At 47.7% G+C, this 57,671-nt stretch carries 46 protein-coding genes (1 of these 46 running past the window's edge); 23 read left to right on the top strand and 23 right to left on the bottom strand.

All coding sequences use genetic code 11. The features are described 5' to 3' along the window. Positions 1 to 14: 14 nt before the first annotated feature. Together ACO08K_RS07640 and ACO08K_RS07635 are read left to right on the top strand one after the other, a co-directional pair. Positions 15 to 338: a XisI protein gene (locus ACO08K_RS07640; RefSeq protein WP_421795801.1), complete on the top strand. Its 324-nt coding sequence runs from the start codon at positions 15 to 17 to the stop codon at positions 336 to 338. A gap of 18 nt (positions 339 to 356) precedes the next feature. Beyond that, positions 357 to 635 carry a hypothetical protein gene (locus ACO08K_RS07635; protein WP_421795800.1) on the top strand — a complete coding sequence of 93 codons (279 nt, stop codon included), beginning with the start codon at positions 357 to 359 and terminating at the stop codon, positions 633 to 635. Positions 636 to 753: 118 nt separating this feature from the next. Here the strand turns inward: ACO08K_RS07635 and ACO08K_RS07630 are convergent, their stop codons facing one another. Continuing rightward, positions 754 to 3,570 carry a gliding motility-associated C-terminal domain-containing protein gene (locus ACO08K_RS07630; protein ID WP_421795799.1) on the bottom strand — a complete coding sequence of 939 codons (2,817 nt, stop codon included), beginning with the start codon at positions 3,568 to 3,570 and terminating at the stop codon, positions 754 to 756. Between the two features lie 288 nt (positions 3,571 to 3,858). On the opposite strand from ACO08K_RS07630, the gene ACO08K_RS07625 reads away from it, so the two are divergent. Next, positions 3,859 to 4,395, top strand: a complete 537-nt coding sequence (locus ACO08K_RS07625; protein WP_421795798.1) for a hypothetical protein — start codon at positions 3,859 to 3,861, stop codon at positions 4,393 to 4,395. 144 nt (positions 4,396 to 4,539) lie between these two features. On the opposite strand, the gene ACO08K_RS07620 is transcribed toward ACO08K_RS07625, so the two are convergent. Further along, a complete protein-coding gene (locus tag ACO08K_RS07620) occupies positions 4,540 to 5,535 on the bottom strand; it encodes a polysaccharide deacetylase family protein (protein ID WP_421795797.1) in 996 nt (331 codons plus the stop codon). 64 nt (positions 5,536 to 5,599) lie between these two features. Between ACO08K_RS07620 and ACO08K_RS07615 the strand changes: the two genes are divergently transcribed. Further along, on the top strand, positions 5,600 to 6,406 hold the full coding sequence (locus tag ACO08K_RS07615; protein WP_421795796.1) for a formyltransferase family protein: 807 nt from the start codon (positions 5,600 to 5,602) through the stop codon (positions 6,404 to 6,406). Positions 6,407 to 6,409: 3 nt separating this feature from the next. Here ACO08K_RS07615 and ACO08K_RS07610 read toward each other — a convergent pair whose 3' ends face one another. Beyond that, complete coding sequence (locus tag ACO08K_RS07610) at positions 6,410 to 7,423, bottom strand: MGH1-like glycoside hydrolase domain-containing protein (RefSeq protein ID WP_421795794.1); 1,014 nt, start codon at positions 7,421 to 7,423, stop codon at positions 6,410 to 6,412. 209 nt (positions 7,424 to 7,632) lie between these two features. On the opposite strand from ACO08K_RS07610, the gene ACO08K_RS07605 reads away from it, so the two are divergent. Continuing rightward, entirely contained in the window at positions 7,633 to 8,082 is a 450-nt protein-coding gene (locus ACO08K_RS07605) for a DinB family protein (protein ID WP_421795793.1), read from the top strand. Positions 8,083 to 8,099: 17 nt separating this feature from the next. Here the strand turns inward: ACO08K_RS07605 and ACO08K_RS07600 are convergent, their stop codons facing one another. From ACO08K_RS07600 to ACO08K_RS07590, 3 genes are all read right to left on the bottom strand, one after another. After that, on the bottom strand, positions 8,100 to 9,206 hold the full coding sequence (locus ACO08K_RS07600; protein ID WP_421795792.1) for a Gfo/Idh/MocA family protein: 1,107 nt from the start codon (positions 9,204 to 9,206) through the stop codon (positions 8,100 to 8,102). Between the two features lie 319 nt (positions 9,207 to 9,525). After that, complete coding sequence (locus tag ACO08K_RS07595; protein WP_421795791.1) at positions 9,526 to 11,037, bottom strand: pyridoxal phosphate-dependent decarboxylase family protein; 1,512 nt, start codon at positions 11,035 to 11,037, stop codon at positions 9,526 to 9,528. A gap of 126 nt (positions 11,038 to 11,163) precedes the next feature. After that, positions 11,164 to 11,523 carry a hypothetical protein gene (locus tag ACO08K_RS07590; RefSeq protein ID WP_421795790.1) on the bottom strand — a complete coding sequence of 120 codons (360 nt, stop codon included), beginning with the start codon at positions 11,521 to 11,523 and terminating at the stop codon, positions 11,164 to 11,166. Between the two features lie 167 nt (positions 11,524 to 11,690). Here ACO08K_RS07590 and ACO08K_RS07585 point away from each other — a divergent pair, with 167 nt between their 5' ends. Further along, positions 11,691 to 12,674: a hypothetical protein gene (locus tag ACO08K_RS07585; protein WP_421795789.1), complete on the top strand. Its 984-nt coding sequence runs from the start codon at positions 11,691 to 11,693 to the stop codon at positions 12,672 to 12,674. An 80-nt stretch (positions 12,675 to 12,754) separates the two neighbouring features. Here the strand turns inward: ACO08K_RS07585 and ACO08K_RS07580 are convergent, their stop codons facing one another. Both ACO08K_RS07580 and recR read right to left on the bottom strand, forming a co-directional pair. Then, complete coding sequence (locus tag ACO08K_RS07580; RefSeq protein WP_421795788.1) at positions 12,755 to 14,695, bottom strand: glycosyltransferase; 1,941 nt, start codon at positions 14,693 to 14,695, stop codon at positions 12,755 to 12,757. Positions 14,696 to 14,760: 65 nt separating this feature from the next. After that, on the bottom strand, positions 14,761 to 15,372 hold the full coding sequence (gene recR / locus ACO08K_RS07575; RefSeq protein ID WP_421795787.1) for a recombination mediator RecR: 612 nt from the start codon (positions 15,370 to 15,372) through the stop codon (positions 14,761 to 14,763). 116 nt (positions 15,373 to 15,488) lie between these two features. Here recR and ACO08K_RS07570 point away from each other — a divergent pair, with 116 nt between their 5' ends. Together ACO08K_RS07570 and ACO08K_RS07565 are read left to right on the top strand one after the other, a co-directional pair. Then, positions 15,489 to 16,787, top strand: coding sequence for a pyruvate dehydrogenase complex dihydrolipoamide acetyltransferase (locus ACO08K_RS07570; RefSeq protein ID WP_421795786.1), 1,299 nt, complete (start codon positions 15,489 to 15,491; stop codon positions 16,785 to 16,787). A gap of 296 nt (positions 16,788 to 17,083) precedes the next feature. Next, complete coding sequence (locus tag ACO08K_RS07565; RefSeq protein ID WP_421795785.1) at positions 17,084 to 17,443, top strand: CoA-binding protein; 360 nt, start codon at positions 17,084 to 17,086, stop codon at positions 17,441 to 17,443. Positions 17,444 to 17,445: 2 nt separating this feature from the next. Here ACO08K_RS07565 and ACO08K_RS07560 read toward each other — a convergent pair whose 3' ends face one another. Further along, the gene (locus tag ACO08K_RS07560) at positions 17,446 to 17,649 is read right to left on the bottom strand and encodes a hypothetical protein (protein WP_421795784.1); all 204 of its coding nucleotides are present in this window, start codon (positions 17,647 to 17,649) and stop codon (positions 17,446 to 17,448) included. Between the two features lie 88 nt (positions 17,650 to 17,737). Here ACO08K_RS07560 and mazG point away from each other — a divergent pair, with 88 nt between their 5' ends. Both mazG and bshB1 read left to right on the top strand, forming a co-directional pair. Further along, positions 17,738 to 18,496 (top strand): nucleoside triphosphate pyrophosphohydrolase, encoded by a 759-nt coding sequence (mazG, locus tag ACO08K_RS07555; RefSeq protein ID WP_421795783.1) that lies wholly within the window; start codon positions 17,738 to 17,740, stop codon positions 18,494 to 18,496. A 187-nt stretch (positions 18,497 to 18,683) separates the two neighbouring features. Beyond that, the gene (gene bshB1, locus ACO08K_RS07550; protein WP_421795782.1) at positions 18,684 to 19,415 is read left to right on the top strand and encodes a bacillithiol biosynthesis deacetylase BshB1; all 732 of its coding nucleotides are present in this window, start codon (positions 18,684 to 18,686) and stop codon (positions 19,413 to 19,415) included. A 128-nt stretch (positions 19,416 to 19,543) separates the two neighbouring features. Here bshB1 and ACO08K_RS07545 read toward each other — a convergent pair whose 3' ends face one another. Further along, the gene (locus ACO08K_RS07545) at positions 19,544 to 20,488 is read right to left on the bottom strand and encodes a helix-hairpin-helix domain-containing protein (RefSeq protein ID WP_421795781.1); all 945 of its coding nucleotides are present in this window, start codon (positions 20,486 to 20,488) and stop codon (positions 19,544 to 19,546) included. An 18-nt stretch (positions 20,489 to 20,506) separates the two neighbouring features. Further along, positions 20,507 to 22,573, bottom strand: coding sequence for a ComEC/Rec2 family competence protein (locus ACO08K_RS07540; RefSeq protein WP_421795780.1), 2,067 nt, complete (start codon positions 22,571 to 22,573; stop codon positions 20,507 to 20,509). A gap of 293 nt (positions 22,574 to 22,866) precedes the next feature. Here ACO08K_RS07540 and ACO08K_RS07535 point away from each other — a divergent pair, with 293 nt between their 5' ends. The 5 genes from ACO08K_RS07535 (at position 22,867) to ACO08K_RS07515 (ending at position 29,886) form a co-directional block, all read left to right on the top strand. Beyond that, positions 22,867 to 23,979, top strand: coding sequence for an SPOR domain-containing protein (locus ACO08K_RS07535; protein ID WP_421795779.1), 1,113 nt, complete (start codon positions 22,867 to 22,869; stop codon positions 23,977 to 23,979). A gap of 137 nt (positions 23,980 to 24,116) precedes the next feature. Continuing rightward, positions 24,117 to 25,130 (top strand): threonine aldolase family protein, encoded by a 1,014-nt coding sequence (locus ACO08K_RS07530; RefSeq protein WP_421795778.1) that lies wholly within the window; start codon positions 24,117 to 24,119, stop codon positions 25,128 to 25,130. 130 nt (positions 25,131 to 25,260) lie between these two features. Further along, complete coding sequence (locus tag ACO08K_RS07525) at positions 25,261 to 25,779, top strand: PH domain-containing protein (protein WP_421795777.1); 519 nt, start codon at positions 25,261 to 25,263, stop codon at positions 25,777 to 25,779. Next, the gene (locus tag ACO08K_RS07520) at positions 25,772 to 27,295 is read left to right on the top strand and encodes a PH domain-containing protein (protein ID WP_421795776.1); all 1,524 of its coding nucleotides are present in this window, start codon (positions 25,772 to 25,774) and stop codon (positions 27,293 to 27,295) included. The genes ACO08K_RS07525 and ACO08K_RS07520 overlap by 8 nt, the downstream gene beginning before the upstream one ends. A 347-nt stretch (positions 27,296 to 27,642) precedes the next feature. Beyond that, positions 27,643 to 29,886, top strand: coding sequence for a DUF5723 family protein (locus ACO08K_RS07515; protein WP_421795775.1), 2,244 nt, complete (start codon positions 27,643 to 27,645; stop codon positions 29,884 to 29,886). Positions 29,887 to 29,985: 99 nt separating this feature from the next. Here ACO08K_RS07515 and ACO08K_RS07510 read toward each other — a convergent pair whose 3' ends face one another. The 3 genes from ACO08K_RS07510 to ACO08K_RS07500 all read right to left on the bottom strand — a co-directional run bounded on the left by ACO08K_RS07510 (position 29,986) and on the right by ACO08K_RS07500 (position 33,308). After that, on the bottom strand, positions 29,986 to 31,380 hold the full coding sequence (locus ACO08K_RS07510) for a hypothetical protein (RefSeq protein WP_421795774.1): 1,395 nt from the start codon (positions 31,378 to 31,380) through the stop codon (positions 29,986 to 29,988). Between the two features lie 146 nt (positions 31,381 to 31,526). Further along, positions 31,527 to 32,147: an HAD family hydrolase gene (locus ACO08K_RS07505; RefSeq protein WP_421795773.1), complete on the bottom strand. Its 621-nt coding sequence runs from the start codon at positions 32,145 to 32,147 to the stop codon at positions 31,527 to 31,529. Between the two features lie 15 nt (positions 32,148 to 32,162). Further along, complete coding sequence (locus ACO08K_RS07500; RefSeq protein ID WP_421795772.1) at positions 32,163 to 33,308, bottom strand: DUF4105 domain-containing protein; 1,146 nt, start codon at positions 33,306 to 33,308, stop codon at positions 32,163 to 32,165. 277 nt (positions 33,309 to 33,585) lie between these two features. Between ACO08K_RS07500 and ACO08K_RS07495 the strand changes: the two genes are divergently transcribed. The 3 genes from ACO08K_RS07495 to ACO08K_RS07485 all read left to right on the top strand — a co-directional run bounded on the left by ACO08K_RS07495 (position 33,586) and on the right by ACO08K_RS07485 (position 36,607). Continuing rightward, complete coding sequence (locus ACO08K_RS07495; protein ID WP_421795771.1) at positions 33,586 to 34,500, top strand: RimK family alpha-L-glutamate ligase; 915 nt, start codon at positions 33,586 to 33,588, stop codon at positions 34,498 to 34,500. A gap of 148 nt (positions 34,501 to 34,648) precedes the next feature. Beyond that, complete coding sequence (locus ACO08K_RS07490) at positions 34,649 to 35,656, top strand: succinylglutamate desuccinylase/aspartoacylase family protein (RefSeq protein ID WP_421795770.1); 1,008 nt, start codon at positions 34,649 to 34,651, stop codon at positions 35,654 to 35,656. 27 nt (positions 35,657 to 35,683) lie between these two features. Further along, on the top strand, positions 35,684 to 36,607 hold the full coding sequence (locus ACO08K_RS07485) for a hypothetical protein (RefSeq protein WP_421795769.1): 924 nt from the start codon (positions 35,684 to 35,686) through the stop codon (positions 36,605 to 36,607). Between the two features lie 63 nt (positions 36,608 to 36,670). On the opposite strand, the gene ACO08K_RS07480 is transcribed toward ACO08K_RS07485, so the two are convergent. From ACO08K_RS07480 to ACO08K_RS07465, 4 genes are all read right to left on the bottom strand, one after another. Then, positions 36,671 to 37,447, bottom strand: coding sequence for a hypothetical protein (locus ACO08K_RS07480; RefSeq protein WP_421795768.1), 777 nt, complete (start codon positions 37,445 to 37,447; stop codon positions 36,671 to 36,673). 57 nt (positions 37,448 to 37,504) lie between these two features. Further along, on the bottom strand, positions 37,505 to 38,020 hold the full coding sequence (locus ACO08K_RS07475) for a hypothetical protein (protein WP_421795767.1): 516 nt from the start codon (positions 38,018 to 38,020) through the stop codon (positions 37,505 to 37,507). A gap of 74 nt (positions 38,021 to 38,094) precedes the next feature. Further along, complete coding sequence (locus ACO08K_RS07470; protein ID WP_421795766.1) at positions 38,095 to 39,696, bottom strand: PepSY-like domain-containing protein; 1,602 nt, start codon at positions 39,694 to 39,696, stop codon at positions 38,095 to 38,097. A gap of 86 nt (positions 39,697 to 39,782) precedes the next feature. Next, complete coding sequence (locus ACO08K_RS07465; RefSeq protein WP_421795765.1) at positions 39,783 to 40,871, bottom strand: hypothetical protein; 1,089 nt, start codon at positions 40,869 to 40,871, stop codon at positions 39,783 to 39,785. Between the two features lie 215 nt (positions 40,872 to 41,086). Here ACO08K_RS07465 and ACO08K_RS07460 point away from each other — a divergent pair, with 215 nt between their 5' ends. After that, positions 41,087 to 42,520, top strand: coding sequence for a hypothetical protein (locus tag ACO08K_RS07460; RefSeq protein ID WP_421795764.1), 1,434 nt, complete (start codon positions 41,087 to 41,089; stop codon positions 42,518 to 42,520). A gap of 144 nt (positions 42,521 to 42,664) precedes the next feature. Here ACO08K_RS07460 and ACO08K_RS07455 read toward each other — a convergent pair whose 3' ends face one another. Further along, complete coding sequence (locus tag ACO08K_RS07455) at positions 42,665 to 43,243, bottom strand: GxxExxY protein (protein WP_421795763.1); 579 nt, start codon at positions 43,241 to 43,243, stop codon at positions 42,665 to 42,667. Between the two features lie 196 nt (positions 43,244 to 43,439). Between ACO08K_RS07455 and ACO08K_RS07450 the strand changes: the two genes are divergently transcribed. Continuing rightward, a complete protein-coding gene (locus tag ACO08K_RS07450) occupies positions 43,440 to 44,333 on the top strand; it encodes a CorA family divalent cation transporter (RefSeq protein WP_421795762.1) in 894 nt (297 codons plus the stop codon). A 64-nt stretch (positions 44,334 to 44,397) separates the two neighbouring features. Here the strand turns inward: ACO08K_RS07450 and ACO08K_RS07445 are convergent, their stop codons facing one another. From ACO08K_RS07445 to ACO08K_RS07435, 3 genes are all read right to left on the bottom strand, one after another. Beyond that, positions 44,398 to 46,038, bottom strand: a complete 1,641-nt coding sequence (locus tag ACO08K_RS07445) for a RagB/SusD family nutrient uptake outer membrane protein (RefSeq protein ID WP_421795761.1) — start codon at positions 46,036 to 46,038, stop codon at positions 44,398 to 44,400. Between the two features lie 66 nt (positions 46,039 to 46,104). Next, positions 46,105 to 46,731 (bottom strand): response regulator, encoded by a 627-nt coding sequence (locus ACO08K_RS07440; protein WP_421795760.1) that lies wholly within the window; start codon positions 46,729 to 46,731, stop codon positions 46,105 to 46,107. A 277-nt stretch (positions 46,732 to 47,008) separates the two neighbouring features. Next, positions 47,009 to 49,969 (bottom strand): sensor histidine kinase, encoded by a 2,961-nt coding sequence (locus tag ACO08K_RS07435; protein WP_421795759.1) that lies wholly within the window; start codon positions 49,967 to 49,969, stop codon positions 47,009 to 47,011. Positions 49,970 to 50,308: 339 nt separating this feature from the next. Here ACO08K_RS07435 and ACO08K_RS07430 point away from each other — a divergent pair, with 339 nt between their 5' ends. Further along, positions 50,309 to 51,298: an Rpn family recombination-promoting nuclease/putative transposase gene (locus ACO08K_RS07430; RefSeq protein ID WP_421795758.1), complete on the top strand. Its 990-nt coding sequence runs from the start codon at positions 50,309 to 50,311 to the stop codon at positions 51,296 to 51,298. A 99-nt stretch (positions 51,299 to 51,397) separates the two neighbouring features. Here the strand turns inward: ACO08K_RS07430 and dnaE are convergent, their stop codons facing one another. Then, positions 51,398 to 54,934 (bottom strand): DNA polymerase III subunit alpha, encoded by a 3,537-nt coding sequence (gene dnaE / locus ACO08K_RS07425; protein WP_421795757.1) that lies wholly within the window; start codon positions 54,932 to 54,934, stop codon positions 51,398 to 51,400. Positions 54,935 to 55,213: 279 nt separating this feature from the next. On the opposite strand from dnaE, the gene ACO08K_RS07420 reads away from it, so the two are divergent. Together ACO08K_RS07420 and ACO08K_RS07415 are read left to right on the top strand one after the other, a co-directional pair. Then, positions 55,214 to 55,759 (top strand): heme NO-binding domain-containing protein, encoded by a 546-nt coding sequence (locus ACO08K_RS07420; protein WP_421795756.1) that lies wholly within the window; start codon positions 55,214 to 55,216, stop codon positions 55,757 to 55,759. Next, positions 55,760 to 57,671: the 5' portion of a PAS domain S-box protein gene (locus ACO08K_RS07415; RefSeq protein ID WP_421795755.1), read on the top strand. 974 nt of this gene lie beyond the right edge of the window; only the first 1,912 of its 2,886 coding nucleotides appear in the window; the start codon lies at positions 55,760 to 55,762; the stop codon falls past the right edge of the window. It abuts the gene before it with no gap.

The following is a 57,671-nucleotide window of genomic DNA, read 5'->3' as shown; positions in this document are numbered from 1 at the left end:
ATCTTCTCCTTTAAATGCTTTTCATGAAGCCTTGGGGCAATTTGCAAGAATATGCGGCAACACCTTATGCCAATGCCCCTGGACTGGAGAAAATGCTGATTGTAGATCGGGAAAATGGTCATTTTCAATTGGTCAGCACCGGTTGGCAAAAAGGAGCTTTTTCTTTTGATGTACTCATGCACTTCGATGTTCGCAATGGGAAAATATGGGTGATGCAAAACTGGACAGAGGAGGAAGTGGCTGAAGAATTCGTAAGAAGAGGGGTGCCTGCACAGGATATTGTTTTGGGGTTTGTGCCGGAGGAGGGAAGGGTGTATTCGGGATTTGGAACAAATTAACCTACACGAAATATTGAAATGGAAACAATCATCATCTTATCCATTTTTGCATTATTTCTGTACCTCGGATATAAAGATGACTTTAAGCGCAATCCTGCTGGATTTTCAAGAGGGCTGTTTGGAACTATTCTAGCAATAACGTGCATGTTATTGGTCTTTTTTATTTTAATGCCTATTTTGAACCAGAAAAAAATGAGTGCCTTATTGGGGCTCCTTATCTTAATTCCTGCTTTGATAAAATGGTTAATGAAGAGAAAAGTGCTAACCGAAAAAAGCGACAAAACTGAAGAAGAATAACTCTTAAGAAAGCGCCCACTATGAATTAAACCCAGGAGTTGATTGAGTTTAAAGAAACTGTTATTATGTGTAATGATGCTCAGAATGGCTAACTTGACCATTCTGAGCATCATTACTTCTACTTCACCAACTGAATATACCCCTCCAGCGGCTTCTCCACTGGCACCACGCCATTCACCCGTTGTTCAAACACCTTGCACTTGTAGTAGTACACCCCGGCGGGGAGCGCATCACCTTGCAAGTTGGTACCATCCCAATTCAGGTTCGGATCGGCAGTTTTGAACACCAGTTGCCCCCAGCGGTTGAACACCTGGAAGTCGACTGAGGCAACAAAACAGAAGGGGAAGGGTGTGAACAAGTCGTTTTGATTGTCCCCATTTGGCGTGAAGGTATTCGGTAGGATGTAGCGAGGACAGTTGTCCACACAAATCAGGTTGCTGCGTGCACTTTCATTGCCCAACTGATCCACCGAGGTAACCGCGTAACAACCCGCAATGCCCAGTTCGGGGCGATGCGTGAATATCAAGGTATTCGGCGAAGTGACGGTACCCACCAAAGTATACGTACCTACAGTATCTCCATTGTTGAAATACACCTTGTAACCCGCTAGGTCGGTTGCTTCGGGGCAAGTCGTAGTCGGGCGATTCCAGGTGATGGTATTGACTTGTAGCTCACGATCAGCACAATCAGTCGGTTTGTCGCATATTGTAGCGACTTTGATTGTTGGTGGGCAGGGGGGTACATTGTCTTGTGGTCGGCCACATTGCTCTTGTGAATGATTGACCAGCGGGCTGACAATATCCACAATGCCGTAGGTACCCAAAGCCCGGATTTTGTAGCAATATTCGGTGCCATTGACCAGGTTGCGGTCGGTATACCGATTGGTAGTCACGGTCGCAATTGAATCAAAGGTGCCTGTGGCATTCTTTTTGAACACCACATAAGCATAATTGTCCCAGGGGGTATTTTCTTGCCAGCTCAAATTCAAGAGCTTATCTGAAGGACTGATTTGCAAGAATACTGTAGAGGCCAATGGGGTTACTCCCAATGGTTCCGTCGCGGATCGACCTGTATAAAAACGGATGCGGTAGCTGTAGGCTGTTGTGGCCGTACGCAAGTTTCGATCCAGGAAGCAAGTGTCGTTGGCACCTTTAAAGGTCGTGCTGGTGAAACGAGCTACGGATTGGAAGGCCGCATCCGCCGGGGTCAAACCTTCGGCGCGCATCACTTCATAACTATAGGGCCCTCGATTCACGAGGGTATCCAGATCATTGGGCTTAGGCTTGGTCCAGCAGACTTGTACACTACCCGTGGTTGCACTGGTGCTGACCACATCCGCTTTGATGATGATTGGCAGATTGCGGTTGAGCTGTACACAAGCCTCCTTGGAAGGCAAACTTTCCAAAAGGTTGTAGGCGTAACGTCCTCCCGGGGTCGTTTTGGCAAATTCGGCCAAAATCCGGTAACAGTAGGTCCGACCCGGTTCCACGTCATTGTCGCGGAAATGGTAACGCTTATTGAGGCTATCCACAATGGAAAATTCAGTTAGTTTTTCATACCCTCTGCCCTGCAAACCAGGCTGACAGGTATCGGGCTCAAAAGAGTTGCTGCCGATCCTTCGCCAGACTGTAAAGCCCTGGAAGTAATTTTCCGCTGCTTTGTCGCACACGTAGGGTTTTTGCCAACTCACATCAATAAATCCATTGCCCGGTGCCGCTCGCACATCCTCCGGAGGCGGCCCGACGACTTTTATTCGTACCGTTTTTAGGATAGACAAACCCGTGGAGTCTCGCGGGTAAAAGTCATCTACCGCTCGGAACACGACCGTGTAGAATTGGTCTGAAATGTGTTCGCAGCGCGTTTCCCAACGGAAGGTTTTTACCAATGGGTCATTTTGATAAGAATTGATGTTGGGCGTAAAGGTTGCGGGACTGATTTTTACTTCAAAAGGTCCCCCAAGCGCGCCCAATTTTACCTTTTGCCGGGTTTCTTCGATTGGGGCAGTTGCGGTTACTTTAAACTCAACGACCTGCCCCGCAATGACACAAATTTCATCAGGGGCTACAATTTTGGGAGGTTGGTTGTCACAACTCTGGATCAAAATCTGGATATCGCGCACAATGGTATCCAAGGGGTTACCGTCCCGGTACTCGATGATGATCATGGCCAGGTTGTATTCCCCCGCTCGTTGCGGCGCATCCCACACAATTTCCCCCGTTCGTTCATTGATGCTCAGGTTGTTTTTAGGCCCCGGACTGACCATATTGGGGAAGAGGTAATTGGGCACCTGTACTCCTCGATCCGAAAATGGGATGATCAGCTTGTACGCCAGACTATCCCCATCTGAGTCGTAGGCATTGGGGTTGTGGATAAAGGGTTTTCCTACACAACCAATGTCGATTGGAGGTTGCAGCAAAACCGGAGTATTGTTGCAGCCATCTACCTGTGGGTTGGGGAAAGTATAGGTGGTTTGGATGTGGAATTTGATTTGTTCCGAGTTCGGAAAATTGAGGTTGATGATGCCCCCGTTGCGGTTGGGGTCATTCATCGAAATGACATAAGTGCCCCGCGAAGGGTAGGTGTGAAAAGCGACGTAAACGTTTTTACGGGTATCGTTTTCCAGCAATTCCCCCTTCCCAATACCATTCACCCCGATCGGGCCATTGACCCGCAATACCTGTTGGCCACGAGCCCCAGGAGATTCATCCCCCCAAAAAATAGTTAAGGAGTCGCGATCTACCATAAAGCTACTCGCCTTGGTGTACGTAACGATGGTTGCTTTGACGGTCAAACTGGTTACGCAGTTGCCCACTTGTTCTATCGTGATTTCACCAGCCCGGTTGTGTGTAGCCATGGCCATTGGCAAAGCCAGAATGCCAAAAAGCAAGCTGAGGAAAGTCGTTTTCTCTGTAAAAATCTTGGTAAAAACCTTCATGTCTTGGTTGTTTAATCCCCGAGTAGTTGAGTGTGAATTCCCCCGTTTATTTACGTTCAACTACTTTAGTGCTAATGTAACAAAATTTAGAGAAAAGGGATTGTCTGGAAAGTTACAAAGTTCTAATCGGTCGCTGAGCGACGGTTACTGAGCGAAGTCGAAGTAAGTCGAAGCGAGCGATCCGAACCTTGTTAAACTCTCTTAACCCTCGTTAAACTTTTCATAATCCACTTTTACACATAGGTGACTTCCTGTAATTTCCGCATCACAAATCAAAAACACGTGATGATGAGAAATACCCTTATTGTGTTGCTGCTGTGGGCAGCGTTCAGCAGTTGTAGTCCAAGCCTGTCTTATTTTACCCAGGATTTGTACGACCGCAACCGTTGGACTGAATCAGAACTGAAAAAAATTCAATTTTATTTGTCCGACGATGTGTATTTGCGGCGGAAATTGGGCGAAAACTCTTCCGAAATTGTTGAAGGGAAAGTACGGATGATCAATGGGGAAAAAGTAGAAGAAATTTTTATCCCCCGCAGTACGCCCGGGGTGTTTACATTTAGCCCCAAAGCCAATCGTTTCGCCATTGCCTTTGAAAACGGCTCTGATCAACGTTTCCTCATGTTTGGCCCCAACCCCAAAGCCGGCGAACGTTATGTGTTGTTGGCCAAGGATTGGGAAAGAGCCTCAGGTAAGGTCACCTATGACGGCAAGGAATACGAAGTCAACTACGGTGCCGCTTTTGCCGGGCTAATGGTGGACCTGCGCCGCATCGATCGGCAGGATCGGAATAGCCGCACGGCGGAAGGGGTGCGGGTGAATTAAGTTGAGGGGTTGAGAAGTTGAGGAGTTGAGAAGTTGAGGAGTTGAGAAGTTGAGGCTACCGCGAGTGGCTTAGACAAGGACATTGTCAAAATCGCTCGCGGTAGCCTCAACTTCTCAACTCCTCAACTTCTCAACCCCTCAACGCTATTTCAGTTTTTTTCTCCGTTCCATCAACTCCCGCCACGTCGTCAAAACAATCCCTTCTTTTTGCAAATAAGCCTTCAATTCGGGAGATTGCATCGCCAGCAGATCGCTTTTGCGCACGTCACCTGAACCAGAAATGTGTTTAAAAATAGGGGAGGGGGCCGTACAATGCACGATTAGCATAGTCACCCCTGGTTTAAGCCGTTGGAAAGATTCGATGATCAATTTGGTTTTTAACTTTTGCATGGCTTGATCGCTCAATCCAGCTGGTATTTTCATGCCATAGGTTTCATTGTGCAAATCATCTAGTACGGGAAGCCCGTTGCTCCAGAGGTTTTTACCCGCATTGCGCAACAAACCCAGGGTAAAAGGATCCAGTTTATTCGTTTCGGCGATCATGCTACAGTGCCCGGCGGGCATCATTACCGGGATTCGTTCCTGAATGCCAACCTTGATGTAGCGCTGCAAAAAGGCAGGAGAGGCAAACAGCGTACCCATGTGTGAATCCATGTGGGTGGGTTCAAAACCCATTTGACGGGCCCGGGCGATTTGCGCTAAAATTTCCTTTTCAACTTCATCTGCTGAAGCATTTTTGACTACATCTTCCACTTCTGGCCAAAGGGCCCCCTCCGGATCAACCAAACCTGGCACGGTTGGTTTGCCACTCAAGGGCCCCCAGCGGTAATCATCCCATTCTGATGTCAGGGTGAGGTGCAGGCCAGCGTCAATTGTGGGATTTTTTTTGAGTTGGTGCACAAACCCCGGAACCCAGCCACATGGCATCATCACACTTACGGACGTAGCAACCCCTTTGGTCAGGGCCTGGAAAGCACCTTCGTTGGAGTCCCAGGACATCCCGGCATCGTCGACGTGCATGATGAGTACTTTGGAACCTTTGGGCCAGCCCAGACGCTCGGCGTAGGTGGTATCAATTTGAGCTGAGATTTTTTGATGGCTCAAAATAATCAGGCAGAGTAGGAAAAGAATGGATCTCATGTAGTGGAAGATTTTGATGCTCAAAAATATCAATTATAGGGTATATTTGGCCATAATCTCTACCATGCGCTTACTCTATTTTACCAATCGGGATCTGGCCAGTAATGTGATGCTCAATCACTTGTTGCCTTTGCTCCACCCCTACATTCAGCACATATTCATCTCGGATAAGGTTGGGAAAGCCAATCCGGATGCTCCCCAGGCACTCCAGGACCTGAAATTTTTTGAACAAATTTTGCCCAATGAATTTTTATTTCCCCAACTGGATGCCCAGGCCAGAGCGCATAAACCCCAATATCAGACTTTTGAAGCCTTGTCAGAACAATACGCTATCCCCATCACCTCTTTGAACGACATCAAATCGGAAGAAAGCCTGAACTTGATTCGTTCTTTACAGCCCGATTTGGTGCTGTCCATTCGGTATGGCCGCATTTTTGGAGATGCATTTGTCCAGATTCCCAAGCTTGGGGTAGTGAATTTTCATTCCGGGCGTTTGCCCAATTATCGAGGTGTACTGGCCGTTTTTCGGGCTTTGAAAAATGGCGACAAAACCATCAACGGCACTTTGCATTACATTGATGACAAAACCATTGATACGGGCGGCATAATCGGTTTCTCCCATTTGCCCGTCAACCCGGATCGTTCCCTGTTGTGGCATATTTTGCATTTGTATCCAGCGAGCGCAGCTTTTGTAGCCGATCAGGTAGTCTCTATTTTGCAAGGTGAAAAACCGAGTATCCTCGCTCAGGACGAAGCGGAATCGGCCTATTTCAGCTTTCCGAGTACCGAAGAAATTGCTGAATTTGAGGCAGCGGGGTGGAAAGTTGTGGATGCTACTGAGTACTCGGCCTTCATCCAGCATTATTTATAGGCATTACCAATTCTGTTCAAACCCTCGTTTTTCAGGAATACCATTCGCCAGGTCAAGCACCAGTGCGGCAGTGGCAGCGGAATTCCCTTGGCCTATTCCAATGTTGTCATAAGGATGCATCAAGGCTTGATACAAATTGTAAAAACCATAATTGCCAACCATTTGTAAACTGCTCTTACGCAGGTAACTGGCATTTTCTTTAAAACCATAACGCAGCAACCCTGCATAAATCATTCGATTCAAGAGCAAAGAGACCGTCTCCCCTGAACTGTCTTTAGTAGGTAATTGTATGGGCAATGCCCAATAAGTATCCTGAAAATATCTTTTAATCAAATTCCCGCACATTTCCTCCGCCAGTTCCTGATCGGGCACCCCAGCCCAGAGGGGAAGGTAATTGGCAAGGTTTGGAATGTTCAATTTCTGACCAGAAAGGAGATCAAAACCACAATAACTTTTTGATGCACCATCCCAAAGGTCTTCATTCAAACCAAATACAGTAAGCTCATGCCATTGGATTAAATCACTCAGATCACGCTGTAGTTGTTCGCCCATTTCGATCAAACACTCGTTGGCCCGGCAAAGTAAACCCAGAAAAGCAGGGTCCTGAATTTGAAAAGGAGCATCATGATTTTCAAAAAACTCAGGCATTACCGCCTCTTCCGCAAAGTGAATACAAGGTAGCCCCAGCTCTTGAGGATCGCGGTGCAAGTACCAATAATGGTGCGACTGCAGCAAAGCATCAAATAAGCCCTCAATACTGACCGTGGAAGGGTCTTTTTTCCAACAAGTCCAGGCCAAAATACTGTGAAAAGGTGGAGTGCAGCTTCGTGTAGCTTGCAACTGGGGGATGCAGCCCTGTTCCGTTTGTCGGCTCAATTCCTGCTCCAGCCAATGCCAGACTTTTCCTACATCGCTATGGGCATAACCCAAACCCAGGGCCAGTTGCTCCATCGTTGAAGCAGTATGTTGAAAGGCATCATCAGTTGAATGCAGAATGTGCAAGGCTGTTTGTGCCAAAGATGTTTTAGCTATCAATGTACTAGTGTTTCCAGTAGTGTTCAATTTTGGGCTGTAGATTCCCGGGAGGAGGGAATACAAAATTATACATTCTATACGGTTTTAGGGGTGTTTGAGTTTCAGTTTTTTAAAATCTATTTTTCATCTTTAGATTACCTATTCTTATCATACTCCTTTTGTATCTTTAGCACCAACTCATCTCTGCTGTTATGCATCGTCAAGAAATTATTGAATTACTGCGCCGTACGTTTGATGGTGCCGCCTGGCATGGGCCATCAGTTATGGAAATTCTGCGCAAAGTAACGAGCGATCAATTGGGTAACCAGATTGGCGATAGTCATACCCTGATAGAGCTGGTAGAACACATGACCGCCTGGCGTCGTTTTGCCATCGAAAAACTGCGGGGCAATACTACTTACGATGTAGATGACGCAGCCAATTTCCCCGTGGTTAGCCCCAATGAAGAAAGTTGGCTCATCACCCTCCAGCAATTTGAAGACAGCCAGTTGCAATTGCTCGAACAGTTGGAACAACTGGATGAATCCCGCCTGGAGCAAATCGTTGAAGGCCGAAGTTACTCCTATTCGGTATTGTTACATGGCTTGATCCACCACGATGTGTACCACTTGGGGCAGATTGTTTTGTTGCGAAAACAATAATCAATTCTTGATCGATTTTACTTGGTTTTAAAAAACTTCGCCCACTCTACAACCTTCCCTGTCTTCGCCGAATGTTTCGCTGCCTCCAAAATTTGCACGACAATCTGGTTGTTGTCCAATGCCGATAAATCAAAATTTTGCACTTTGATTCGCCCGCGTACTACACCTTCGAGGTAAGTAAAAGGGTCATTGACTGGCAATGGATCAGCAACAAAGGGTGTTCCCCGGTCCTCCAGTTTCGGCCCTACCAGCATGTCTTTGCCATTTATACATTCGATGGTGCCGTTTTGCCCATAAATTTCCACGTCTTTGCGGCCATAGGGCCAATTCCAGGAAGCCTGGATGATCACCTCGGTATTGGCGTATTCCAGGATGATGGTGGCTTCGTCGTCTACTTTGGGGTAGATGTTGGGTTTGATGTGGCGCAGGTTACAAAACACGGTTTTGGGTGTTTCGCCCTTCAGCAACCAAGTGGCGAGGTTAGCGCCGTAACAACCAAAATCAGTCAATGCACCTCCACCATTGAGTACAGGGTCGGTGAGAAAAGCCAAAAATTCCGGGCTACAACCAATTTCTACCGGGCCGGGATGGCCGTGGTGAAAAACCATTTTGCGGATTGGCCCTATTTTGTTTTCCTTGTTGATCAATTCATAAGCTTTGGCATTGCTGCCGTACCAGGTCGTTTCGTAGTTGGTAAGCAGCTGAATCTGGTGTTTTTGCGCCAGCTCAATCATTCGTTGGGCGTGTTTCCAGTTGGCCGCCAGGGGTTTTTCTACCATCACGTGGATGCCTTTGGGCGCGCAAAACTCTACCGTACTCAGGTGGTCGTAGATGGAATTAAAGGCGGTCACCGCTTCGGGCTTGGTTTTTTCCACCATTTCTTCGATGGTATTGTACACCAAACTCATATCAAAACCCCGCCTTTTGGCATGGCGTTCGGCCAGGGCACGATTGGGTTCAACGATGCCGACGATCTCGATGTCATTGGCTTTGGCCCGCCCCAAAATCCAGTTGACGTGGTCGTGGTTTAAGCCGACTACACCGATGCGGAGGGGTTGCTGAGCCTGTACACTACCCAGGATTTGACAAAAAAGCAAGGTCAAGAAGAGTTGAAAATTTTTCATATTGAAACGTGGGTTTTGAGTATTTCGATGTAAATTTCAACTAGTTGGTTGTCTTTTATTAATGCATTGTCTTTATAATTAATTTTTCAACCACAGAGTTTCGCAGAGTGCACGCAGAGTTTCACGGAGTAGCCACCTTCGGTGGTGAAGAGTATGCAGAGGCTACATTGAATTAGCACTAGAATAAAACCATCAAATTTTAATGGCCTATGAACTCCAGCCACCGCAGGTGGCAAAACTCCTTAAAACTAGCAAAACTCTGTGAAACTCTGTGTGTACTCCGCGAAACTCTGCGGTAAAAATGATGCCAATTCAGAACTCATGTTACTGAAAGGGTTTTTGGTGCTAAAAATAGAGCTACCTGTTCAGCACCAATTTGCAAAGTAGCTTGTACCAACAGTTCCAAATCAGCCTTTTTCGTGCGTTGATTGACAATACAAACCCGAATGGCATACCGCCCCTGCAAAAGAGTAGAAGATGGTGAAGCAATGCCCCGTTCCTGCAATTGAATCAATATCTCGCGGTTCAAGGAGTTGAGTTCGCTTTCTGTAAGATCAGGATGGATGTACCGGTAGCAAACAATACTTAGCGAAACCGGGGCCAACAACTCCAATTCCGGCGTGTTCTCCACCATTTGACCCAAATACGCCGCTTGCAAGTTGTTTTGCCGAATCATGGCTGCGTATTTGGCCAAGCCATGCTCCTTAAGCGACATCCAGATTTTAAGGGCTTTGAAACCCCGCGACAACTCAAAACCGTAATTGTTGATGGATTCCAGTCCACCCGCCAAGCCTCGCTTTTCTTGCAAAAGATAGTTGGGCGTAATGGCAAAAGCATTGCGGTGCGCCTCCGCATTTTTAATTAAAGTACAGCCTACTTCGTAGGGAATGTAGAGCCATTTGTGCAAGTCAAAGGCTACACTATCGGCTTTTTCAATCGCCGTTAGTGAAAGAGCATATTCAGGATCAAGTTTGGCCAACGCTCCATACGCTCCATCTACGTGGAACCACAATTGGTAGCGTTGACAAATTTGCCAAAGTTCTTCAAGGGGGTCGATTGCCCCGGTATTGACCGTACCCGCAGTGCCAACCACACAAAATGGACGATGCCCGGCAGCGAGATCGGCTTCGATGCATTCAATCAGTTCGACGGTATTGATTTCGTATTGGGCATTCACTGAAATTTTGCGCACCGCTTCAGCACCCAAACCCAGAATTTCCACCGCTTTTTGAATACAACTATGGGTTTCAGCCGAGCAATACAGGGTCATTTGACTACCAATATTGAACAAACCTTCCTGGCGCACACTGGCCTGATGATTGCGGGCAACAGTAAGAGCCGTAATATTGGCCATCGAGCCGCCGCTGAGCAAAATCCCGGAGGCTTCGTCGGGATAGTTGAGCATTTGTTTGCACCAATTGACCACCTGCTGATCGACATAGAGGGAAGCGTGTTCACCAATCGTAACATTGGGATTCATGGTAGCCGCTAACAAGTCGGCCAATACACCCAGTGGGGTGCCAGTGCCTTGCACCCAGGCGAAAAAGCGAGGGTGGATATTGCCCTTGGTGTAGGGAAAGATGTATTGTTTGAACTCTTGATAAATGCTGTCGATGTCTTGTGGCTCCTGAGGGATATCCGCAGCGAGAAAGTTTTTGACTTCGGAGGGAATGGGCTTCCAAACGGGTTGTTTGCCGATGTTTTCCAGATAATCCATCACATCGTCAATCATTTGGTGCCCCAGCTGGCGCATTTGTGTCCAGTCTTGGGGGTCTAGAGTCAGGTTTTGGGCCACCTGTTCGGCTAGTTGGTCTTGGTTTGTTCCTTGCATAATATTGAGTTGAGTAGTTGAGGAGTTTAGAAGTTGAGGCTGCCGCAGGAATTTTGAAAAGGGCTGTTGTTAGTGCCGGTCGCGGTAGCCTCAACTCCTCAACTTCTAAACTCCTCAACTTCTAATTCACAGTTTCGCCCCCTCAATGACCTGCCCTTGCACTTCCAACTTCACCTTGATGACTTTTTTCTGTTCGTCCCGGATAAAAGTTGCGGTGCCTTCAAAACCAACGATACTCAATACATCGGGAGTAGCGGTTGGTTTCAGTTCAGCGCTGCCCTGGCCTTCCAAAGCGCCAATCACTTTACCTTGTTCCCAACTCACGACGATATTGCCCATACCACCAGTATCGTATTTCCCTAAAAAGTCTTTTGCGCCTAAGGAGTCCAAGGCGGGTGTGGGAGGAGGAGTTGCTGGTGCCTGAGCCGTGGCTGTACCCAGCGCCAAAAAGAGTCCTAAAATAAAAGTGCAGAGTAGTGATTTCATAAAAACAATGCGATTTGATGATGAATTGTGTTTTGGTAATTACATGAAGCAAAGTAAGGTTTTTTGTGGCAGCTTCAAATAAATTTGCAGGAGCGTAGTGTTAAGTTTTTGGAACCAAACACCTACCCTACGACGTTCTGCACGCCAAACCTCAACAACAAAGCAAAATGGGTGGTAATTTGTTCAAATTGGGGCGTTTGCCCAAAGCGGAGTACCTGAAAGTCGAAAGTGAATTGAGACATTACCTGGATCAAAAACTGGGCGACTTGTACCGCATTCCCCGGTATTACCGCGATAAACCCGACTTTGGTGATGTTGACATCATCGTGTCCGATGCAGTCATTCAAAGCACCTGGCAGGATTTGCGCATGGAACTGATCAGGGATTTAGGGATCCAGCAACACAAGTCCTTGGGTCCAGTTTTTAGCACAGTCTATCAAATTTTCCAGGTCGATTTTTTCTACCGGGAGCACCGCTATTTTGACAGCACGTACAATTACCTCTCCTTCAATGATGTGGGCAATATTCTGGGTAAAATTTTCAAACGATTTAACCTGAAATACGGCGAACAGGGTTTGTTGTATGTATTCCGAAGGGCCGATGGTCATTTCAAGAAAGACCTGGAGGTTTCTCAGGATTTTGAACGCATTTTTGCTTTTTTACAACTGGATTATGCCCACTGGTTGCGCGGCTTCGATACCCTGGATGAGCTGTTCCGCTGGGCAACAGCGAGCCCCTATTTTTCCATTCATCCCTATCAAGAGCAAGATGCCACAACCACCGAAAGGGTAAAAGAACGGACAACCATGAGGCGGTTCGTGGGGTGGTTGGAGGAACAAGGTATTTCGCAACAATTTGAATTTGAGGCAGATCGAGATGCTTACTTGCCGATGATTGCTGCGTTTTTTCCAGAAGGAAATTTGTTGGAAAAAATTGAACTGGAGCGCCAACGAGAGGCATATGTGTTACGCTTGCGGGAAAAATATTCCGGCCAGGTGATTATGCGCCTTTTTCCTGATTTGCAAGGCAAAGCTTTAGGGGATTTTATGCGAAGTTTTGAGGCCCAATGGGAAGATCATGAGGCGGTTTTAGCGGGGATGGACGCAGGGGAAATTGTCGACCAATTGCACCGCTTTAAAGTAAGTTATTAAATTAAGCAGCGAAGCCAAATCAAAAAAATCGTTGCCTTGCGAAAGGGCGACACTTGATAACGGAACTGCCTGGTGAGTTGCTAATGTGCGCTCCTCCAATACCCCCACAATATCCGTAAATCTTCACCCATCCGATAATCCCGGGCATACTGTTGATCCAATTTGTACATCGTAGAACTAGGGAGTGGAGTTGCATGGGTGATGTCCGCTGGCGTCAAAATCCCAGGTTTAAGTTTCGGTAAGGTTGTTTCCGCCTGGCAGTACCCAACCCAGGTTTTTTGACCAACCAGCACTGGCCAGGCATTGGCCCAGAGCCGTTGTTTGTGTTTGGCCAAAAAGATACTTATCGGGAAACTGGGCAACAACACTATGGCCAGGACCAGATCCAATAAACGTTTGTTCCGGCGATTTTCTGCATGGGCGATGTTGTACGAAGCATCTACCCGGTACAATTCCCCGTTGAGGTCTTTGTGGCTGCTACCGATGATGCTGTCGCTGTTTTCGGGCAAAATTTTGTAGTTGAGTTGTTTACCCAGACTTTCCATCGTGGCGATAATTCGGGCATGAGCCAGGTCTTTGCTGCAAAAAACGACCTCGTCCAGGTGGAACATTTCAGTCAATGCAGCCAAGCTTTGCAGATCCCCCAGATAAAGGTGTGCTTCGGCAGGATTTGCTTCTGGAGCAATGAGGCCAATCGTTTTTTTGCGGGAGCCAATGGCCCGTAAAATGGCTTCAGCCCGGCGGGTTTCTTCAATGGAGCCGATCAGGGCCAGGCGTTTTTCGGCTTGTTCTTCCAGACTGAAATTTCCCCGACCCAGCGCACTAATCAAGGCGCGCAGGAGCGGAACAGCCACGAGCGCCCAAATGGTACCCAATACAATCAAAGCCCGCGAACTGCGGTACACCAGATCCAAAAAACCATAGATCGCAGCGATAGCCACCGTGCCAATCAAGATGCCGCGCACCACTTGCCAAAGATTGGTGCGTCGATCGTAAGCACCACTAAAAAACAAGGCCAGTAACCAAATCCCCGTGTACAAAGGGGCATTGAAATAGAGGAAAGAACTTTCAAAATGTTCCGCATTGTGAAAATGGTAAATGGCCCAGAATTTTTTTAAAAAACTCAAACCGCCATACAAGGCCAATCCGTCGAGCAATGGCCACCAGGCGCGGCGAAAAAAGTTGGATATTAAGGTCAACGTGGCACGTAAATAAATCGCCATTTGCAGCATCAAAACAAAGCCCTGGGCATTCCCCCCTTGAAAATGTTTGCGGGCAAAGAGGATCATGGCCTGGTAAAAAATGCGGACGTAGTTGACACTACCTTTTTTAGTGCTTTCCCCTTTATAATGGATGATGCTGGTATCGGCCCGATAATGGTTACTAAACCCGCCTTGTTGAATGCGGTAGGAAAGGTCGATGTCTTCACCGTACATAAAAAACTGCTCATCCAGCAAGCCTACTTTGTCCAGGGCTGCTTTGCGAATGAACATGAAGGCACCGGAAAGGACATCAACTTCATGATTTTTATCTTTAGCTAGAAACCCCAGGTGGTAACGATTAAACAGGCGGGATTTTGGAAAAAAACGCGACAAGCCGAAGGTTTTACAAAAGGCGACAAAAGGAGAGGGGAAGCCCCGTTTGGACTCAGGCAAAAAGGACCCCGAGCCATCGATCATTTTGACCCCCAGCGCTCCAGCTTGTGGGTGTTTTTCCATAAAATCTACACAAACTTGTAAGGTGTTTTCCGCAATGACTGTATCGGGATTGAGGAGCAGGATGTATTCGCCTGTAGCCTGGCGAATGGCCTGATTGTTGGCTTGTGAAAAGCCTACATTGCGCTCATTGGCAATCAAATGGACCTCTGGGAACTTCTCTTGCACCATTTGCACCGAGCCATCTTGGGAGGCATTGTCGACCACCCAAATCTCTACCTCCAAACCCCGGGCTGCTCTGCGCACCGCCAGCAAGGCTTGTTCCAGAAAAAATTTGACGTTGTAGTTGACAATGATGATGGTCATGGTAGAGGGTTCAGTCAGCCATCAGCTTTGAGCTGTCGGCTGTTGGACTGCAAAGTAAAATTTAACTACTCCTGCCGCTGATACGGCACCCGTGCCACAATCGACCGCCCGAGGGTCAATTCATCAGCATATTCCAATTCTCCCCCAAAGGAAACCCCACGAGCAATGGTGCTGATTTTCAGGTCCAGGTCTTTTAATCGTTTGGAGATGTAAAAAATGGTGGTTTCGCCCTCAATCGTCGGGCTGATGGCCATCACGACTTCTTTGACTTCTCCGCTCGCCAGGCGTTGCTCCAGTGAATCTATTGTCAATTCTCCTGGGCCAACCCCTTCCAGAGGTGAAATCACCCCTCCCAAAACGTGGTACATTCCCCGGTATTGCCCGGTATCTTCAATCGCCATCACATCGCGAATGCTTTCGACCACACAAATAACCTGCTGGTCGCGGCGTTGATCGCGACAAATGTTGCACAGTTCCTCGTCCGAGAGGTTGTGGCACACTTTGCAGGATTTGATCTCGCGGCGCATTTTTACAATGGCGTCGCCAAATTGGTCAACCGTTTCGACTTCCCGGGTGACCAGGTGCAAAACCAAACGCAATGCCGTTTTTTTGCCGATTCCCGGCAGGCTGGCAAAGGCGTTAACAGCCTCTTCTAGTAGCTTGGATGAAAAGTTCATTGGGTAAAGATAAGCACTGGATAAATTTTTCTTTGAACAAATTGGTGTACTTTGGGTATTACTGTAAATTTGGTCGCGAATTTACTAATTCACTTAAACGACAAAAAGCAAAACCTATGGCTGAAGTCATCCGGATGCCCCGTATGAGCGATACGATGGAAGAGGGCAATATCATTGGTTGGTTGAAAAAAGAGGGAGACCACGTTGAACCAGGCCAAACCCTGGCAGAAGTGGAGACGGATAAAGCCACTATGGAATTGGATGCTTTTGTAGAAGGCGTTATCCTGCATATAGCGGTTAAAGAAGGCCCTGTGCCTATCGATGGTGTTATCGCTGTCATCGGACAAGCTGGCGAAGACTGGCAAGCTGCATTGGCCGCTGCCAATGGTGGCGCTGCCGCTCCGGCTGCTGCCAATGGTCAGCCAAGCACCCCAGTAGCTACACCTGCGGCCGAGGCACCTGCTGCTGCTGCGAGCTCAGAAGACAGCCGCGTCAAAGCTTCACCCCTGGCGAAAAGCATCGCCAAAGAAACGGGTGTAAGCCTGGAACAAGTGACCGGCTCTGGTGACCAGGGCCGCATTGTCAAAAAAGATGTAGAAGCATTCCTGGAAGGTAAGGGTGCTGCCCCAGCGGTAGTTACGCCTACTCCAGCCGCCACTCCTACTCCAACGCCTGCTCCTACGGCTAAGGCGGAAGCACCGGCCAGCGCGCCATTTGCTTTCAATTCGGGTGGCAACAACTACGAAGAAGTTGGCGTGTCTCAAATGCGCAAGGTGATTGCCCGCCGCTTGGGTGAGAGCTTGTTCACCGCGCCGCATTTTTACCTGACCATTGAAATCAACATGGATCGGGCCATCGAAATGCGCAAACAACTGAACGAGGTGTCTCCAGTGAAGTTGTCTTTCAACGACCTCGTGGTTAAAGCGGTAGCTGCTTCTTTGACCAAACACCCTGCGATCAACTCTTCCTGGTTGGGCGATAAAATCCGCTACAACAAGGACATCAATATTGGCGTAGCCGTAGCGGTTGAAGATGGCCTGCTGGTTCCCGTGATTCGTTATGCGAACATGAAAACCATGTCCCAAATCAATACCGAGGTGAAAGCCCTGGCGGGTAAAGCGAAAGAACGCAAACTGCAACCGGATGAAATGCAAGGCAATACCTTCACCATTTCTAACCTGGGTATGTTTGGCATCGACGAATTTACGGCCATCATCAATCCACCCGATGCCTGTATCCTGGCGGTAGGCGGGATTTTTGAAAAACCAATCGTGAAAAATGGCGAAATCGTGGTGGGCAACATCATGAAAGTGACCCTTTCCTGCGATCACCGGGTAGTGGATGGTGCTACTGGCGCACAATTCCTGCAAACCTTTAAGGAAATTATGGAGGAGCCGATCAAGCTGCTGGTGTAAATTTTCTTTTGGATAAAAAGCGACCAGACTACTGGACTTTTGCTCGGAGGACATCAATTGCCCCAGGCTTCAGCCTGGGGGCAGAGGAGCCTCTCGGATTTGGGCTTTAGCCCTAGCTCGAAAATTAAGGTTGGGCTAAAGCCCGATCAAAAAGGCAAACCCGAACCACGCGCTAAAGCACGTGGCAATTGATGTCCTCCGAGCAAAATGCCCAGTTGCGTGAAAAGCTACAACCAATATCTGGACTCAAACGTTTGGATATTGGTTGTTTTATTTTGGCAATTGACCATAGGAAAATGAAAAAAACTCTTGTTCTAGGCGCTTCTGAAAACCCCGCCCGGGTCTCTTATGACGCCATTCGTAGATTGACAAGCAAAGGACACGAAGTGGTGGCGGTAGGTTTGCGCGAAGCCACTATTTTTGGTGTAGACATTCAAAAAGGCCAGCCTCAGGCCGAGGAGATCGATACCATCACCCTCTATCTGAATCCAGAAAGGCAAAAAGAATATTACGACTACATATTAGGCTTGCAGCCGAAACGGATCATTTTTAATCCTGGGACGGAGAATTTTGAATTGGTACGATTGGCTAAAGAGAAGGGGATTGAGACGGAATTTGCGTGTACGCTGGTAATGTTGTCGGTGGGGCAGTATTAAATTTACTTCACCTCCGGCATCCCACATGCCTCATCCGGCTTTCGGCCACACATCGAACACACCTGCCCTTCCCCTTTCCCTGCATTAAAATTACTGGCGCAAGTACCCCTGAATTCCTTGCCTGTAAACCAATACCGAATATTGAGCAGCACAAAAGCCAATCCAAAAACCGTGAAGGCTGCCAAAAAAGTTTTCAATAGTTCCATGCTCTGAAATTTACCTCAATTAAACTTCTCTTCTGCAAATTAGGTTTAATTTTGCGCACACTTCCCATTTTTTTTCAAAAAACACTCCATGCAACACAAACTCGATGCTTTTGCCCGACTGCTCACCATCATGGATGAATTGCGCGAGCAATGCCCCTGGGACCGCAAACAAACCTTCCAAACCCTTCGCAACCTCACCATTGAGGAAACCTACGAATTGGCCGATGCCATCCTGGAAGAAGACATCGATGGCATCAAGGAAGAAATTGGTGACTTGATGTTGCACATGGTCTTTTACGCCAAAATTGGAGACGAGCAACAAAGTTTCGATATCGCCGATGCCCTCAACGCCGTTTGTGACAAACTCATCAAACGCCACCCCCACATCTACGGCGATGTAAAGGTTCAGGACGAGGAAGATGTCAAAAGGAATTGGGAGCAACTCAAATTGCAGGAAGGCAAAAAATCGGTTTTGGCGGGAGTACCTAAATCCTTGCCCGCCATGGTCAAAGCCTACCGCATGCAGGAAAAAACCAAACAGGTAGGTTTTGAATGGGAAAATGCCGGCCAGGTGTGGGACAAAGTCGAGGAAGAAATCCAGGAGTTTAAAGAAACCCTGGAGCAAGACATGTCCCAGGAAAGACGCGAGGAAGAATTTGGCGACATCCTCTTCTCCCTCATCAATTATGCCCGCTTCGTCAAAATTGACCCCGAAACTGCCCTCGAACGGGTCAATAGCAAATTCAAAAAACGTTTCGAATACATTGAAGCCCACGCCCCCAAAGACCTCAACGATATGACCCTGGCCGAAATGGACCTCCTCTGGGAAGCTGCGAAACGGGTTTAACTCCGCCAACCCACGGATTTATCCGCAAGAATGGGTGTGGGTGTGAAGTGTGAAAGTGTGAGTGTGTTGGCCTTCCACCGCCCAAGAGATATCGCCAACCCACGGATTTATCCGTGGGAGGCTACTATAAAACCCAACCCATGGATTTATCCGTGGGTTTTTTGGCCCCGACAAAAAAAGAGCCTGTATGAAAATCGACATCCTTGCCATCGGCGTTCACCCCGATGACGTAGAACTTTCCAGCAGTGGCACCATACTCCGCCACATCGCCCAAGGCAAAACCGTAGGCCTGCTCGACCTTACCCGTGGCGAACTCGGCACCCGAGGCAACGCCGAAATCCGGACCCGCGAAGCCAACGAATCTGCCCAACTCATGGGCGCAGCCTTCCGCATCAACCTGGACATGGCCGACGGCTTTTTCCAATACAACCCTGAAAACATCCAAAAGATCATCCAGGTCATCCGCAGTTGCCAACCAGAAATCGTATTGGCCAATGCCCTGGACGATCGCCATCCCGACCATGGCCGCGCTGCTAAACTCACCGCCGATGCCTGTTTTTATGCGGGCTTAGCCAAGGTGGAGACTTTTGACGAAAAGGGGAATCCCCAGGAACGCTGGCGCCCCAAAGCTGTTTACCACTATATTCAGGATCGCAACATGCAGCCTGATTTTATCGTGGACATCAGTGATTATTTTGAAAAAAAGATGGAGCTGATCCTGACTTTCCGTTCGCAATTTTTCTTGCCCAGTGCTACCGAATATACGCAGGAGTTGAGCACGCCGATTTCCGGGGAAGACTTTATGGCTTTTATGCGGGCGAAGGGAAGGTCCTTTGGTCGCGATGCTGGCTTTGAGTATGCTGAGGGATTCAATGTGGCTCGGACACCGGGGGTTTTGGACTTGTTTGATTTAGTGTGACGAGGTCAATCAGTTTCTAGGCTTGGAAGTAGGCTCTGGTGCTGTAGAGACGCACGGCCGTGCGTCTCACAATGTTGACGCAAGGTGTGAGACGCACAGCCGTGCGTCTCTACGATATTTTACGTAGCCTAAAACTGCACATACGGCCTCAACTTCTCCAACTTCCCTGGCTCCAGGGCCACCAGCGCCTCCAAATCCTCCATTTTCCCAAAAGGCCCATGTTGATCCTTCCAATTCATAATTGCCTTAGCGGCCTTAAAACCCAGATAAGGGTGGCTAGCCAATTCATTAAAACTCGCTTGGTTGATCAACAGTGGCTTCAGTGTAGGAGTATTGAGTTGCAGGCAGGGGCGGATCTTTTGAAACACCGAATCGGCCAAGCCAAAGGTCTCTTTCACCTGATCAACTTGATAAAACCCGCCCAATTTTTCCCTGAATTTGATGATGCGATTGGCGAGCACTTTTCCGATGCCCCGCAGTGATTGCCAGGCGGCGGTATCGGCTGTATTGACATCAATGGGTATACAAGGCTGAGCGCCTTTTTTGCTGAATTTTTTATCTTCAAAAGAGCTGTAACTGGCTTTTTCAGGCGTTCCCGCCTCCAGATCAGACTTTGCCTGGATTTGGATGTAAGATTTTGCTTGGGCAAACCAACCTTCTGGCAAGCCATAAATTTTCAGTACATCCTCCACTTTTTTAAAATGACCACCTTTGGAGGTGTACTTGACCCAGATGCTGGCACTGCGTTTGTTTAACCCCATTTTAAGGAGCTCATCCAAAGACACTGTATTGGGGTCAAAAATGGAGAAAGAAGCCACTACTTTGGCCTCTTTTTTGGGGTAGCGAGTGCCGTACTTGTACTTGCTTTTGGTATAACTCCCATATCGAGGCTTCTTCCATTCTACTTTTGCTTGTACTGGCCTGGGGGCGTTTGCCAGGGTGGTCAGATCGTAGTGTTGGGAAAAATCCAGTTGTCCAGGCAATACAAAAGCTGCGACACATAAAATGAGCAGCAAAACGCAGGCTTTGCGTTCGGTTTTGGTGTAATAAAAGAAGTCGAGAAAATTTTTCATAGCTGTAGTTTTTACAATTTATAGATTCAAAATCCAGGCACCTTGCTCAGCCGTATCGTGTACGGGGATATCCAATTCAGTGGCCAGTTTTTTGACCCAGCGCCGGGTCCCGAAACGATTGCTGCCATCGAGGATGATGAGTTTGGTTTCCCTGCGAATATCTTCTGGATAAATTCTCGGATTGTTGTGGATCAATAAGTAGTCATAGGGTAGGAGAGGAGGGCTTTCGTTTTCCCCAACCAGGCCAATTGTATACTTGCCAAAAACCAAACAGCCAGATTGAAGCACCACTGGCCCCCAACGAAAGCTGCTTTGCCAACCCAATTGATGCTCCTTTTGGAGTTGCAAGTGAAAGCGGTGGTTTTGTGCGGCCATTAATGCTGGGATGCTGTCGGCAGTGGAAAGAGTAAGCACCTCGCGCCCCTGAATCAAGTCCAGCATTGAAGCCTTAGGCATATGGTAGCAAACCAGTTGCCGCTGAGCTTGTGCTCTAAAAATAACCGGCCAATGCGCCAGAGCCCAAAGCAGCAATGATCCCAAAGCCAGATTCAACCAGCGCAATTTCCGGCGATACAATGCCACACAAACCAAGGCCAATACCCCGTACATACCCAGCGTAGCCAAGGCATTCCACCAAAAACCACTGATTACTGCCTGCGGCAATTCATGAATAGCCACGATCAAACCATTGAGCAATTGAATCGACCAGGCCAAGATTTGGCCGATCCACTCAGCTGGAATGTGCAGCGCCTCCAGCAAAAAAAGCAATAAACCTAGCATCAGTACCAGCCCTGAAAGAGGCACCGCCACCAAGCCCGATAACCAAAAGAACAAGGGAAATTGGTGGAAATAATAGATACTCAAAGGTCCAGTACTGAGTTGGGCAGCAATGCCTACACTGGTCAGTTTCCAGATGTAATCCAACACAATATTAGGTGCAGACCAACGGTCATAAACCCAGGGCTGGAAAGCCACAATGCCTGCAATGGCCAGATAAGACAACTGAAATCCAATGTCCCACAACAAATTGGGTTGCCAACACAAGAGTGCAAAAGCCGAGGCTGCCAAAATATTCCAGATGTTGTATTGCCTTACCACCGCTCTGGCACCAATGATCATGGAAAACATTACCGCTGCGCGCAAAGTGGCCGGGGCAGCCCCGGTTAACAAAGTGAAAAGCCAGATGCTGCCCAATTCCAGTAACAAGCCTAACTTTTGAGCCCTTTTATGATGGGCGAACCACCCAAATAAAAAACGCAACACAATCGCCAGAACCCCCACGTGCAAGCCCGAAACCGACAACACATGCACCGCACCGCTGTTGCTGTAAGCTTGTTTGATCTCTTGCGAAAGTTGGCTGCGTTCACCCATGATTAGTGCAGCACCAACGGCATAGGTGTCGCCGCTCGGTAGATGTTTTTCCAATGCCTGCAAGCAAAATTCCTGCAAAATCAAGGTAAAGGGAAGGTGTTGATGTGCACTGTCGATTCGCCAGGAATCCGCTGGGGCAAAAACCTGGTGATATACGCCTTGTCTGGCGAGGTAGGCCCTGAAATCAAAAGCATCAGGATTGAGCGGTGCTTTGACTGTGTCGATCAGGCCGCTAAGGTAGAGGTGTTGGCCGTTTTGGGGGGAAACTTGGTTTGTATCAACTTTTAAATAAACCAGCAGTTTGCCCTTGGCCGCTTGCCATTTTTTTACTCCCAACCTTGCTTTGGCCTTTACTTGCAACAGCACCCGTAAACTGTTCGCTGCGGGGCGTGCTTCGAGCACTTTTCCCCAGATACCACAAGAATCGCCCACTGCTTGCCAGGAAAAATGAGGAGCTCGATTCCATTGTTGGGTTTGTTCAATTCTAAAAAGGCCCAGGCACGATAGAACCAGGAAAATCAGGCCCCCGAACCAGGCTCTGGCCCTGAAGTTGGGCCGGAAAGCCATGGCCAAAAACAATAAAGTAATCCCACCAAAACCCAAGAAATACCATTGCTGAAACTCTTGCCAGGAAAGCTGCCAGCAATCCCCAATCACGATTCCCAATACCAAGGGCACTAGCAACCTGGGCATGGGCAAGGTACGCCAATTCATAGCATAAATACTTTACAGGGTGCTCAGCAAGAACAATCAGAGGAAGACAAAAAGAAAGTTGGTGTAAAATCATTCAAAAGGCAAGCAATTCAAAAGTAATCCAATTGCGGGAAAAATCATAACTTGCTTTTATTTTTTTACATTTACCACTTTAAGTATGATGCAAAAAATTACTTCCCGATTTTTTAGAGGCTTTTGAATAGGAAGCTCACTTGAAATGAACCGTTCGACTGCCTATTCAAAACCCAAATCGAGAAGTTAATTTTTCTGCGTTACTAAAGTCAAAAGCGATTATGGAAATTGATATTAGCAAACACATCGTGGAGTTATTGTACGAACACGATGTCGTCTCCCTGCCCGGCCTGGGTTCTTTTGTTGGCGCTTACAAATCTGCGGTAGTGGATCAGGTGTCGGGTACAGTGGCACCGCCAGCTAAAACCATTACTTTTGACGATAATTTGAGAATGGACGATGGTCTGTTGATCGACACCATTGGCAAATCTTATGGGGTCACTTTTGACACGGCCACTGATTTGGTTCAAAATTACGTCAGTCAAATCCGGGAAGTATTGGATCGGCGTGAAATTGTGTCTTTTCCCAACTTGGGGCGCCTTTATCGGGACTTCGAGCAAAACCTGCAATTTTTACCCGATGTCACCAATTTCAATACCGAATCTCACGGCTTACCCGATGTTAAAGTTTACCCAATCGCTGCTCCTGAGCCTGAACCAATACTGCCTGCAGTGGAGGAACCTTTGGTTGTAGAGAACCAACGCAGTAGTGGGCCCTTACCTTCTGCCGTTTCACTAGGGCGAATGATCAATCATTGGTTGAGGGACAATGTCCTTCTGGTGGGTGTTTTAGCCACGGTCGTGGTAGTACTTCTGTTGTTTAGCATCTTACGCAAACCCCTGGACGAAGCAACCAGCTCCAACGAAACCCAGGTCAACGTACCCCCTCCCATTTCGGAAGAAGATTACAAAAATGACTTCCCTGCGGAAGAAGTGCCCAAAGAACAAAAGCAACCATTGACCAGCGATAAACAAGGTGCGATTGTAGACAAAGGAGATGAAGAGGAAGAAGTTAAACCCAGCACAACAACGCCTAAAAACACAACTACAACACCTTCCAAGGTAATAGAAAAACCAGCAGTTACAACTCCTGCTCCAGCCCCTGTTGGCGACAAAACGGGCATCATTGCTATCGGTTCCTTTAAAGACCAGGCCAATGTAGCCAAGTTGGTGGAAAAAATCACAGCCGCTGGTTTGACCCCATTCAAAACAGCCAATGGAGACCTCACCCGGGTGGGCGTTCAATTCACCTACAGCACCCCCGCTGAACTCAATGCCATGCTCAGCACGGTGCGCAGGAAGTTTGATTCGGGGGCGATTATTATAAAAAGATAAAAGTTGAGAAAGTTGAGGAGTTGAGAAGTTTAGACTGCCGCGAGCGACTTAGACACGACCTTGTCTAGGTCGCTCGCGGCAGCCTAAACCTTCTCAACCTTCTCAACCTCCCTCAACTTCCCTCAACCTTACTTTCCATGATCAACCTTATCTCAGATACAGTAACCAAACCAACTCCCGGAATGCTGCAAGCCATGTTGCAAGCCGAAGTGGGAGACGATGTATTTGGTCAAGACCCTACCGTAAATGCCCTTGAGGCCAAAGCTGCAACTATGTTTGGCAAAGAAGCCGCGCTTTTTTGCCCATCAGGGACCATGACCAACCAAATTGCCATCAAAGTACACACCCAACCCCTGGATGAGGTCATCTTCGATGAGTACTCGCACATTTATCAATACGAGGTAGGAGGTTACGCCTTTAATTCCGGTATTGGCGTCAATTTGATCAAAGGAACCAATGGCAAAATTACTGCTGAGCAGGTAGCCGCGGCCATCAAACCCGTTTACGATTGGTTGCCCATTAGCAAGCTGGTGGTCTTGGAAAATACTTGCAATAAGGGTGGAGGCAGTTTTTATACGCTGGATGAAATTCGCCCCATTCAGCAGGTTTGCCAGGAACGGGGTTTGGCCTTGCACCTGGATGGAGCGCGTATCTTCAATGCCTTGGTAGAAACGGGTGAAAGTACGCTGGCAGTGGGCGCAGCTTTTGACAGCATTTCTGTTTGTTTGTCCAAAGGGCTGGGAGCTCCGGTTGGCTCATTGCTGATTGGCTCACAAGCTTTTATCCGTCAGGCCCGGCGGGTGCGGAAGGCCATGGGAGGTGGAATGCGCCAGGCGGGTTTTTTGGCTGCCGCAGGCATTTATGCACTAGATCATCAGGTGTTGCGTTTGAAGGAAGACAACGACCGGGCGAAACGTTTAGGTGAAGTTCTGTCCAAACAAGCTTACGTCGATTCTGTTCGCCCTGTCCAAAGCAATATCGTCATTTTTGACCTCAAGGCACCCTGGACCGCGGAAAGTTACCTGGCTCATTTGGCTGAACGAGGCATCAGTGCTTCTGCCTTTGGGCCACAAACCGTACGTTTTGTAACCCATCTGGATGTTACAGCGTCCATGATTGATCAGGTGCTGGAGGAAGTTACCAAAGTTTAAAGGTTGAGGAGTTGAGGGGTTGAGAAGTTGGGGCTACCGCAGGAACTTAGACAAAAACCTTGTCAAAATCGCTGCGGTAGCCTTAACTCCTCAACCTCTCAACTCCTCAACTCTACATAAACCCATACCCATGCTTTTTGAAAACCCACAGATCGCAATCAATGAATTACCTAGCGTAGAGGACGTTAACTTTCAACGTTTGCCGCCTCAAGCCCTCAAATTGCGCACCATTGGCTGGTGCATTACGCAAGGGATTATGTTGTTGATTTTGATTGGAGTCTTCCTATTTGGAGGCGTATTCAAAAAGCAGTGGCCCTGGATTTTTATTTTTAGTGCCTGGATTTTACAGGCCCTGTACTTTTTCTGGATGGCACGTAAACGATTTTACCGCGAAGGATACGCCGTGCGGGAAAAAGACATCATCCACACCAAAGGGTACTGGCTACGTACCCAACTCACCGTGCCTTACAACCGGGTGCAACACGTCGAAATCGAGCAGGGGCCTTTGGCACGAGCTTTTGGCCTTGGGGGGATCAGCGTGTATACTGCCGGAGATAGTGGTGGCGATTTAAGCATTTCAGGTATTGACTACAAGGAGGCAGAGCGCATCAAGCAATTCATCACACAAAAAGTAGGGAGTGATGAGTGAAAGCGGCACCCCTTTTTATCTCCAGCCGAGCCGGCAATCCCCAGTAGCCATTTTGCTGATTTTGGCCCGCCTGATCCGTTCGTTGATTGGCCAGTTTTGGCCATTACTCTTGCTGTTGTTGTTGCGGAGGCGCTCAGCCAATAGCAGCCAGTTTTGGGTTTGGGTCGGTATTGGCATTACTATTCTTTCGGTGATTCGGTCTCTGCTGACTTATTTTCGCACGCGGTTTTACATCCATGAGGACGAGTTTATTTTGGAAAAAGGAGGTTTTACCCGTCGCCGACTGAGTGTGCCGCTGGACAAAATTCAGACCATCACTTTTCAACAGACTTTTTTGCACCGCTTATTCAATGTGGTGAGTGTAGAGATGGATACCACGGGGGCAAAAGGCTCAGAGATTAGCCTCACCGCCTTGGACCGCGATAAGGCGACAATCTTGCGCGACTATCTCTTGCGCTGGAAAAAAGAAAATGTCAAAGTTTCACCGGATCAGGAAACGGAGGAAACTCAAGAGCCCGAAATCGAATTGCTTAGGCTTGATTTGGGCGCACTTTTACGGATTGGCTTTAGCCAAAATCACCTGCGTTCTGCGGGTATTCTTTTTGGCTTGCTAGCGAGTTTTGCTCGGGAAATTCAACCCATTTTGGGTAAATCCGCCTACAAATACCTGGAAGAGGAATGGGGTTTGACCTTTAACTTCTTTTGGACTTTTGCCCTCTGGATCATTGTGTTCTTTTTGCTCGTTTCAGTGATCGCCACCCTGGCTTTGACGATCGTTCGGTTTTACAACCTGCGGTTTGTCCAAACGGGCGAAGGTTTTCGCCTGGAAGCAGGTTTGTTTACCCGCAGGGAACAGGCCGCTTATTTGCCCAAAATCCAGTTCCTGCGCTGGAGCTCCAATCCTCTGCAGCGCCTTTGGGGCATGTACAATTTGCGCTTTTACCAGGCCGCCGGGCACCAATTGAGGGGCAAACAAACCTTACAAGTGCCGGGTTGTTATCCCCATCAAATTGCTACAGTACAAGCGGCCTATTATCCAGAATACGATCAGGTGCAGTGGAGCTGGTATCCTCCACATCGCTTGTATTTCCGCCAACGTTTGTTCATTCTGGGGCTTTTACCTCTGGCAGGCTTGGTTGTAAAAACCATCTCTGATTTCAACTGGTTTTGGTTGACTATTGCCCTGTTGTGGCTACCTGTTACGGCCTGGTGGCAATGGAATTTGTTGCTGCGGAAAAAATACGGGCTGAGTGAGGAAGGCCTGTGGGTGAAATCTGGTTTTTTTACCCAATCCCAAATATTACTGTTATGGTCCAATGTTCAAGGACTTGAAATACAGCAATCCCTGGTAGAAAAACGTTACGAGATAGCCGACCTAACTTTTTATACGGCTTCCGGCGAGGTTGAAATCGAAAGTCTACCCTTGTCAATGGTCAATTCCTTACGGGATTATGTGTTGGCTAAAATAGAGGTAGGGGTTGAGGAGGTTGAGAAAGTTGAGGAGTTGAGAAGTTGAGAAGTTGAGGCTACCGCAGCGATTTTGACGCGACCTAGTCTAAGTCGCTGCGGTAGCCTCAACTTCTCAACTCCTCAACTTATGAGTATTTTTTATTTCCTGTTTGGTTCTTTCCAGCCTTTTTTCTACCTTTAACAAGTTTTTTTGATACAACTATTACCCATACTTCTCATTGAAAATCAAAGCTCAACACTGGAGAGCGCCCTTCACATCCTCACGACGAACAGCCCGGGTTTGAGCCTGGAGCTGAAAAAATTACTCGTTAAGTACCGACTTGTTGAGCAAAACAAGAATAGCATTGCATTTTTTCAGCGGTAGCATACCGCACTATTTATAAATGTACTACTATGAGAAAATTTACATCCCATGACTATGCCTCTTCACGCATGAGTCGCCTCTGCTTTTTATGGTTAACGGTGTCTGTATTTGGTTTGGCCCCTTTGCTGGCTCAACGCAATTTAGCACTGTACAACCTGCCCGGCGTGCCGCAATCCCAAACGATGAATGTTGGACGGATGCCTGACTACAATTTTCACCTCAGTTTGCCTGTGATTAGCAACATCAACCTGGGGGCAAGTAGCAGTGGCTTTTCCGCCAATGACATCAAAAACATCAATTTTGAAGACCAGGGTGAAAACCCAGATGGCTCTTTTTTTGAGACGGATTTTTCCGATTTCATCAATCAAATCGGACCTTACAACACCCTTGGTTTCGATTTTCATACCACCATTCTGGATGCAGGATTCCGATTGGGGAAGGGCTACATCGGCATCCAGGGCACCGAACATGTGCAGTCTTTTTTGGGATATGCTAAATCCTTGTTTACCACTTTTGATGAAATTCAAGGGCTTACGCCCGAAGATTTTGAAAACGGCCCCCGCCGTTACACGGTGAACGGTACTTTTTTAAATTTTAACCACCATCGGACTTTAGGAGCCAGCTACACCCATGAAATTATCCCCGGTAAACTTAGCGCCGGGCTGCGGGCGAAAATGGCAATTGGTGTTGGTCGTACCTGGACCCGCAACGAGAATTTTAGCATTGTTGGTGATTATCAACAGGGCATTCTCGGCTTGGAAGGCAATGTAGGGGTACTTTTGGCCGGATTACCTGCTGCCTTTGATTCGACCCAGGGTATTGGGACTTACCTTAAAGGAACAGGCAATCAGGGACTTGCAGTTGATTTAGGCGCCCAGTACCGGGTCAACGATAAAATTGAAGTTTTTGCAAGCCTGGTCAATTTGGGCCAAATCGTCTGGAAAAACAACCTCACCGAATACGGCTACAGCACCAAATACCTCGATTTTTACGCCAATCAGCCAGAACAAGCTGAAGAAGCACTAGGTAAGGTCATTGACTTTGTAACCACTCCGGAAAAGACCAAATACCTCGGGAAAATCAAGTCCCCTTTGCCCATGTATGTCTATGCTGGGGGGAATTACCATTTTAATAAAACCTTCACCGCCGGAGCAATGGTCAACCTGGAGCGGATGGATGGCCTCAATTATTGGAACTTTACCCTCAATGGTCGGGCTAATGTAGGCCGGGTGCTACAAGTGGGGGCAACCCTCGCGCAAGTGCAGGGAATCGGCTTTCAAGTGGGTGCAGGTGCTGCCATCAACCTTGGTCCCTTACAAATTTATGCTGCGTCAGATAACGTTGCTTCCGTTGTCAACCTGGGCAATGCCCGCAACGCTCAGCTCAATGTAGGCATCAACCTGGTTTTTGGACGAGGCAAAACCAAAACCGATGTGGCTATGCAGGACAGCACCCTGGCAGACAGTACCTCGATCGCTTCAGTAGATTCAAGCGAACAAAAAAAGGTAAAGGTAAGGCCAGAAAAAGTGAAAAAGGAAAAAACGACGGTGGCCAAAACCAAAGAACGGCCTGAACCAGTCGCTAAACCGGTGAAAACCACTCCTGCGCCAGTTAGCACCCCTGTCGTTGTTGCTGCACCAACCCTGCGCCCTTGGGTGAACCTGCGTGGCACCACTTACAATGCAAGCAGCAAAGAAATAATGACCGGGGTAACCGTAGAACTGTACCAAAAACAATCCGACCGGGAAATATTGGCCTATGTGCGGGGCAACCCAGGCATCGACATCCTGGCGCCGATGGAACGCAACCGGGAGTACCGTGTAGTGGTGAAGAAAAATGGCTTTAAACCTACTGAAACCAATATATCTTTGGATGAATTGGCGGGTGTAGCAGAGCTGAAAAAAGATTTTTACCTCGAAGTTGCACCAGTAGAGCCGCCTACTGTGGTGAGTAAACCAGCAGAAAAGCCAGCTGAAAAACCAGCGGCATCTGCTGACACTACTGCCAACAACCAGCCCGAGACCAAAGTTGCAACGGATCCTAAAAACAATGTCGTTGCTCCCCAACCCAATAGCAATAAACTACTCGTCTATATGGTGGTAACCAATGCTGAGTTGAAACCAACTGCTTCGGCTGATGGCGCTACAGTGATTAAAGTTGGTGCCGGGTACCGGGTACAGATTTTAGAAAAAACCAATGCAGATTGGTGGTTGGTGAGCTTCCGGGGTTACAATGGGTATTTGCCTGCAAAGGCTTTGCGGGAAGAGAAATAAGGTGAAAGACGAGTTTTCGAATGACGAATCATTCGAATGACGAATGACGAATTTTGGGAAAGCCCGGTATTCGTCATTCATCATTCGAAAAATTCGTTATTAGTTCTGCGGTTTCACCGTCGCATTAAAATTGTGCATAAAGCTAAATCCCTGATGAGAAACCGACAAGGTAATCGTCGTATTCTGAGCCGTTTCCGCATCAATCCTGAAACGTACGCGGAAGCCATCCTCCAATACAGAGGGAACGGTAACTCCTTTAGTCACATTGTTACTCCCTAAAGTTAGCGTAGCAGATACATCCAGATTATTCAGTGCCAAAGGTGCCGTTTGTGGAGTCAAGGCTGGAGCAACGGGGAAAAACGAAAGTGGCGACCCATTCCACCAACTACGGAATGCCGCAAAACGAGCAACATAGGTACCCACTAAAGCCGAGCCAGCATCGGTGTCGCGGATGTTGCGGTAACTCAACTTGACCGGAATGGTATCGGTGATGTTGTGAGTGAACACATCATTAGCTGGAATCTTTGAAAAATCAGCCTCTACAATCCAGGTACGGTTGTTGGCTTTATTGCCTAAATCACCCACAATCATGGCTTTGGGCAATACATTGGTAAATTGCAATAAACCAGCTACCAAAGCTGGATTGGAAGTAAGCCGCAAACGGTATTCACCAGCAGTATTGATGTAGAAGAAAGAGCCGTTCAATGCTCTGGCGAAAGCTACCAACAATCGCCCATGCGCTTCCAGGCTGCTGTAGGCCAACCCCAATGTCTCAAACAAACAAGGATAATAAGTTTTGTAATCCGTGCCAGTACAAACCGCAGAAGGTCCTACTGTGTTGACGGGCACCGAGCGCAAATTGCGCAATGCAGTATTGAAGTCTTTGAAGAAATTTTTATTGGCCAAAAGGGTAATGGCTACACTGCGCTTTTGATCGGCGTTCAGAGTGTTGAACAAAAACTGGGTGGTGTCCCTGATTTTAGCCAACTGTGCCGCGAGGGTCGGCGTAGCCGGATTGAAATAATTGACATTGGGCGTTACTTCGTCGCGCAGATAGTTGGAAATGATGGCGTCAGCCGTTTGGCTACCCAAACCAGTCAAGGTGTCAATTTTGATGCTCAACAAGGTCCGTAATGCATTGATGCGTACCTGGTGGGTACCGACAGGCAAAGTGCTTGGTGCAATAAAATAATATGTGAGCCCGTCGACACCTTTCACAAACCGAATGGTATCGCCGTTGCCACTGATGCCCACTACGATATCTGCCAGGTAAACCGAATCCAATTTGAATTTGTCAAACTTGCCATTGGTGGTGGTCACCGTTAGGGAGTCGTACTCAGCAGGATCAGGATAAATGTCATCAAAACTCTCTAACTCGCAAGAGGGCAATGAAAGGGCAATAACGCCCAGTAGAAGTCCCAGACTAAAGCAGATGCTGGCGGTCCTTGAGCGAAGCAGAAAGGAGCGAAGCCGAAAGATGTTAGTAGTTTTCATTCTCAAAGTATGTTTAACGATAAAAGTAGAAAAATACACACTAGTCTTTTACGAGGAGAGTATCAAATAGCTTAGCCTTAAGCTTTTTATAGATGTTACATTTGTGAAGGATGGTTGTAAAAATAGCAATTTTTTTTAAGATTGGCCTATAAGACTCCTTTTTCCACCAAAAATCCCCGCAACTGCTCCGGAGATTCAAAATGAATGGCTGGTAGCCCAACTGCCCAGGCGCCCACTACATTTTTGTGGTTGTCGTCGATGAACAAAGCGGTACTGCGCTCAATGTTGTAACGATCCAAAATCAACTCGTAAATCGCCGGGTCGGGTTTGATCAATTTTTCATCACCTGAAACCAAAACCCCTTCAAACCAATGCATAAAAGGGAAGATTTCCAGCGCATAGGGCCAGGTTTCATTCGACCAATTGGTGAGCGCATACACCCGGTGACGGCCATTTTTCAGGATTTCCTCCAAGATTGCTACCGTGCCTTCCAAGGCGCCATTGAGCATTTCGGTCCAGCGGCCGTAAAAGGCCCGGATTTCGCTTTCGTAATGAGGATGTTCGGCAATGAGCGTCTCCGTGGCTTCGGCCAGGGTACGCCCGGCATCTTGTTGTTCGTTCCAATGGCCCGTGGTGACTTCAGCTAAAAAACGTTCCATTTCGGCCTCATCGGCAAAAATACTGCGGTAGAGGTAACGAGGATTCCAGTCGACCAGCACGCCGCCGAGGTCGAAGATGATGGTTTCAAACGTAGATGGGTATTGCATTGGGTGAACTTTATTTTAAGCGGGCTTTTTGAACAATGGAATTTTCAGCGCGCAGCGTACCATCACCGCGAGTAGTATAGGGATGATTGCCGGGTGAAAAAGTTGTGGCGAAAATGGGAAAAAAACCAAGGTAAAGGCGCACAAGCCCCCGATTATCCATAGCCAAACTTTGCGCTTGTTGCTCAAAGACCCTAGTGCAAAAAAATACAATGGGTTGGCCCAGAGTACATTCAGGTTGTATTTGGTTGCCAGGTGATCAGTGCCCAACCACAAAAACAGCATCAAAGTCCCCGCAAAACCAATCAACACAAAAAACAACCGATCCAGGATGTTGACGGGTAATTTGTAGTTCAAAAAGCCAGCCCCTACCCAAAGCAACATGATGATGGAAATGAGCAATAGGGGTTTTGGGGCAGTAGAAGGTGGTAGAGGGGCAGCGGGTAAAAGTTTGACCTCAGGCCCAGTAATAGCTTTCCCCTGGTAGCGGGCATGCGGCAGGTTTTTGCCCAAATAATCGGGTAAAAACATCTCGTAACGAAAAGTCCCCATTTGATCGGCTGGAAGCCCCAAAATCAAATCAATGCCAAAGTCGGACCAGGGCATTTCCACCAGGTATTCATCCAACAGGCGGCGCAGCGGTTTGATCGTACGACTTGTATCGGCGTAGGTGATCGGCAGCGCGCGCTCCACTACATCCCGAATGCGGGTGGCGCAATTGTCGAAGAAAAAATCGTATTTGTATTTCTGATTTTCAGGGAGATAATTGGTCTCGATGGTTCTGAGCAACTTGCGTTTGGCGTCCAAGGGTAGCAGTACAGGTGTTTCCACCACGCTGCGTTGCAGGTATTGGTATTCGGAGTAAAAGTCAATGAAGCGTTGCCCACCCATTCGGTACAACAATTTCCCCCGCATGAATTTCCAATAAAAATTAGGGGTGTCAAAATCAAAAATCCCCCAATTGAACACCGCGTCCATGCCACTCAAGGGATCGTATACCCGCACTGCACTGTGCCCAAAAGTACTGTACAGCGCATCTCCTGGCGAACAGGTCAACAAACTGACCCGGGTACTGTCGGAAAAATTGAATTGGGTTTGGGCTGAAAGGGGCAAAGTAAAGGTTCCCATCAGCAAACAAAGGGGTACGATCAGGCGAAAATACATGTATATGAGGGTTGTGGATGAATCGTGAAGCAAGGTAAGGAGAAAAGTTGAGAGAAGGTTTAGGGAGGTTGAGAAAGGTTGAGTTTACCACAGCGACATTGCCTCTGTCCAAGTCGCTGCGGTATCCTCAACCTCCCTCAACCATTTTATCGACGAAACTATGTCCAAAACAATGACCTAAAAATTGCTGTAATGCACTTTAGTTGTAAATTGCCCCGCTGTAGGAGGCCCTCCAACAGTTCAGTATAATTCCATTGAATATTCCAAGTAAGCAACAATGAAAATAGGCATCCTTTCCACAGCGCAGGAGGTTTACTCCACTCAGTCGCTGTTGCGCTGCGGCCTAGCTCGCGGCCACCAAATCGAGCTCATCGACTACAAACAATGCAGTTTGGTGATGGAACAAGGGCGGGCCGAGATGTATTATAAAGACTTTCCCCTCAGTCATTTAGATGCAGTCATTCCGCGTATTTCCACTTCTTTTACCCTCATGGGCGCTTCGGTGCTCACCCAACTGCGCTTAATGAAGGTTTTTTCAACCCTCAAGCCAGAAGGTTTGTTGCTGGTGCGCGACAAACTCCGCTGTTTGCAGCGTTTGCAAGAAATGGAAATCGACGTTCCACAAACTGCATACGTAGGTGATGGCCAAGCGATTGGCCCACTGATTTCCATGGTCGGCGGACTTCCCGTAGTCATCAAACTGCTGGAAAGTACCCATGGATTGGGGGTCATTTTATCCGAATCCTACCGCAATGCGGAATCCACCATAGAGGCTTTTCAACGCCTCAACGAAAGAGTGATCATCCAGGAGTTTATCCGCGAAGCCAAAGGTGCTGACATCCGTGCCTTCGTGGTCAATGGTAAAGTAGTCGCCTCGATGAAGCGCCAGGCCCGCGATGGTGAATTTCGCTCCAACTTACACCGTGGGGCCAGCGCCCAGCAGGAACCACTGACCATGCAAGAGGATTTTGTAGCCCGTACTGCGGCAAAAGCGGTCGGGTTGGACATTGCCGGGGTAGACATCCTCCGTTCCGAACGTGGCCCACTGATCATGGAAGTGAATGCTTCTCCTGGCCTGGAAGGAATTGAAACCTATACGCAAGTGGACGTGGCAGGCAAAATTTTTGATTTTGTGGAGAAAAAAGTCCTTGCATTGCGCAATGGGAAAGTGCGCAAAAAGGTAGCCGTCTAAGCATTTCGGATTTGGGATTGTGGATTTCGGTGCTGCTTCGGTATTGAAGGTATAGGTATTTCAGTTTTTGTACCTTACTTTTGAAGCATTCAGATTCGCTTAGACCTGAAAAACCACCGAAACCCGCAATCCGCAATCCGAGACATCAATGAACACAGGTTATTCCCGCAGCAAAGCCACCCAAAGCAAACCAATCAAAATTTACAATACGCTCATCGAAGCGGGGCAGTATGCTGTGATCAAAATTCCGGTGGGGCGGATTCCATCTGGCAACATTATTTCCATCAAGGCGCATGTGTATCGAGGCCCGCGGGTAGGGCCATGCATGTTGGTATTGGGCGGGGTGCATGGCGATGAGGTGAATGGCGTAGAAATTGTCCGCCGCTCGGTTGAACAAGGTGTTTTTAATCACCTTCATGCCGGAACTGTCATCGCTATCCCATTGTTGAATGTATACGGATTCATCAATTTCTCGCGGGATGTACCTGACGGGAAAGATGTGAACCGCAATTTTCCAGGCAATGCCAACGGTTCTTTGGCTTCCCGTGTAGCTAGAGTTTTTACCCGGGAAATTTTGCCGGTTATTGATTTTGGCATTGATTTTCATACGGGAGGCCGTGGACATTACAATTACCCACAAGTGCGTTATACTACTGAACACGGACCGAGTTTTGAACTGGCTCAAGCTTTTGCAGCACCCATTACCATTGCAGGCAAGTCCATCAAATCATCCTTGCGACGTACAGCAGTGGAGCTCAACAAACCCATTGTGGTTTTTGAAGGAGGAGAAAATCTGCGCTTTGATGAATTTTCGATCCAACAAGGGATGTTGGGCATGCGCCGGGTGATGATGCACAAGGGAATACTCAGTGACGCTCCTGCGGCTGAAGCAAGTAAGCATTTTGCGGACGCCACCTGGTTGCGTTCTCCCCGTGCCGGGATGTTTCATTGGGTTAAATGCTCGGGTGAACAAGTGAAAAAAGATGAAGTCATCGCGTACATCACCGATCCATTCGGCGAAGAACGGACCCAGGTCAAAACCAAAAAAAGTGGCTTCATCATTGGCCACAATAATACCCCGGTGGTGAATCAGGGTGATGCTCTGTTTCACATTGCTTTCAACCCCAACAAACCAAGAACGAAGAAGAAAATTTAATCCCCACACTTTAAATCCACAATTGTCATGCCTTTTGTATTGCTGGCTTTTTCCAACAAACAAGACAACTACCTGGAATTCCTCAAAAAAGAAACCTCCGAGTTGCGCAAGATTTTGTTGGGATTAAAAGATAAAATAGACTACGAGATCATCAGCAATGCGACCACTGATGACCTCTTTGATGCCATGACTGTTTTCCACGACCAGGTTACCGTTTTTCATTACGGTGGGCATGCCGATAGTTTGCACCTGGAGTTGGAAAACCGCAATCAGGGCATCGAGCAATTCATCCAGTTGTTGAAAGGCATGTCTAATCTGCAAATCATCTTCCTCAACGGCTGTTCAACCCAAGGGATGGTAAGCAAAATCATGGATGGTATTGACCGAGACATAGCCGTGATCGCCACCGCAACCAAAGTGGATGATCAACGCGCCTTTACCTTTGCCAAAGCCTTTTACTCTGCATTCACTCAGGAAAATCAAACTTTGGAAGGGGCCTTTGAAATGGCCAAATCCTTATTGGATGCCGCCGATATTCAACAGGCGACTTTTAGCCGGGCGATCATCAGCAGACCAGGGGATAAGCCCGAATCCCCCATGCCCTGGGGCGTGTATGGGAATGTTGATTTTACCAAAAAAATCCAGCTCATCAAAGCTGGAGTGGTTGCCCCAGTGAAGCTTTTGCCTGGTTCTTTGGCTGAATTCAAAGAAAAACTTAAAAAACAGATAACCCTAGGGGAGATTGATGAAGCCTTGGAACTTGCAGAATTAAAGATTGGGCTAGATAATGATATTTTGGTAAATATTATGGGCCGTTGGAGCCGCCATAAAAAAGACATTCAGAGGGGTAACATCATCGCAGGTTCAGAATCAGCCAGATTGGAGGAAAACCGCATCGGCAATAGTATTACTGGCTGGTTAGATGGCCTGGATGAAGACGACTGGAAATAAAAGCACCTTCGTGATCATCGTATCACGAAGGCGCTCCAAGAAAAACTATTATAAATACACTCACTAGTTATTTAAAGCACCCTGCCGAATCCAGTTGCGGATTTTGCGAATGTCACAATCCGGTAGTTTGCCGTTTTTAGGCATGGCACTGTAACCTGGAGATTGCACCAGACTGCCCAAAAACTTGCCATTATCCACGTATTTTTTGATCTCCGCAAAAGTACTCAACAGGATTCCACCGCCCGAAGCAGCCGTACCGCTGTGGCAACCTTTGCATTGCAAAGTAACAATGGGCAAAATATTGTTCTTAAAACTGGTTTGGGTAGAATCACAGACCCCATCACAAGTCAGGTTTTTGGCGCCCTGCTGAATCCATTTCAAAATACTCGCTTTATCTGCATCGCTCAAGGCTGCCATGGGCGGTGGTGGCATCCGTTCGCGGGTGCTGTTGAGCGAGGAGTATATTTTGCTACTGGCAGGGCTATTGACTCGAATGCCACCTGTTTTGATGGTATTGGCGTAGGAGTCGAGGATGATGCCTTCTTCGCGGGAAACGGCATCATGGCAACCCGACAAGGCGCAATTGGAGCGCAGAATCGGCAATACTGACAGTTCGAAGTAGATTGAATCCGGGGAGCAGGGTTTGCCTGTTGTTACCGTACCTCCTCCGGTTCCTCCAGTGCCTCCGGTGCTGGTCGTATCCTGGGACCCAGGATTTACTTCACCGATGTAGATGTATTCCTGTTTGCAGGCAAAAATCAGCAAACTCAGCACCAGGCTGATGGCTGATGCTTTAATGAAAAAGTGTTTGGAGACCATAGTAGTTTTGTGTTTTTCCATAAAAAGCTTGTTCAAGCTGAACAAGCCTGAATTTAAGCAATTGTACTCAAACAGCTTCTAATTTCTTTGGCAAAAAACACTGCCATTGGCCTGAAACATCACCCTTACATCGGAACCACCACCGCCGCTACTTTTGCGTAAGCGTACATAATACCGCTTGCTGCCATCGGCATATTGGAGTTCTTCTACGTCGTTGTCGTCCTTTACTTCATAACCTGCAAACAGTTTGCTCATATTGCTGGATACGGCGGCTGGCAGTTGCCCTTCGGCTATACGGATCGCTTTAAACACAAATTTTTCATTGAGGTCAAATATCAGATGGAGTTCCTGACTGCCTTTTTGGATGCCCACCTTGATGGTGTACTGATCCTTGCACCAGTCTTCTTTTTCTACTTCGTAGATGCTGTAACCGGCGTAGTTTTGGGAAACGTAGGACTTGATGCCAGCGGATACATTGGTAGTACTGGTATTGCTGTCGTCTCCGGATGGGCTTGTGTCATCTTTGCTGCAAGATGCAAAAATCAAAACCAGAGAAAACAAGGTTGGAATGATTTGAACAAATAACTTTTTCATATTGACGATTTGAAAGAACCTGTGCGCCGTTGCTCTAATCGCACAGGTTCCTATTGATTAATTAGGAAAACTTATTACTTCTTCTGACAGAACACAGTACCATTGGCGTTGAACATCACCCGTACATCGGAGCCGCCGCCACCGCTGCTTTTGCGTAGGCGCACGTAGTAGCGCTTGCTGCCATCGGCATAAGTGAGTTCTTCTACGTCGTTGTCGTCTTTCACTTTGTAACCTGAGAATTGGGTCTTAATGGCGTTGGCCACAGCACTGGGCAGCGCTGCTTCTCCAATCCGTTTGGCTTCAAAAAGGAATTTTTCGTTCAGGTCAAATACCAGGTGGACTTCTTTGCTGCCGTTTTTGATGCCCACTTCAATCAAGTATTGATCGTCGCACCAGTCTTCTTTTTCTACCTCGTAAATGGTGTATCCCGCGTATTTGCTGCTTACAAAATTCTTGATGGTCGTCGATACATTTACGGTTGAGTTGTTGTTGTCGTCGCTTCCACCAGAGTTGCCACTGCTATTGCTACCTGAGCCGCCGTTGTTGCTGTTGTCGTCAGTGCCACTACCTGATCCAGAGCCACTGCCGCCAGTGTTGTCGTCGCTGCTGCTGGAACTGGTTTTTTGGCAAACCAGGCTACCATCAGCTCCCAACATCAGGCGCAAATCCTTACCTGCACTGGAACGCAAGCGTACATAGTAACGTTTGCTGCCATCAGGGTAACGCAGTTGTTCGATGGATTTGTCGTCTTTGAAGGTGTAAGTAGGGTATTTGGTTTTCAAGACATTGCTTACAGCTGCGGGAAGACTAGTTGCACTAATCCGAATCGCGTCGAAGAGGAATTTGCCCTTGAGGTCAAACATCAGGTGTAGTTCGTCGCTGCCTTTTTTGACCCCAATTTTTAATACATACATGCCATCGCAGAGGTCTTCTTTTTCAGCCTCATAAGCTACATAGCCAGGATATTTGCTGGTGATGAACTGCTTGAGGGAGTCGGGAATGGTGGTCAGGCTGATGCTGCTAGAACTGTTGCTGTTGTCGTCAGTGCCCCCAGAATTTCCGCTGCCATTTCCATGGCCGTTGTTGTTGTCGTCATTGCCTGAGCTGTTGTCATCGCCACTCGAGTTGTCATCACTGCCTTTGCCCTGACACCACATTTCGCCGGCCTTGGAAAAAGTGATCTTGACGTCGTTGCTCAATTCAATTTTGAAGGCTACTAAGCCGTATTCGTGCTTTAATTCCACCTCTTTGATGCTCACATTGGGGAATTTTTCCTGTAGGTAAGCCTTGATGTTGGCTGGAATTTTGTCCGCCAGGTAGTACTCGCTGCGCTCGTTGTCGTCGCCAATGCTGATCAATTCTCCTTTGGCGTTGAAGAGGATTTTTTTCTCAACACCCACTTTTTTTAGCTCCACCCCATAAAACAAGGAGCTATCCTGCGTAAAGACATAAACCTCATCGTCTATGGTAAAGTCACTGTAGTTTTTTTGCAAGTATTCCTGCGCTGCGATTGGGAGTTTAGAGATTGAGGCACTTGTTTTTCCAGAACAAAAAACGTTGACACTGCCATCCAGTTTGAACAGCTCTTCGGCTGATACAGTTAAGGATTCTTTGGTACAAGAAGACATGCCTACGGCAAGCGCGGTGATGAACCACGCGAAAAAGAACTTTTTCATTGTTTTGATTTTTTTTTGGATGTTTGACCGATGTAAAAAAGGTGCCTGGCTCACGGATGAGCCAAGCTAACCCACTACATAATCAGTCAATATGAATGCGTTAGAATAAGCGATTTGTTGACAAAACCTGTTTCACCACTGCCCTTCAGCAGGTATACACCCGGCGGATTATTGCCCGCATCGATGCTCCATTGTCCGGGACGATGCTGTTGGAGGCGGATGGGAATGCCCCGCCCTAGCTGATCGTACAAGGCCCAGTGTTGGATGTCTAGGGGTGTTTCCACCCAGAATTTTCCACGACTAGGGTTGGGACTGATTTTTACCAGCTCCGGATCTTGCTGTAGGTTTTTGACCCCTACCAGTTTGGGGTTATTGGTTACAAAAATGATCAGGGTATCGTGGGCAATGGCCGTCGATTTAAAATTTTGATCAACCATCAGTACACTATCAATGGTGATGCGTAAGGTATCCACTGGACGACCAACGATGATGTCTTCGATGACCAGCTTGATTTTGCCCATACGCCCAAAACCTGTGACGACTTTTTGGTTAGTGCGGGTGATGGCGAGTTCTGCCTGGCCGGTATTGCCCGGGTCTACGTAGAGGTCTTTGCTGTCTTCTCCGGTACCTTCGAACCAGGGTGTTGCTTCGTCTTCAAAATTAGTTTGGCGGACCAGGCGGTTGGTATACCCCATTTGGAGGGCCAGGCCATAAAAATCAACGGGCTTACTGGCGTCGCCAAGATTGACATCAACCAGGATGGTTGAACCGGGGGCGATGATGTTTTGGGCCGTACTGAGCTTGAGTTGGGGGGCCTGGCTTTTGATGCCCTTGGCAAAACCATCACCGCGTACAACTCCGTGGGTCAGGCCAAAATTGGGTTCAATGGCATCCTTGCTGTCTTTTTCATCAATCTCACCATCTCCGTTGCCGTCGGCGTAGGCGTAGTTCAAACCATTGGAAAAAAATTGGGACCAGGCCGTAAAGTTTTGTGCTTGCCAACTTGTGCTGGCATTGTTGCGGACTGGCCCCTTGGCGTTGTAGGCCAAACCTACATAAAGCAAATCAACGGCGTTTACTTTACCGCTGTTGTTAGCATCACCGGGCCACATAATTTGTGCCTGGGCACTGAACCCGAGCGTGAGGCTGATGAAGATGCTAAGAATGTATTTCATAGAGTGCTGGTTTTTTCGTCTCGTTCAAATCATAGCGTAAAGGTAGGGGCAAATAGTATACATTGTCAAGCTTCCTTAGATTACATTTTTGATGCTTTGTCGGTGATTTAAATCAATGTTTTTGGACAGGGTCAATTATTTTATAGCTATATTTACTGAGTGTTTTGGTTTTAATTTATATTTTTATTTAACTTGAAATTAAAATTTGTCAATTTTTGGAAAAGAAAAAACTCTACCTGAACCTACAAATATTGAGCGCAGAGGAAGTAAAAAAACTGCGCAGCCTCATTCAATCGGGCTATTTCCGACAAAATGAAGCCTGTGAAAAGCTTTTGCTACACCTGCTGAGTTTTTGGCCCAACTACCAACAGGCGGAGTTGGAAAAGGAGCGGGTTTGGGCACAGCTTTTTCCTGGACAAACTTTTATTGACAAACAATGGCGCTATTGGTGCAGCGATGCAGTGGGTTTGATCGAGTCATTCTGGACCCTGGAAAAGCTATTCCAATCGGGCGCTTTGGCCGATTTGCTTTTACACGAAGTATTGTCTGAAAAAAAACTGGATAAAAACTTCCAGGAACTCAACCGTCGGCTGGAGGCGCGTTTTGCCAAAGCCCAAACCCACGATGTACCCTACCTCAAAGAACGCCTGCATTGGCTGAACACCAACGAACTAGCTTTCCAGCGCAGCCGCCAACGCCGCTTCGACCTTACCCTGCAACATTCTTCTGATGGGCTGGATGCTTATTATTTTTTACAAAAACTACAATATGCCTGTGTGATGCTGGATCGGCAGGCCATTTTGCAAGGGGAATACGACACCGGGATTTCAGAAGCCTGGGTGGAGCATTTGTTGTCTCGCAATTTTTTTGGCGAGCCACTCATTCAATTGCACTACGTGATTTTGAAAGCCCTCCAGGAAGAGGACAAGGAAGAGCATTTTGCTACCCTGCGGGAAAGTATCCTGGCCGAAAGGGGGGAAGGGAGTACCCTACGCGATGTGTATTTGTTTGCCATCAATTACTGCGCCCGAAAAATTCGCCAGGGCAAAGGGCAGTTCGTACAGGAAGCCTTGAACCTGTACCACCATGGACTAGAGCGGGGACTACTGTTGGATGGCAAGGAGATTTCGCCCTGGACCTTTACCAATGTAGTGAAACTTTCGCTGCGTTTGCAACAGTTCGCCGAGATTGAACTGTTCATCGAACGGTATGCCGAGCGCCTGCCCAGCGAACTCCGCGCCGATGCCCTTGCCTTCAATCGCGCCGAATTGTACTACTATACCGGGCGGATTGACGAGGCACAAACCTTATTGAATCAGGTGAGCTACTCGGATTTGAATTATTACCTGGGGGCCAGGGTGCTCCTGGCAAAACTTTACTACGAATCTGGTGCGAGCAAATCATTGCTCTCCCTCCTGGCGGCCTTTACCATTTTTTTGAAGCGCAATCGCCAAATTTCCAGTGCGCTCAAACAAACCTACCTCAATTTTTGTGAACTGTTGTTTCAGCTCATCCGCCGCAAACCCGAACAAATGGAAGCACTGCGGGAAAAGGTGCAGGGGGTGCAGTTGTTGACGGATCGGGGCTGGTTGTTGGAGATGCTGGGGAAGAAAGTTTGTTCTCCTCCCCATTCACCTCCTCAAAACTGATCGTTCCTCGCCGGTTCTGCTGCATTAATGCCGTTACTAAACCTTCACGTTCACAAGTATGAGTTTAGAACTCGCCTACGGCGGATTTTTTTTGCCACGAAGGCACAAAGACGCTAAGACGCAAGGGAAAAAGACTAAAAAGAATTAGTTGCGGAATCGCCTGATGCCATTTTTGATAAAAGCGACATTAAAATTGATCAAATAGCCCAGGTTTAGGTCGGTTAATCTAAGCTGACTGATGATTTGGGCTTCCCAAACCGGGTGAATCGTATCAACAGCCTTGAGTTCAATTACAACTGCGCCATTGACCAAGAGGTCCAATCTTAGTCCTTCTTCAAAAACGATATTATCATATACTATTGGCACATTTACCTGCCTTTCAACGACTAAACCAGCTTTGGTTAATTCATGAGTGAGGCAGGTTTCATAAATTTTTTCAAGTAATCCTGGCCCGAGAGTAGAATGTACCAAATATGCGGAATGGACAATTGCTTTGCCAATGTATTCTTCTTCGTCTGATAATTTTTGATCGTTCATGTTCAATGTGAAAATTGAATGTAAAAATAATGAAAGTGAAGCGCATAGCGCTGAAGTGTCGCTTTCTTTGTGTCTTTGTGTCTTCGTGCCTTTGTGGTAAAAACCGCCGAAGGCGGCTAAGTTTTTGAAGTGGACATAAGCACTTGATTGAAGCAGCAAGGTAGGAGAGGAGCGCGGGTTGATCAAGGCACTTTTGACGGGGTTTGACTAGGGCAAATTTGGGCGATTGGATTGAGTAATTCCTTGGAAACTTGGGATATTATTTTTTAATATAAATTTTACAACCGGAAGATGAAAGCATTTAAATCGTTATTCGTATTTGCCCCAGCCTCTTTAACCTTTCCCAACTTTTTTCTTAGCTTGCATCAAAAAATATCGCCAAGTGGAAAAAACCATCTACCAAGGCAGTTTTACCTGGTTGGACGTTACACAGCCCACCAAAGAGCAACTTTTGGACATTGCTTCCCGGTTCCATTTGCATCCCTACACGGTGCAGGATTGTTTGGAGCCGGATCATTTGCCCAAGTTTGAGATAGATGGGGAAGCGCGTTTCATTATTGTGCGCTCCTACAACCCCAAGGAACTGGAAACTCCCCACTCAGTACAAGACCTAACCAGCAAAATCGCGCTGTTTTACACCAATGACTGCATCATCACCATTCACCGTTTGCCCCAACCTTACATTGAGGAGATTGTGACTCGTTACCTGGTAAAAGGACACCATTTAAAACCTTGCGATGTAGTGACCCGGGTGATTTGGTACGCGGTATCCACCTACTCAGGCCCGGCGCAATACCTGGATGACGAGGTGGACAAAATTGAAACGGCTATTTTTGCCCGGCACTCGCGGGGCAAGTTTGAGGAAAAACTGTACCACCTGCGGCGCATGGTGAGTGTGAACAAAAAACTGCTGACTTTGACTGAAAAAGTCATTGCGGAAGTGCACCACGATACCCACTCCAATCCCTTTATTCAGGACTTGAAAGACCTGACCCTGAAGTTGCACAGCAACTACGAACAAATTCACGAAGACGTCTCCAACCTCCTGAACATTTACATCTCCATCTCGGCCCACAAGACCAATGAGGTGATGAAGGTACTCACCATCTTTTCGGTCTTTTTTATGCCCTTGACCTTTATCGCGGGCATTTATGGGATGAACTTTAAGCACATGCCGGAATTGGATCTGGTATGGGGTTATCCGGCGAGCCTAGGACTGATGCTGGTGATTATTGTAGTGATTTATGTGTGGTTTAAAAGAAAGAAGTGGATGTAAAAAGTGAATGATAAGTGATGAATTGTCCGTGAATTCATCACTTATCATTCATCACTTATTACGTTTAATACCCCGGATTCTGCCTCAACCCCCTTCTCCGATTCAACTCATCCTGCGGAATCGGCCAAAGCTCGTGTTTGTTGGCAGTGTATTTGACCCCCTTATCCTGTTTTTCTCTTTTATTGCTGGTTTCGTAAAAATCGGTACCGCCCTGGTTGTGTCGTACGAAAGCTCCGTTGAGGCCGAAGACCTGGTCAAGCCGCTTGGTGCGCCGCAAATCAAAAAGGCGATGCCCCTCAAAGGCCAATTCGGAGCGGCGTTCTTTGTAGATTGCATTGAGTAATTCGGTTCCACTAAGCCCAGTGTTTAGGTTAAGTTTGGCCCGTTGGCGCACCTGGCCCAGGTACTCTACGGCAATCCCAGTGTTGTTGGTATGGTATGCGGCTTCGGCAGCTATCAACAGCAGGTCGGCGTAGCGCATAAAGATCAGGTTATTGGGCAATTTGGTGCCTGATCCGCCAAAACGTTGCTGAGAAGGCGTATACAGTTTTCGACTAAAACGGGCCGATTTACTCACGTCTGGGCGGGCGTTGAAACGTTTGGTGGTATCGCCAGGAACGGGTTGTTGGTGTTTGATGATGGTCCATTTGAGGCGTACACTGTCCTGATCAAGGAGATAATGTTGTTCCAAATTGGAGGTTGGACACAAGTAGCCCCATCCTTTTTCGGCGCGGGTGCCACACATGAGTGGGATGGGATTGCCAAAAGCATTGAAGGCCCACACTCCGGTTCCGATGCTGAAGATAAACTCCCGGCTATTGACATTGCTGGGGTCCCATAGCTCACCAAAGTTGGGCTCCAGAGCATAGTCGCCAGCTTCAATGACCTTTTTGGCGGCAGCCAATGCTGCTGCCCAGTTTCCATCGTACAACTCTGCTTTGGCTAAAAAAGCGAGGGCTGCGCCTTGGGTCGCACGGCCACGGTCTTTGGCGTTTTGTTCGGTCAAAGTAGGCAGCACTGCCGCCGCTTCGGTCATATCCTGCTTGATCTGGCGGTACACTTTGGAAACGGAGGCTCTGGTCATGGTATCCAGGTACTCGGTGGTGACCACGGAGGTGATGACGGGCACGCCACCAAAGTTTTTGACCAGTTCAAAATAATAAAAGCCCCGCAGGAATTTTGCTTCAGCCGTCAACCTGTTTTTTACATTTTCAGCAATTTTCGAAGTGCTCAGCCCCGAAATGGCACTATTGCAGAGGAAAATACCTTTGAAATTGGACTGGTAAAAATCGCGCAAACGCTCGCCACGGGTGTCCAGGGTGTAATGGCCAGCTTGCATGATTTCAACACGGCGTTTGAAAGGGGGGGCTGCAATGGTATCGTTGCGGGCTTTATTGGAATCCAGCGGATTGTTGGAAATACGCGGAGGGTTGATGTCGTAATTTTTGACGGTATCGCCTACCCAGGCGTCGTCGGTAGCTGCATCATTGCAGAGGCGCCAGAAGTGTACTTGCCACCAATCGTCGAAGGCAAGGGCGTTGTAGCACAATCGGACTGCACCATCGCAGTCATTTTCAGTGAGGAAACGTTGTTCTTGAGTGGAGAGTTCGATGGGGCCTTCGAGCAGGTTCTCTTCCAGTTTTTCACAGGTTACCAAACCAATCACCACCAAAAGGAAGAGCAATACGCGTAATACTAGTTTCATTCCAGTCCTTCTTTTAATCTGCAAATCTAACGTTTATTGCTCATTTTAATTTCCTGCAACTTAAGTTTAAATGAAGCGCTTGTCTTTGGCCATCTTGATGGCATCGGCTTTGGAGTGTACATCCAACTTCAGGTAAATATTTTTAATGTGCGACTTCACAGTTTCCATGTCGATGTACATTTCTTCTGCAATCCGTTTGCGGCTTTTGCCGAGGGAAATTTGTTCCAGGATTTCAGTTTCGCGCCGGGTGAGGGGCGAGTTTTGGTTGCGGTGAAAGGATTTGATGACCAAACGGGCTACGTTGGCGCTCATGGCACCGCCACCTTCCATCACTTCTTTGATGGCGTCGACCATCTTTTGGGGACTCGCATCTTTGGTGAGGTAACCATTGGCACCATTGACCAGGGCCTCAAAAATGGTGTGCTCGTTTTCGTAAACCGTGAGCATGATCACCGGGGTGTTGGGCAGAATTTTTTTGATTTTGAGAAGGGCATCAATGCCATTGAGCCCGGGTAGTTCGATGTCGAGCAAAATGACATCGGGAGCGTCAGTGTGGAGCTTTTTCGCTGCGTCTTCGTAGGAGGCGTAGGTACTGATCACGGCGTAACCTTCCATGCCACCGATGAGATAGGCATAGCTGTCGCGGATGGTTTCGTCGTCTTCGATGAGGGTTACGTTTATGGTGTATTGCATTGGTAGTATGTTTAGCGTCGTATGGATAAAGTTATGGATGGCCTCCTTCTCATGATTCCCACGACTAAAGTCATGGGGTGAGGCTATATTGTGGCCTCCCACGGATAAATCCATGGGTTGGCGGTATTTAATGGGAATGGAAGGCCGACACACCCACACCCACACTCTCACACTTCACACCCATTCTTGCGGATAAACCCATGGGTTGGCGGGGTTATGCACGATATTTATTTTTTATGATAGGGTAATGGGAAATTGGAGGGTATTTAATCCCTTTTCAAACAGGGGCGCTCTTTTTTTCTTTTAGTCCAAAGCGGAGCTCAAGCCGGGTGCCGCCGAGGGGAAGCAGAGCAAAATCCAATTGAGCATTGATGCGTTTGGCGCGAACCTGCATGTTGTCGATGCCGTGGCCTTTTTTGATGTTTTCCAGATGAAAGCCTTTGCCATTGTCGCGGAGGATGATCCGCCAGGACTGGTACCCGATGGGCATGACCTCAAAGGTTACAGCTTGGGCCTGGGAGTGTTTCAGGCAATTGTTCAGCGCTTCCTTAAAAATCATGATCAGGTTGCGGCTGTAGTCAATCGGGACATGAACATCGTGGTAGCTGTCCAGAATGCCTTCACAGGAAAACTCAATTCCTGTATCGGCAAAAAGATCGACACCTAAATCGCGGATGCGGGTCAGGATTTCGAAAAGATTGTCGCTGGAAGGGTTGAGCGACCAAATGATGTCGCGTGCTCCACCATACAACTGCACTGCATTTTCCTTGATTTGCTGGACGATGCCTTTCACATCGGGCTGTTGAGGGCCAAGTTTGTTTTGCAGGATTTCAGTCAGCAAAGCGATGCGGGTCAACTTGTTGCCCAATTCATCGTGAAAATCTTCGGCAGTACGGCGGCGTACTTTTTCCTGTTCTTCCTGTCGCAAACGATCGATTTGGCGTTTGCGCTGCAAACGCAAGCGCACCCGAATGGACTGGATCGCTACCCCCAAGAGTACCAAAAAACCAATGGTTCCACCCCGAAACCAGGGCATTTGGTAAAAAGGGGTAATGATTTCAAAGTGATAATTGAGCACTTTAGGGGTCCATTGACCGGCTTTGTTGCGGGCTCGAGCCTGAAAAACAAACTTACCGGCGGGCAAATTTGGGTATTCTACTTTATGGTTGTTGGAGAGCACCGACCAATTCGAATCCAATCCTTGAATGCGATACTGGTACTGCATGCCTTGAGGGTCTCGTAAGGAAACGGTGGCAAACTCAAATCCAAGGTGGTTTTTACGGGGGGGTAAACGCAAGTTTTGGGGTACGTTGTACCAGGGACTCAGGCCTTTATTCCATTGCCCCGCCTGCAGCGGTTTGGAAAACAGTTTGACCGACTGTAAAATGACCTCAGTCGGCGGAGCTGTTGCCTTGTGGGTATAAGCATGGTAGCGGAACAGCCCTTTGGTGGTGCCAAACCACACCGAACCATCCCGATCAATCAAGGTTGCGTGTTGATTACTTTCCCAGTTCGGAATGCCAGCCATGGCACTAAAATTGTCGATTTGGTAGGTTTGTGTTTTAGCATCGTGCACCAAACGTGCAAACCCCTGCCCGGTGCCAGCATAAACAATGCCTTTTTTACTCACGCTGAGGTTGTAAACAATATTGGATGGCAATCCTGATTTTTGGCTAAAATGTTTGAATGAATTGCTGGGTAAATCCCACAAAAACAGACCGTTGTCCGAACCAATCCATACTTTTGAGCCCTGTTTTGCCGCACAGATGACGGTTGATTTTCGCAGCAAATCCGGTTGTTTGCGCAGAATATTTTGGTCGCTTTGCAACAACAAAATACCCCTGGTACTGCCAACCAACAATGAATCCTGGCCAAGGTCCAAAAAGCAGGAACTAAAAAAATTATAGGCTTTGAGTTGTTCGAAATGGCCACTGGCGTAGCGCATGATGCCAGTAGGTGTGCCGATCCAGATGCGTTGCGCCCGATCCTCGTACAAGTTCAGCACCACTCCTTGGGGTAAGCCATCTTTGCTGTTGAGCAATTGGGTGAATTTTCCTTGTTGATATCGCCAGAGCCCGAGTCCTTCGGTACCAACCCACAAGTGTCCACTGTGGTCTGCAATGAGGGAGTTGATGCGTTGCGCTCCGGCTGGAGGCAGCCGAACGGCTTCAAATCCCTGTTTGCCCAAGCGGGCCAAACCACCGCCGTAGGTGCCGACCCAAATCTGCTGTGCAGAATCGCGGCAGATGCTCATTACTGAAGCGGCGGGCAACCCGGTGGACTCATCGTATTGCTCAAAAGTATCCCCTGCGTACCTAAAAACGCCATCCCCACCCGCCATCGCCAACCAAAGCTGCTGCTCGCGGTCGATGAATAGATCGGTGACAACATTATGGGAAAATCCATTGCTGCGGTCAAAACGCCGGATGCCTTCTGGCTTCATTTGGTACAAGCCATCTTGAGTGCCCAGCCATAGGTTTTTGTTTTGGTCAAATGCCAAACGCCGGATTCTTCCTTTGACCGTTTCCGCAAAACCTGGCGGATTGAATTGTTCATACACGCCACGTCTGCGGCGGAACACCCCGCCACGGGTAAGCAGCCAAAGGTTGTGATCCGGATCGGAATAGAGCCGGTATGGCGCGTGGAGCGATTTGTCGCCCGCAGGCAGCTCAATTTCTTGCCATTGGCCTTGGTGTAAGGTGTATAGTGGAGCCTCAGGGCCACAAACCCAGATTTGCCCCTGGTGGTCGGCAAAAACCTGCCGAAAATGATGATCCTCAGGCAAATCTGCTTTAATGATTTTGCCTTGATCAATGCCGTATACTTTGTCTTTGACGATGCACCAGATGCGTCCCTGTTGGTCTTCCGCCAGGGAGCTGACTTCGCTTTGCTCGGGTGCTTTTAAAAAATGATAGTTCTTGAACCGGGATCCATCATAACGGGAAAGCCCATTCTGGGTGCCTATCCAAATCCGCCCCTTTCGATCGGCTAAAACCGTCATGCAGATGTTGTTGGCCAAACCATCGTTCATGGAAAATCCGGTGAAATGTTGGCCATCGTAGCGTGAAATGCCCCCCATTGTGGCGATCCACAGGTGCCCCTGTTGATCCTGGCACAGTGCATTGGCTTGCGACTGGATGAGGCCATGTTCTACATTCAGATTGACGAAGTTGTACTTCTGCGCCCATACTCCCGTCAATAGTACCCAACTTATGGCCCAACATATGCTTCTTTTCATCCGGTAGACAATATGCTAGCAAGTTACAACATAGACTATAAAAATGAAACCCCTACCAAATGGGCAGGGGATCATGAGAAACTGCTCTATCGTCGGGTGAAAAAATGTCTTTACCAGCAAACCAGTTGGTTGGTGGATAAGACAAAATTACGATGGAATGGTGGAATGGAAATCCCCCGGTTGGGGGGAAAAATAGTGTGTGGGTGGGTTGGGGCAGCCCTGCGTGGCTGCCCACTACCGGAAACGACTCAATCCCCCCAATTTGCCCTGGTCAAAACCCACCAAAAGTGACTTGCCCTCCCCGTCGCTGCCTCCTACCTTGTGTTCAAATCACGCCGTATGCCCACCAAACCCTCCAAGCCCCACGATGAATTTTTTAAGGCCACTTTCGGTAGGCTGGACATTGCCCTGGATTACTTGCAGAACATGCTGCCAGCTACCCTACAACAAGACTTGGACCTCAGTAAACTGGAGCGGGTCAATGGATCTTTTGTTTCGCCAGCGTTACAGGAGTATTTTTCAGATGTAGTCTACCAAAGTCCATTAAAAATTGGCAAGCAATCTGTGGTGCTGTCTTTTATTTTTGAACACAAAAGCAAACCCGAACCTCGTCCGCATTTACAGTTATTGCGTTACATGCTGGATGCCTGGACGGAGCAACTGCACCAAAACAACAAAAAACTGAATCCCATTATCCCGATCCTGGTTTATCACGGCAAACAAGGGTGGAAAAAGCGGGATTTTGACAGTTATTTTGGGAATAAACTGCCAGCAAGCATCTTGCCATTTTTACCTCGTTTTGACTACATCTTTACCCACGTCACGGATATGAGTGATGAACAAATTTTGGAATTGGGAACAGGTTTGTTGATCAACACTTTCCTGATGCTCAAACACATCCACGATCCCGACTTCATCATGCAAAACGCAGAACTCATTTTTATCAACTTAACCGAACCCAATAGCCAGCAGGATTTCATTGTGTTGGTGCTTGCCTATTTTTACAAAAATTCGCAACTTGCAAAAGAAAAAATCCACAGGTTCATTCAAAAACTACCAAAAACGCTAAACAAAACCGCCATGAGTACGTATGACATGATTTTAGCAGAAGGAATAAAGATCGGCATTGAAGAAGAACGTCAGCGGATTGAGGAAGAAATGCGACAACTTGAAGAGGAGTCCCGTCAACGTGTCAACAAGGCCATTCTCTACCTCTATCAAATTGACCAAAAAACTCTCGAGGAAATAGCTTTGATTTTAAGCAAAGACTTAGCTTACGTCGAAACCGTAATCAGCAAGTCAGAGGAAGAAAACATCGCTGATAATTAGCCAACCCACGGATTCATCCGTGGGAGGCAACCATACCGCCCCACCCCATGACTTTAGTCGTGGGAAAATGCCGGAAGGCCTTCGAAGCTCATAACTCCCTCAATTCAACACATACTCCAGCCCCAATCGCCCCAACTCCCGGATAAAATCGTTATCCGCATTCACTTTCCGGTCCAGCGACACCATATTTACCCGCATCTTCGCCGCGGGATCCAGGATTTCCACCTTGAACTTATGCGGCCCGGTGTGGGTACGGCACAAACCATCCAGTTCAGCGATGATCGTTTCGGTGATCCGTTCCAGGGGGAGCTTGAGGGTGATCGATTCCGTCATACTCAAGGCGATGCCTTCCAGCAGGCGGACTTCCAGTACTTTAAAGTCCATTTCGCCGTCGTCTTTCCAACCCTTTTGGAAGCGGCCTTTCACGAAGATGGCGATGCCATCGGTGAGCAGGTGGCGATGTTTTTGGTAATCCTCGCCGAAGAGTTTGATTTCGTAGGAACCTGTGTAGTCGCTGATTTCGAAGATACCCCAACCATTGCCATTTTTGCTGACCCGGTGGATGGTCTTGGTCACCATACCTCCCACTTGAACGGTAGGTTTATTCTGCTGGTTTGGGAGCTGATCGATGGTACAGGTCATGAAGTGTTCGATCTCCACGCGGTAATCGTCCAGCGGGTGGCCGGAGATGAAGATGCCCGTTACCTCTTTTTCCCGATTCAATTTTTCCAAGAGCGACCATTGCTCCACTTGTGGCAGAGGTGGCTCGGGCAACATCACGGAATCGCTCATGTCGCCAAAGAGAGAATTGGCCGATTGAGAGTGGGTGGCCCGTACCGCACTGGCAAACTTGATGGCGTGTTCGAGCAAGGTCTCGTATTTGTCCGAAGGCGCGAAGTATTGTGCCCGGTGGGTACCTTCAAAACAATCAAAAGCGCCACCCAGGGCCAAACTTTCCAGGGCTTTTTTGTTGACGGCCTTCATGGGCAGGCGCCGCAGCATTTCAAATAGACTTTTGAACGGCCCGTTTTTGCGCTCCTCCACAATTTCATCTACGGGGCCTTCACCCACACCTTTGAGGGCCGACATGCCAAAACGAATCGCCCCAGCCTTGTTGACCGAGAAGTCCATTTCGGATTCATTGATGTCGGGACCCAATACGGGGATTCCTCCCCGGCGGCATTCCTCCAGGAAGAAGGTGATTTTGCCGATGTCGTTTTTGTTGTGGGTCAAAACCGAGGCCATAAATTCAGCCGGGTAATGCGCCTTGAGGTAGGCCGTTTGAAAAGCGACAAAGGCATAACAAGTCGAGTGCGACTTATTAAAAGCGTAGGAGGCGAATGCTTCCCAGTCTTTCCAGATTTTTTCCAGTCTGTCTTTCGGATGACCACGTTTTTCCCCACCTTCAAGGAATTTAGGGTACATGGCATCCAGGTCAGCTTTGAGTTTTTTACCCATTGCTTTCCGCAACTTATCCGCCTGACCTTTGGTGAAACCCGCCAGTTTTTGCGACAGCAACATTACTTGCTCCTGGTACACGGTGATGCCGTAGGTATCTTTCAGGTATTCTTCGCAGTCGGGCACATCGTAGGTGATGGGTTCCCGACCGTGTTTACGCGCAATGAAGTTGGGGATGTATTCCAGCGGGCCCGGGCGGTAGAGGGCATTCATCGCAATCAAGTCCTCGAAGGTGGTGGGCACCAATTCCTTCATGTACTTTTGCATCCCCGTACTTTCATACTGGAAGATACCGACCGTTTCACCGCGTTGGAACAACTTGTAGGTTTCTTCGTCCTCTAGGGGCACCTCGTCTACGTCCAGTTTGACGCCGTGGTTTTTTTCAATCATCGCCACGGCATCCTTGATGATGCTCAGGGTTTTGAGGCCCAAAAAGTCCATCTTGAGCAAGCCCGCCGATTCGGCCACCGAGTTGTCAAACTGGGTGATGTACATGTCGGAATCCTTGTCCACTTTTACGGGCACGTATTTGGTGATGTCGTCAGGAGTGATCACCACCCCGCAGGCGTGGATACCCGTGTTGCGCACGGAGCCCTCCAGTTTGCGGGCGGTTTGGATCATTTGTCCGATCTGATCCTGGCCTTCGGCCAACTGGCGGAATTGGTTGGCTTTTTCTACGTCTTCGGAGTTGAGTTCGGATTTGAGTTTGGGGTCGATGCCTTCTTTGCCCAAAATTTTACCCAGGGTAGCTTTAAGGTGGACGGGAAAGGTTTTGGCCACTCTGTCCACTTCCGAAAGGGGAATGTTCATTACCCGACCTACATCGCGCAGCGAAGACTTGGCCGCCATGGTGCCGTAAGTTACAATTTGAGCCACCTGATTGCGCCCGTATTTGTCAATCACGTAGTCGATGACCTGTTGCCGACCGTGGTCGTCAAAGTCAATATCAATATCGGGCATGGACACCCGTTCTGGATTCAAAAAACGCTCAAAAAGCAAGTCGTACTTGATGGGGTCCACGTTGGTGATCCCGATGCAATAGGCGACCGCCGAACCCGCAGCGGAGCCCCGACCCGGGCCTACCGATACACCCATTTGGCGAGCGGTGGTCGTAAAGTCTTGAACGATGAGGAAGTAGCCGGGGTAACCAGAATTTTGGATAACCTGCAACTCAAAATCCAAACGTTCCTTTATTTCTGGGGTGATGTCCCGATAGCGTCGCCGTGCGCCCTCATAGGTCAGGTGGCGCAGGTAGGCATCCTGAGTATCAAAACCAGGGGGTAGGGGGAAGGCGGGTAGCAATACCTCGCGTGCCAGGTCCAGAAAATCCACCTTGTCGGCGATTTCGATGGTGTTGTCCAGCGCTTGGGGCACATCGGCAAAAAGCTGGCCCATTTCCGCTTTGGTCTTAAAAAAGAAGTCGGAACTGGGGAATTTGAAGCGCCCTTCTTCCTCCAGATACGTACCTGTGTTGACACAAAGCAGGATATCGTGGGGCAACCAATCCTCCTCGTTCACGTAATGGGAGTCGTTGGTGGCGATGACTTTCAGGTTGTATTTTTTGGCGAAGCCCAGCAGGGTTTGGTTGATGTCTTCCTGGCTGATGCCCATGCCATCGATGTTTTCCAGACCGCGGTGGCGCTGGATTTCGATGTAGTAGTCCTCGCCGAACAGGTCGATCCACCAACGCAATTGTTTTTCGGCTTCTTCCAGCTTGCCGTGCATGATCAACTGCGGAACTTCCGCTCCAATGCAACAACTGCTGGCGATTAGACCCTCGTGGTATTGTACCAATAACTCCTTGTCGATGCGGGGGTATTTGCCGTACAAACCTTCGATGAAGCCCAGGGAACAAAGTTTGGACAAGTTTTCATAGCCCTTGGCATTTTTGGCCAGGAGCAACTGGTGGTAGCGTTCGTCGGATTCCCCTTTAGCCCGGGAAAAGGCTTTTTGGTGCCGGTCTTTGACCAGGTAAAACTCACAACCGATGATGGGTTTGAGGTTGCGTTTTTTAGCCTCCGCTACAAATTTAAATGCCCCGAACATGTTGCCGTGGTCGGTCAGCGCAACGGCCCTTTGTTCGTCCTTTACGGCTTTGTCCATCATCTGGGTAATGGAGGAAGCACCGTCCAAAAGCGAGAACTGGGTATGACAATGGAGGTGGAGAAAATCGGGCATTTTTGTTTTTTATTTGTTGGTCAGAAGCTTAGCATTTTTTTGTGTACCTGCTAATAAATTGGCTAATAATGAGTGGAAAGATACGTTCTTTCAGGCATTTTTTGACCCGGAAAACACAAAAAAATAAGCTGCATGCTAAAAAACAAATTGAATATTATTTTTTGAACTTATTCATTCTCTTGATTATTATTGTAAAAGATTTTGTAAGTTTAGTCGCCGTTTCGTCATAATCACTAATTGTGTCTTTCATTTTTTTTTGACTGAATATACCTTACTAGTATGAAAGGGATTGTTTTTGTTCATTTATTAGAAATGGTTGAAAAAGAGTTTGGCGAACTCCTTCTTGAATCTGTAATAGACCATGCGAATACGTCAACTCAAGGGGTATTTACCTCTGCAGGCACCTATCCATCAGAAGACATGCAAAAACTGGTGGGGGCACTTTCTGAACTCACTCAACTTCCGCCATCAGCCCTGTACCAACATTATGGCAGGTATCTTTTTAGTAAGCTGTTTGAATCTTACCCTCTTTTTTCATCTGAAGTTCTCAACAATGCATTTTCATTTCTAGCGTCAATTGACGATGTAATCCATGCAGAAGTGCACAAGCTATATCCTGACGCTGAGTTACCTCGTTTCATTACTCATCACCACGATGAGGTGAAAATGATTTTGGAGTATAGTTCCAGTCGCCGCATGAGTGATTTGGCTTTGGGATTGATTCAAGGATGTTTGGATCATTTTAATGAAGATGTAGCAATTCAAGTAGTGCCATTGCAAGCAGATGGAACAACTGTACAGTTTACGTTGATCCGAAAATCGTAAATGCACAGCAGAAGGATGGATGAGGTAAAGATGTTGCGAAAGAAGTTGGAAAGGGAGCGGCTTTCCCGGAAAGAGGCGGAACGACTTTTGGAAGAGAAAGCGCTTCAACTCTATTTTAGCAATGAAAAACTTCGGCAGTTGAATGCAGACCTGGAAAAACAAGTCGAGTACCAATCCAGTGAGCTAAGGGTAGAACAGGAGCGTTACCGTAGTTTGATAGAAAGCGCCGAAGACTTAATGTTCTGGATGACTCCTGCGGGCATTTTCACCCAAGTCAATCCGGTGGTGTTGCGTATTCTTCAGAAGGAGCCCTCTCAACTAATTGGCACACACTATCTTGAAATAGTAACCGAAGAGTTTAAGTCAAAAGTCAATCGATTGCACCAGCGGCAATTTGAGCGAAAAATTCATACTACTTATCAGGAATTTCCGGTGCTTAGTTCCAGTGGGCAGCAAATTTGGTTAGGCTTGCGAGTCAGTCTGGTTATCAAAAATGGCGAAATCGTTGAACTGACCGGCCTCGCCCGTAATATCACTCATCGTGTTGCTGCAGAGCAAAAACTATCTTTATTGAATACCCGCTTTATTGCGCTATTGGAAAATTTGCAGGCCGCTATTCTGGTTGAAGATGAGCATCAAAATGTAGTTTTGGTCAACCGAAAATTTAATTACTTTTTTGAGGCATCCCTATTTCAAAAACAAGTTCATTCCAAGCAGACCAGGGAGTTTATGGAAATCATTGACGCCTGTTACCTCTCCAATCCAATATTGACTGGTTATACTCAACTCAACTCGTTTTCAACCAAAGTACTTCAGCATGAATTGCCTCTAAATGATGGCCGGATTTTATCGCTCAATCTTATTCCAATTCAGCAACAAGAAAAAAGCCTGGGTCGCCTTTGGTTCTTTGAAGACGTAACAGATCGCAAATACAGCGAGCTTAAAATCAGGAGAAGTGAAGAGAAGTACCGAGGAATCATGGAAAACATGGAATTCGGTTTGTTGGAAGTGAACCAATATGGCATAATCACTCGTGCTTATGATCGTTTTTGCACCATGACTGGCTATAAGGAAGCGGAGTTGTTGAATCAGGATGCCACGAAAATGTTACTTCCTGTGGAATACCATGGCTTGATGAACAATCAGAACAGCAATCGAATTAAGGGAGAACCAGGCGTTTACGAAGTTGAATTGATTCAAAAATCTGGTGAAAGAAAATGGATGTTGATCAGTGGTGCACCCTTCTACGATGAAAAGGGCAATGTGATAGGCTCCATTGGTATTCACTATGATTTATCTGACATTAAGCGGCTACAAAGAGAGTTGGAAGAAGCCCGTCAAGAAGCAGAGAAGGCCAGAGATGCCGAAAAAGACTTTTTGGCCAATATGAGCCATGAAATTCGCAATCCCATTAACACCATCGTTGGGATGACTTACCTGATGATGGATACGGAGTTGAATGATGAACAGAGAGGCTTTCTAAACAACATCAAACATACCTCAGATATTTTGATGGCCTTGGTAAGTGATATTCTGGACATCACCAAAATCACCCAAGGCAAGATGGATTTAGCCTTGCGTGAAATCAACCTCTCCGAGTTGATCAATGTGAATGCTCAGGCAATGGCCTTTAGAATTACGGAAAAGGGAGTGCATTTTGACCACTACATAGATTCTGCGCTCAATGAAAATCTATATGCTGATCCAACCATTTTAAACCAAATTCTCCTGAATTTGCTAGGGAATGCCTACAAATTTACGGACAAGGGCAGCATCACCCTGAGTGCAGTTTGCCGGAAAAAAGACGAACGAACACTACAGGTCAACATTAAGGTGTCGGATACAGGCATTGGTATACCTAAGGATCAAGTACCTCACATCTTTGAGCGATTCAATCAAGCTGGAAAAGCGA

This window comes from Haliscomenobacter sp. (assembly GCF_965225875.1).
Lineage (GTDB): Bacteria > Bacteroidota > Bacteroidia > Chitinophagales > Saprospiraceae > Haliscomenobacter.
This window is presented reverse-complemented; position numbering and strand designations above follow the sequence as displayed.

Coding starts and splice junctions, on each gene's coding strand:
- dnaE (WP_421795757.1), bottom strand. CDS start 54,934: ATGCCCGATTTTCTCCACCTCCATTGTCATACCCAGTTCTCGCTTTTG.
- ACO08K_RS07515 (WP_421795775.1), top strand. CDS start 27,643: ATGAGAAAATTTACATCCCATGACTATGCCTCTTCACGCATGAGTCGC.
- ACO08K_RS07510 (WP_421795774.1), bottom strand. CDS start 31,380: ATGAAAACTACTAACATCTTTCGGCTTCGCTCCTTTCTGCTTCGCTCA.
- ACO08K_RS07560 (WP_421795784.1), bottom strand. CDS start 17,649: ATGGAACTATTGAAAACTTTTTTGGCAGCCTTCACGGTTTTTGGATTG.
- ACO08K_RS07430 (WP_421795758.1), top strand. CDS start 50,309: ATGCCCACCAAACCCTCCAAGCCCCACGATGAATTTTTTAAGGCCACT.
- ACO08K_RS07500 (WP_421795772.1), bottom strand. CDS start 33,308: ATGTATTTTCGCCTGATCGTACCCCTTTGTTTGCTGATGGGAACCTTT.
- ACO08K_RS07520 (WP_421795776.1), top strand. CDS start 25,772: ATGAGTGAAAGCGGCACCCCTTTTTATCTCCAGCCGAGCCGGCAATCC.
- ACO08K_RS07465 (WP_421795765.1), bottom strand. CDS start 40,871: ATGAAATACATTCTTAGCATCTTCATCAGCCTCACGCTCGGGTTCAGT.
- ACO08K_RS07605 (WP_421795793.1), top strand. CDS start 7,633: ATGCATCGTCAAGAAATTATTGAATTACTGCGCCGTACGTTTGATGGT.
- ACO08K_RS07630 (WP_421795799.1), bottom strand. CDS start 3,570: ATGAAGGTTTTTACCAAGATTTTTACAGAGAAAACGACTTTCCTCAGC.
- ACO08K_RS07635 (WP_421795800.1), top strand. CDS start 357: ATGGAAACAATCATCATCTTATCCATTTTTGCATTATTTCTGTACCTC.
- ACO08K_RS07530 (WP_421795778.1), top strand. CDS start 24,117: ATGATCAACCTTATCTCAGATACAGTAACCAAACCAACTCCCGGAATG.
- ACO08K_RS07600 (WP_421795792.1), bottom strand. CDS start 9,206: ATGAAAAATTTTCAACTCTTCTTGACCTTGCTTTTTTGTCAAATCCTG.
- ACO08K_RS07535 (WP_421795779.1), top strand. CDS start 22,867: ATGGAAATTGATATTAGCAAACACATCGTGGAGTTATTGTACGAACAC.
- ACO08K_RS07580 (WP_421795788.1), bottom strand. CDS start 14,695: ATGACCATCATCATTGTCAACTACAACGTCAAATTTTTTCTGGAACAA.
- ACO08K_RS07485 (WP_421795769.1), top strand. CDS start 35,684: ATGCCTTTTGTATTGCTGGCTTTTTCCAACAAACAAGACAACTACCTG.
- ACO08K_RS07490 (WP_421795770.1), top strand. CDS start 34,649: ATGAACACAGGTTATTCCCGCAGCAAAGCCACCCAAAGCAAACCAATC.
- bshB1 (WP_421795782.1), top strand. CDS start 18,684: ATGAAAATCGACATCCTTGCCATCGGCGTTCACCCCGATGACGTAGAA.
- ACO08K_RS07505 (WP_421795773.1), bottom strand. CDS start 32,147: ATGCAATACCCATCTACGTTTGAAACCATCATCTTCGACCTCGGCGGC.
- ACO08K_RS07620 (WP_421795797.1), bottom strand. CDS start 5,535: ATGAGATCCATTCTTTTCCTACTCTGCCTGATTATTTTGAGCCATCAA.
- ACO08K_RS07480 (WP_421795768.1), bottom strand. CDS start 37,447: ATGGAAAAACACAAAACTACTATGGTCTCCAAACACTTTTTCATTAAA.
- ACO08K_RS07615 (WP_421795796.1), top strand. CDS start 5,600: ATGCGCTTACTCTATTTTACCAATCGGGATCTGGCCAGTAATGTGATG.
- ACO08K_RS07420 (WP_421795756.1), top strand. CDS start 55,214: ATGAAAGGGATTGTTTTTGTTCATTTATTAGAAATGGTTGAAAAAGAG.
- ACO08K_RS07445 (WP_421795761.1), bottom strand. CDS start 46,038: ATGAAACTAGTATTACGCGTATTGCTCTTCCTTTTGGTGGTGATTGGT.
- ACO08K_RS07525 (WP_421795777.1), top strand. CDS start 25,261: ATGCTTTTTGAAAACCCACAGATCGCAATCAATGAATTACCTAGCGTA.
- ACO08K_RS07590 (WP_421795790.1), bottom strand. CDS start 11,523: ATGAAATCACTACTCTGCACTTTTATTTTAGGACTCTTTTTGGCGCTG.
- ACO08K_RS07595 (WP_421795791.1), bottom strand. CDS start 11,037: ATGCAAGGAACAAACCAAGACCAACTAGCCGAACAGGTGGCCCAAAAC.
- ACO08K_RS07435 (WP_421795759.1), bottom strand. CDS start 49,969: ATGAAAAGAAGCATATGTTGGGCCATAAGTTGGGTACTATTGACGGGA.
- ACO08K_RS07625 (WP_421795798.1), top strand. CDS start 3,859: ATGAGAAATACCCTTATTGTGTTGCTGCTGTGGGCAGCGTTCAGCAGT.
- ACO08K_RS07570 (WP_421795786.1), top strand. CDS start 15,489: ATGGCTGAAGTCATCCGGATGCCCCGTATGAGCGATACGATGGAAGAG.
- recR (WP_421795787.1), bottom strand. CDS start 15,372: ATGAACTTTTCATCCAAGCTACTAGAAGAGGCTGTTAACGCCTTTGCC.
- ACO08K_RS07585 (WP_421795789.1), top strand. CDS start 11,691: ATGGGTGGTAATTTGTTCAAATTGGGGCGTTTGCCCAAAGCGGAGTAC.
- ACO08K_RS07495 (WP_421795771.1), top strand. CDS start 33,586: ATGAAAATAGGCATCCTTTCCACAGCGCAGGAGGTTTACTCCACTCAG.
- ACO08K_RS07565 (WP_421795785.1), top strand. CDS start 17,084: ATGAAAAAAACTCTTGTTCTAGGCGCTTCTGAAAACCCCGCCCGGGTC.
- ACO08K_RS07440 (WP_421795760.1), bottom strand. CDS start 46,731: ATGCAATACACCATAAACGTAACCCTCATCGAAGACGACGAAACCATC.
- ACO08K_RS07545 (WP_421795781.1), bottom strand. CDS start 20,488: ATGAAAAATTTTCTCGACTTCTTTTATTACACCAAAACCGAACGCAAA.
- ACO08K_RS07540 (WP_421795780.1), bottom strand. CDS start 22,573: ATGAATTGGCGTACCTTGCCCATGCCCAGGTTGCTAGTGCCCTTGGTA.
- mazG (WP_421795783.1), top strand. CDS start 17,738: ATGCAACACAAACTCGATGCTTTTGCCCGACTGCTCACCATCATGGAT.
- ACO08K_RS07475 (WP_421795767.1), bottom strand. CDS start 38,020: ATGAAAAAGTTATTTGTTCAAATCATTCCAACCTTGTTTTCTCTGGTT.
- ACO08K_RS07640 (WP_421795801.1), top strand. CDS start 15: ATGCTTTTCATGAAGCCTTGGGGCAATTTGCAAGAATATGCGGCAACA.
- ACO08K_RS07470 (WP_421795766.1), bottom strand. CDS start 39,696: ATGAAAAAGTTCTTTTTCGCGTGGTTCATCACCGCGCTTGCCGTAGGC.